At 70.1% G+C, this 54,634-nt stretch carries 56 protein-coding genes (1 of these 56 cut by a window edge); 30 read left to right on the top strand and 26 right to left on the bottom strand.

Annotated elements, in window-relative coordinates:
• From D466_RS0107485 to D466_RS0107450, 8 genes are all read right to left on the bottom strand, one after another.
• On the bottom strand, positions 1-1,074 hold the 5' portion of the coding sequence (locus D466_RS0107485) for an FtsX-like permease family protein (RefSeq protein WP_018913095.1). The gene continues 129 nt to the left of window position 1, outside the view; 1,074 of the gene's 1,203 nt are visible here — the first part of the coding sequence; its start codon is at positions 1,072-1,074; its stop codon lies beyond the left edge, outside the window.
• A 45-nt stretch (positions 1,075-1,119) separates the two neighbouring features.
• Positions 1,120-2,331, bottom strand: coding sequence for an efflux RND transporter periplasmic adaptor subunit (locus tag D466_RS0107480; protein ID WP_018913094.1), 1,212 nt, complete (start codon positions 2,329-2,331; stop codon positions 1,120-1,122).
• A gap of 63 nt (positions 2,332-2,394) precedes the next feature.
• The gene (locus D466_RS0107475) at positions 2,395-2,814 is read right to left on the bottom strand and encodes a Zn-ribbon domain-containing OB-fold protein (protein WP_018913093.1); all 420 of its coding nucleotides are present in this window, start codon (positions 2,812-2,814) and stop codon (positions 2,395-2,397) included.
• 1 nt (position 2,815) lies between these two features.
• Positions 2,816-4,096 (bottom strand): thiolase family protein, encoded by a 1,281-nt coding sequence (locus D466_RS0107470; protein ID WP_026285007.1) that lies wholly within the window; start codon positions 4,094-4,096, stop codon positions 2,816-2,818.
• Positions 4,097-4,235: 139 nt separating this feature from the next.
• Entirely contained in the window at positions 4,236-4,529 is a 294-nt protein-coding gene (locus D466_RS0107465; protein WP_018913091.1) for a YciI family protein, read from the bottom strand.
• A 44-nt stretch (positions 4,530-4,573) separates the two neighbouring features.
• Complete coding sequence (locus D466_RS0107460) at positions 4,574-5,692, bottom strand: metallophosphoesterase (protein WP_018913090.1); 1,119 nt, start codon at positions 5,690-5,692, stop codon at positions 4,574-4,576.
• 96 nt (positions 5,693-5,788) lie between these two features.
• The gene (locus D466_RS0107455; protein WP_018913089.1) at positions 5,789-6,445 is read right to left on the bottom strand and encodes a hemolysin III family protein; all 657 of its coding nucleotides are present in this window, start codon (positions 6,443-6,445) and stop codon (positions 5,789-5,791) included.
• Positions 6,446-6,535: 90 nt separating this feature from the next.
• A complete protein-coding gene (locus D466_RS0107450) occupies positions 6,536-6,898 on the bottom strand; it encodes a hypothetical protein (protein WP_026285006.1) in 363 nt (120 codons plus the stop codon).
• A gap of 216 nt (positions 6,899-7,114) precedes the next feature.
• On the opposite strand from D466_RS0107450, the gene D466_RS0107445 reads away from it, so the two are divergent.
• Entirely contained in the window at positions 7,115-7,966 is an 852-nt protein-coding gene (locus tag D466_RS0107445; protein ID WP_018913087.1) for an alpha/beta hydrolase, read from the top strand.
• Between the two features lie 31 nt (positions 7,967-7,997).
• Here the strand turns inward: D466_RS0107445 and D466_RS0107440 are convergent, their stop codons facing one another.
• Positions 7,998-8,378 carry a hypothetical protein gene (locus D466_RS0107440; RefSeq protein WP_018913086.1) on the bottom strand — a complete coding sequence of 127 codons (381 nt, stop codon included), beginning with the start codon at positions 8,376-8,378 and terminating at the stop codon, positions 7,998-8,000.
• A gap of 258 nt (positions 8,379-8,636) precedes the next feature.
• Here D466_RS0107440 and D466_RS20995 point away from each other — a divergent pair, with 258 nt between their 5' ends.
• Positions 8,637-10,880 carry an EAL domain-containing protein gene (locus D466_RS20995; protein ID WP_018913085.1) on the top strand — a complete coding sequence of 748 codons (2,244 nt, stop codon included), beginning with the start codon at positions 8,637-8,639 and terminating at the stop codon, positions 10,878-10,880.
• Positions 10,881-10,902: 22 nt separating this feature from the next.
• Here the strand turns inward: D466_RS20995 and D466_RS0107430 are convergent, their stop codons facing one another.
• The 6 genes from D466_RS0107430 to D466_RS0107405 all read right to left on the bottom strand — a co-directional run bounded on the left by D466_RS0107430 (position 10,903) and on the right by D466_RS0107405 (position 15,442).
• Entirely contained in the window at positions 10,903-11,862 is a 960-nt protein-coding gene (locus tag D466_RS0107430) for a class I SAM-dependent methyltransferase (protein WP_018913084.1), read from the bottom strand.
• A gap of 137 nt (positions 11,863-11,999) precedes the next feature.
• The gene (locus D466_RS25110) at positions 12,000-12,467 is read right to left on the bottom strand and encodes a general stress protein (protein WP_369759408.1); all 468 of its coding nucleotides are present in this window, start codon (positions 12,465-12,467) and stop codon (positions 12,000-12,002) included.
• A gap of 283 nt (positions 12,468-12,750) precedes the next feature.
• Positions 12,751-13,065 carry a hypothetical protein gene (locus tag D466_RS20985; RefSeq protein ID WP_018913082.1) on the bottom strand — a complete coding sequence of 105 codons (315 nt, stop codon included), beginning with the start codon at positions 13,063-13,065 and terminating at the stop codon, positions 12,751-12,753.
• A 107-nt stretch (positions 13,066-13,172) separates the two neighbouring features.
• Positions 13,173-14,375: a diguanylate cyclase gene (locus D466_RS0107415; protein WP_018913081.1), complete on the bottom strand. Its 1,203-nt coding sequence runs from the start codon at positions 14,373-14,375 to the stop codon at positions 13,173-13,175.
• Positions 14,376-14,510: 135 nt separating this feature from the next.
• The gene (locus tag D466_RS20980) at positions 14,511-15,107 is read right to left on the bottom strand and encodes a hypothetical protein (protein WP_018913080.1); all 597 of its coding nucleotides are present in this window, start codon (positions 15,105-15,107) and stop codon (positions 14,511-14,513) included.
• Positions 15,104-15,442: a hypothetical protein gene (locus tag D466_RS0107405; RefSeq protein WP_018913079.1), complete on the bottom strand. Its 339-nt coding sequence runs from the start codon at positions 15,440-15,442 to the stop codon at positions 15,104-15,106. The genes D466_RS20980 and D466_RS0107405 overlap by 4 nt, the downstream gene beginning before the upstream one ends.
• Before the next feature lie 240 nt (positions 15,443-15,682).
• Here D466_RS0107405 and D466_RS0107400 point away from each other — a divergent pair, with 240 nt between their 5' ends.
• The 12 genes from D466_RS0107400 (at position 15,683) to D466_RS0107345 (ending at position 25,732) form a co-directional block, all read left to right on the top strand.
• Complete coding sequence (locus tag D466_RS0107400; RefSeq protein ID WP_018913078.1) at positions 15,683-15,979, top strand: hypothetical protein; 297 nt, start codon at positions 15,683-15,685, stop codon at positions 15,977-15,979.
• Positions 15,919-16,533, top strand: a complete 615-nt coding sequence (locus D466_RS0107395; protein ID WP_018913077.1) for a PAS domain S-box protein — start codon at positions 15,919-15,921, stop codon at positions 16,531-16,533. Before D466_RS0107400 ends, D466_RS0107395 begins: the two co-directional genes overlap by 61 nt.
• A 52-nt stretch (positions 16,534-16,585) precedes the next feature.
• On the top strand, positions 16,586-17,947 hold the full coding sequence (locus tag D466_RS0107390) for an HD-GYP domain-containing protein (protein ID WP_018913076.1): 1,362 nt from the start codon (positions 16,586-16,588) through the stop codon (positions 17,945-17,947).
• 63 nt (positions 17,948-18,010) lie between these two features.
• Entirely contained in the window at positions 18,011-18,775 is a 765-nt protein-coding gene (locus D466_RS0107385; protein ID WP_018913075.1) for an SDR family NAD(P)-dependent oxidoreductase, read from the top strand.
• A gap of 50 nt (positions 18,776-18,825) precedes the next feature.
• The gene (locus D466_RS0107380) at positions 18,826-19,740 is read left to right on the top strand and encodes a LysR family transcriptional regulator (protein ID WP_018913074.1); all 915 of its coding nucleotides are present in this window, start codon (positions 18,826-18,828) and stop codon (positions 19,738-19,740) included.
• 115 nt (positions 19,741-19,855) lie between these two features.
• Positions 19,856-20,881 (top strand): amidohydrolase family protein, encoded by a 1,026-nt coding sequence (locus D466_RS0107375; protein WP_018913073.1) that lies wholly within the window; start codon positions 19,856-19,858, stop codon positions 20,879-20,881.
• A gap of 25 nt (positions 20,882-20,906) precedes the next feature.
• Complete coding sequence (ligK, locus tag D466_RS0107370) at positions 20,907-21,590, top strand: 4-carboxy-4-hydroxy-2-oxoadipate aldolase/oxaloacetate decarboxylase (RefSeq protein ID WP_018913072.1); 684 nt, start codon at positions 20,907-20,909, stop codon at positions 21,588-21,590.
• Positions 21,591-21,598: 8 nt separating this feature from the next.
• Positions 21,599-22,555 (top strand): NAD(P)-dependent oxidoreductase, encoded by a 957-nt coding sequence (locus D466_RS0107365; RefSeq protein ID WP_018913071.1) that lies wholly within the window; start codon positions 21,599-21,601, stop codon positions 22,553-22,555.
• A gap of 4 nt (positions 22,556-22,559) precedes the next feature.
• Positions 22,560-23,510 (top strand): amidohydrolase family protein, encoded by a 951-nt coding sequence (locus D466_RS0107360; protein WP_018913070.1) that lies wholly within the window; start codon positions 22,560-22,562, stop codon positions 23,508-23,510.
• A complete protein-coding gene (gene ligA / locus D466_RS0107355) occupies positions 23,500-23,913 on the top strand; it encodes a protocatechuate 4,5-dioxygenase subunit alpha (RefSeq protein ID WP_018913069.1) in 414 nt (137 codons plus the stop codon). Before D466_RS0107360 ends, ligA begins: the two co-directional genes overlap by 11 nt.
• On the top strand, positions 23,913-24,773 hold the full coding sequence (locus D466_RS0107350) for a class III extradiol dioxygenase subunit beta (protein ID WP_018913068.1): 861 nt from the start codon (positions 23,913-23,915) through the stop codon (positions 24,771-24,773). Before ligA ends, D466_RS0107350 begins: the two co-directional genes overlap by 1 nt.
• Entirely contained in the window at positions 24,770-25,732 is a 963-nt protein-coding gene (locus D466_RS0107345) for a Gfo/Idh/MocA family oxidoreductase (RefSeq protein ID WP_018913067.1), read from the top strand. The genes D466_RS0107350 and D466_RS0107345 overlap by 4 nt, the downstream gene beginning before the upstream one ends.
• A gap of 50 nt (positions 25,733-25,782) precedes the next feature.
• Here D466_RS0107345 and D466_RS0107340 read toward each other — a convergent pair whose 3' ends face one another.
• Positions 25,783-27,177, bottom strand: a complete 1,395-nt coding sequence (locus D466_RS0107340) for an MFS transporter (protein WP_018913066.1) — start codon at positions 27,175-27,177, stop codon at positions 25,783-25,785.
• 412 nt (positions 27,178-27,589) lie between these two features.
• On the opposite strand from D466_RS0107340, the gene D466_RS0107335 reads away from it, so the two are divergent.
• The 7 genes from D466_RS0107335 to D466_RS20975 all read left to right on the top strand — a co-directional run bounded on the left by D466_RS0107335 (position 27,590) and on the right by D466_RS20975 (position 33,991).
• Positions 27,590-28,594: a transporter gene (locus D466_RS0107335; protein ID WP_018913065.1), complete on the top strand. Its 1,005-nt coding sequence runs from the start codon at positions 27,590-27,592 to the stop codon at positions 28,592-28,594.
• A 66-nt stretch (positions 28,595-28,660) separates the two neighbouring features.
• The gene (locus tag D466_RS0107330) at positions 28,661-29,980 is read left to right on the top strand and encodes an ABC transporter substrate-binding protein (RefSeq protein WP_018913064.1); all 1,320 of its coding nucleotides are present in this window, start codon (positions 28,661-28,663) and stop codon (positions 29,978-29,980) included.
• On the top strand, positions 29,973-30,734 hold the full coding sequence (locus tag D466_RS0107325; protein ID WP_018913063.1) for an ABC transporter ATP-binding protein: 762 nt from the start codon (positions 29,973-29,975) through the stop codon (positions 30,732-30,734). Before D466_RS0107330 ends, D466_RS0107325 begins: the two co-directional genes overlap by 8 nt.
• A complete protein-coding gene (locus tag D466_RS0107320; protein ID WP_038165623.1) occupies positions 30,731-31,459 on the top strand; it encodes an ABC transporter ATP-binding protein in 729 nt (242 codons plus the stop codon). Before D466_RS0107325 ends, D466_RS0107320 begins: the two co-directional genes overlap by 4 nt.
• A gap of 14 nt (positions 31,460-31,473) precedes the next feature.
• The gene (locus tag D466_RS0107315) at positions 31,474-32,391 is read left to right on the top strand and encodes a branched-chain amino acid ABC transporter permease (protein ID WP_018913061.1); all 918 of its coding nucleotides are present in this window, start codon (positions 31,474-31,476) and stop codon (positions 32,389-32,391) included.
• Complete coding sequence (locus D466_RS0107310) at positions 32,388-33,440, top strand: branched-chain amino acid ABC transporter permease (protein WP_018913060.1); 1,053 nt, start codon at positions 32,388-32,390, stop codon at positions 33,438-33,440. The genes D466_RS0107315 and D466_RS0107310 overlap by 4 nt, the downstream gene beginning before the upstream one ends.
• 59 nt (positions 33,441-33,499) lie before the next feature.
• A complete protein-coding gene (locus D466_RS20975; RefSeq protein ID WP_018913059.1) occupies positions 33,500-33,991 on the top strand; it encodes a MarR family winged helix-turn-helix transcriptional regulator in 492 nt (163 codons plus the stop codon).
• Positions 33,992-34,020: 29 nt separating this feature from the next.
• On the opposite strand, the gene D466_RS0107300 is transcribed toward D466_RS20975, so the two are convergent.
• On the bottom strand, positions 34,021-35,070 hold the full coding sequence (locus D466_RS0107300; protein WP_018913058.1) for an aromatic ring-hydroxylating dioxygenase subunit alpha: 1,050 nt from the start codon (positions 35,068-35,070) through the stop codon (positions 34,021-34,023).
• Positions 35,071-35,203: 133 nt separating this feature from the next.
• Between D466_RS0107300 and D466_RS0107295 the strand changes: the two genes are divergently transcribed.
• The 3 genes from D466_RS0107295 to D466_RS20970 all read left to right on the top strand — a co-directional run bounded on the left by D466_RS0107295 (position 35,204) and on the right by D466_RS20970 (position 37,281).
• The gene (locus D466_RS0107295) at positions 35,204-35,887 is read left to right on the top strand and encodes a GntR family transcriptional regulator (protein WP_018913057.1); all 684 of its coding nucleotides are present in this window, start codon (positions 35,204-35,206) and stop codon (positions 35,885-35,887) included.
• A gap of 19 nt (positions 35,888-35,906) precedes the next feature.
• Positions 35,907-36,878, top strand: coding sequence for a PDR/VanB family oxidoreductase (locus D466_RS0107290; RefSeq protein ID WP_018913056.1), 972 nt, complete (start codon positions 35,907-35,909; stop codon positions 36,876-36,878).
• Between the two features lie 184 nt (positions 36,879-37,062).
• Positions 37,063-37,281, top strand: a complete 219-nt coding sequence (locus D466_RS20970) for a hypothetical protein (RefSeq protein WP_018913055.1) — start codon at positions 37,063-37,065, stop codon at positions 37,279-37,281.
• A gap of 7 nt (positions 37,282-37,288) precedes the next feature.
• On the opposite strand, the gene D466_RS0107280 is transcribed toward D466_RS20970, so the two are convergent.
• Positions 37,289-38,164 carry a 4-hydroxyphenyl-beta-ketoacyl-CoA hydrolase gene (locus D466_RS0107280; protein ID WP_018913054.1) on the bottom strand — a complete coding sequence of 292 codons (876 nt, stop codon included), beginning with the start codon at positions 38,162-38,164 and terminating at the stop codon, positions 37,289-37,291.
• 171 nt (positions 38,165-38,335) lie between these two features.
• Here D466_RS0107280 and D466_RS0107275 point away from each other — a divergent pair, with 171 nt between their 5' ends.
• Positions 38,336-39,121 (top strand): crotonase/enoyl-CoA hydratase family protein, encoded by a 786-nt coding sequence (locus D466_RS0107275; RefSeq protein WP_018913053.1) that lies wholly within the window; start codon positions 38,336-38,338, stop codon positions 39,119-39,121.
• Positions 39,122-39,123: 2 nt separating this feature from the next.
• Entirely contained in the window at positions 39,124-41,031 is a 1,908-nt protein-coding gene (locus tag D466_RS0107270) for a feruloyl-CoA synthase (protein WP_018913052.1), read from the top strand.
• A gap of 37 nt (positions 41,032-41,068) precedes the next feature.
• On the opposite strand, the gene D466_RS0107265 is transcribed toward D466_RS0107270, so the two are convergent.
• Entirely contained in the window at positions 41,069-41,887 is an 819-nt protein-coding gene (locus D466_RS0107265) for an IclR family transcriptional regulator C-terminal domain-containing protein (protein WP_018913051.1), read from the bottom strand.
• Positions 41,888-42,039: 152 nt separating this feature from the next.
• Between D466_RS0107265 and pobA the strand changes: the two genes are divergently transcribed.
• Both pobA and D466_RS0107255 read left to right on the top strand, forming a co-directional pair.
• Positions 42,040-43,224: a 4-hydroxybenzoate 3-monooxygenase gene (gene pobA / locus D466_RS0107260; protein ID WP_018913050.1), complete on the top strand. Its 1,185-nt coding sequence runs from the start codon at positions 42,040-42,042 to the stop codon at positions 43,222-43,224.
• A gap of 72 nt (positions 43,225-43,296) precedes the next feature.
• Positions 43,297-43,644, top strand: a complete 348-nt coding sequence (locus D466_RS0107255; protein WP_018913049.1) for a hypothetical protein — start codon at positions 43,297-43,299, stop codon at positions 43,642-43,644.
• A 10-nt stretch (positions 43,645-43,654) separates the two neighbouring features.
• On the opposite strand, the gene D466_RS20965 is transcribed toward D466_RS0107255, so the two are convergent.
• Genes D466_RS20965 through D466_RS0107240 form a run of 3 tightly spaced genes read right to left on the bottom strand, consistent with a single transcriptional unit; the run spans position 43,655 to position 49,277 of the window.
• A complete protein-coding gene (locus D466_RS20965) occupies positions 43,655-45,052 on the bottom strand; it encodes a TolC family protein (protein WP_018913048.1) in 1,398 nt (465 codons plus the stop codon).
• On the bottom strand, positions 45,049-48,183 hold the full coding sequence (locus D466_RS0107245) for an efflux RND transporter permease subunit (RefSeq protein ID WP_018913047.1): 3,135 nt from the start codon (positions 48,181-48,183) through the stop codon (positions 45,049-45,051). The genes D466_RS20965 and D466_RS0107245 overlap by 4 nt, the downstream gene beginning before the upstream one ends.
• On the bottom strand, positions 48,180-49,277 hold the full coding sequence (locus tag D466_RS0107240; protein ID WP_081629866.1) for an efflux RND transporter periplasmic adaptor subunit: 1,098 nt from the start codon (positions 49,275-49,277) through the stop codon (positions 48,180-48,182). Before D466_RS0107240 ends, D466_RS0107245 begins: the two co-directional genes overlap by 4 nt.
• Positions 49,278-49,499: 222 nt before the next feature.
• Between D466_RS0107240 and D466_RS0107235 the strand changes: the two genes are divergently transcribed.
• Both D466_RS0107235 and D466_RS0107230 read left to right on the top strand, forming a co-directional pair.
• Positions 49,500-50,678 carry an iron-containing alcohol dehydrogenase gene (locus D466_RS0107235; RefSeq protein ID WP_018913045.1) on the top strand — a complete coding sequence of 393 codons (1,179 nt, stop codon included), beginning with the start codon at positions 49,500-49,502 and terminating at the stop codon, positions 50,676-50,678.
• Between the two features lie 14 nt (positions 50,679-50,692).
• Entirely contained in the window at positions 50,693-51,148 is a 456-nt protein-coding gene (locus tag D466_RS0107230) for a thioesterase family protein (RefSeq protein ID WP_018913044.1), read from the top strand.
• An 18-nt stretch (positions 51,149-51,166) separates the two neighbouring features.
• Here the strand turns inward: D466_RS0107230 and D466_RS0107225 are convergent, their stop codons facing one another.
• The 4 genes from D466_RS0107225 to D466_RS0107210 form a co-directional block, all read right to left on the bottom strand.
• The gene (locus tag D466_RS0107225) at positions 51,167-51,544 is read right to left on the bottom strand and encodes a type II toxin-antitoxin system ChpB family toxin (protein WP_038165620.1); all 378 of its coding nucleotides are present in this window, start codon (positions 51,542-51,544) and stop codon (positions 51,167-51,169) included.
• Positions 51,505-51,756, bottom strand: a complete 252-nt coding sequence (locus D466_RS0107220; protein WP_018913042.1) for an AbrB/MazE/SpoVT family DNA-binding domain-containing protein — start codon at positions 51,754-51,756, stop codon at positions 51,505-51,507. Before D466_RS0107220 ends, D466_RS0107225 begins: the two co-directional genes overlap by 40 nt.
• Positions 51,757-52,208: 452 nt before the next feature.
• On the bottom strand, positions 52,209-53,324 hold the full coding sequence (locus D466_RS0107215; RefSeq protein WP_018913041.1) for an IS110 family transposase: 1,116 nt from the start codon (positions 53,322-53,324) through the stop codon (positions 52,209-52,211).
• Between the two features lie 277 nt (positions 53,325-53,601).
• Positions 53,602-54,564 carry an IS5 family transposase gene (locus D466_RS0107210; protein ID WP_018913040.1) on the bottom strand — a complete coding sequence of 321 codons (963 nt, stop codon included), beginning with the start codon at positions 54,562-54,564 and terminating at the stop codon, positions 53,602-53,604.
• Between the last annotated feature and the right edge of the window lie 70 nt (positions 54,565-54,634).

Genomic DNA, 54,634 nt, shown 5'->3' with positions numbered 1-54,634 from the left:
GTAGAACAGCCCCGGCCCCCAGCTGTTGAAGGCCTGCACCATGCCGGCACCGACCGCCGCGCCCAGCACGGAGCCGGCGCAGCCCACCACGCCGCCCTCGAACAGGAACACCGCCAGCACCCGCGCGCGGGTGGCGCCCATGGCGCGCAGGATGCCGATCTCGCGGGTGCGCTGCACCACGCTGACGGCCAGCACGCTGGCGATGCCGAAGGCCACCGACAGCCCCACGAAAAAGCGGATCAGCGCGCTCGACAGCGATTGCGAGCGCAGCGCGTTGAGCAACTGGGAATTGGTCGACATCCAGCTCTCCGACTTCAGGCCGGTGAGGGCGGCGATGCGCGCGGCGATGGCCTGCGCGTCGAAGATGCGGTCCACCGTGAGGTCGATCTCCGTGGCGCCGCCGGCCAGGCCCAGCAGCGACTGCGCGGGCTTGAGTCCCATGTAGACGTAGCGCTCGTCCAGGTCGCGCACGCCCAGGCTGAAGATCCCGGTCACGTCGAAGACCTGCGATCCGCCGGAGGCGCCTTGCACGCGCAGCTTGTCGCCCAGGCGCAGCCCCAGGTCCTCGGCCAGCCGGTAGCCCACCAGGATGCGGCTGGCGCCCACGTCCAGGCGCCCCTGCAGCATGTCGCGGTCCAGCGGAATCACGTGCACGTAGCGCTGCGGCTGAATGCCCAGCACGGCGATCGCCCGCACCGCGGTGCCGCGCTGCGCGAAGGCCGGCCCGCTGACCAGCGGCGAGACCGCGCGCACGCCCGGCAGGCGCTGCAGCACGCCCAGCACGCCGGGCCAGTTGTTGATGGAGCGCAGGCGCTGCGGGCGCGCGTCCACGGAGCGCAGGTCGACCGTGCCGCGCGGCGGCGGTGGAGCCAGGGGCAACAGGTCGGGGGAGGACACGACGATGTGCGCCTGGGTTCCGAGGGTGCGCTGCACGATGTTGCCCTGCAGGCCGTCGACCAGCGCGGTGATGAACACGATGACCGCCGCGCCCACCGCCACGCCGCTGATGATCAGCAGGGTCTGGGCTTTGCCGTCCCGCAGGAAGTGCAAGGCGATGCGCCAGGACAGTCCCATGGTGTCGGATCGTGCCGGGTTCGCGCCGCCAGCCGGATCGCCGCCTCAGCGCGCGCCGGCCGCGGCCGTGCCGGCGGCCGCCGAGGCCGGCACGGCGGGCAGGCCCTGCAGGCGCGCGCGCACGCGCTGGCCGTCGCGCACCGAGCGGTCGGCGATGACCACGTCGCCGGCCCGCAGGCCCTGCACGACCTGGCTGGCCACCAGGCCGCGCAGGCCCAGGCTCAGCTCCTGCTCGCGGGCCTTGCCCGCGCGCAGCACCAGCACCCGCGCGTGCGTGCCCTGGCGCTCGCGCAGCGCGTCGTCGGGCACCACCAGGGCCTGGCGCAGTTCGGCGGTGCGCAGGTCGCAGGAGATGGTCATGTCCTGGCGCAGCCAGGGCGGCGGATCGGACACTCGCAGGCGCAGCTCGATGGTGCCGCTGGTGGTGTCGACCGAAGGGGCGATGAACACCAGGCGCGCGCCGATCACGCGGTCCGGATAGCCGTCGCTGATGCAGCGGGCCGGCTGGCCCGTGGCCAGTTCGTGCAGGTTCTGCTCGTCCACCGGCAGCGAGACCTCGGTGTCCCCGGCGCGAGCCAGCGTGAACAGCACCTGCCCGGGGGTGACGGTGTCGCCTACCTCGACATGGCGTGTGAGCACCTGCCCGGCCGTCTCGGCACGGATGTCGGCGCGCCGCACCACCGCCAGCGCGGCGGCCTGCGCGGCCTCCAGCTGGCGCTGCACGGAGCCGCCCGGGCGCGCCGCGTCCCATGCGGCGCGGGCCGCGAGCTGCTGCTGCTCGGCCGCCTGTTCGGCCTGCTCGGCCTGCTCCAGCGCCTGTTGCGACAAGGCTCCGCTGGGCATCTGCGCACGCGCGCGCCGGGCCTGGGAGCGCGCCAGGCGCAGCGCGGATTCGGCGCTGCGCAGCGCCGCGAGGGCCTGGGGGCGGCTTTGCTGCACCAACTGGCGCAGCGCCGCGCGGGCCTGCTCCAGCTGTGCCTGGGCCTGGTCGCTGCGCAGTCGCAGCAACAGCTGGCCGGGCACCACCTGCTGGCCGCGCCGCACCAGTCGCTGGAGTACCGTGCCCGTGAGCTCGCTGGCCACGTTCACGCGGGACGGGGTGATCACGCGTCCGGTGGCCACCACGTCCTGCACCAGCGGCCCCGAGCGCACGCGGTAGGCGTCGACGCGCGGGCCCTGCCAGCGTTGCAGGCCCCACCACGCCAGCAACAGCAGCGCGCAGGCGGCGGGCAGGATCCAGAGCAGGCGGCGGGGCACGGGGGGAAGTACGCGAGGGGTCGGATTCAGTGTAGCCGACCCTCGGCCGCCGCTCCGGGATGCTCAGCTGGAGATGCGGAACGCCAGCACGGGCAGATCCTCCATGCGCATCACCTCGGCGCGGGCGGGAACCGGGCCCCGGTCGAACAGGCGCTGCAGGTCCTGCGGAGTCGCCTGCACCCCGAGGACGATCGCCTGCACCACCGGCCCTTCCTCGAGACGCAGATGCCCGTACACGTAGGGGGCGATGGCCGCGAAGCGGGGGTGGCAGGCCGGCGTGATGTTGTGGGACGCATACAGCAGCGTGGCGCGGCCGCTGAGCGGACGTGTCTCCACGTCCCAGCTGCCGCAATGCTCGCAGCAGCCGGTGGGGGGAAAGCTCAGGCGCCCGCAACTCTTGCAGGCGCTCGCGAGCACGGTGCCCGCGGCGAGGCTTTCGTAGTAGGCGCGGATGACGCTGGGTCTTTCGGCAAGGTCTTGCATGTCACAGACTCCCAAGAACGATCACGGTGCCGATCATGGCGTAGCCGTGGGTGTGGATCACGGAAGTGCGCGGCGGCTTCGCGATCTGCCGCGCCCCCGCCTGGCCGCGCATCTGCAGCACGGCCTCGTAGGTGTCCGAGCCCGCGCTCGCGGCCCAGGCATGCCCGAAGGCGTGGCGTCCGCCGTGCGTGGACATGGGGCGGTCGCCGTCGAAGCGCAGGCGTCCGTCGCGTGCCGCGGCGAGGCCCTTGCCCGCTTCCAGGTAGCCCATCGTCTCCGCGGTGCACAGGCCCGAGATGTGGGAGCAGTCGTGGGTATGCAGGTAGTCGATGTCGGCGGGCCGGATGCCCGCCATCGAGAAGGCCGCATCGGTGGCCCGCTTGTCGAACTCCCAGTAGGTGGGGTCCTCGCCGTACCACGGCAGGTCGCTGTAGCTGATGCCGAAGCCCTTGAGTTCCACCGCCTCGGATGGGCCGCCCCTGGCGAGGTCGGCGCGCCGCAGCACCATGGCGGAGGCGCCGTCGGCCGTGGTCACCAGGCTGAGCAGCCGCGAGGGCCAGGCGACGAAGGGGTTGTGTTCGGCCGAGCGCCAGTAGTCGTAGGGATCGGTGAAACCCTCGCGCGCCGCGCGGTCCTCGAGCTTCTCCTGGATGTTGGCCTTCGGGTTCATGGAGCCGTGCAGGCGCCGCGTGCGGCAGAGCTCGAACATGCCGCGGTCGAAGTCTTCGATGGAAATCCCGTACTTGCGGCAATAGCCCAGCGCCACGAGGCCGTTGTACGTGGAGAAGATGTCGTAGCCCTGGGGCACGCCGTAGGCCTGGTTGACGGCCATGTCGGTCCACAGCCAGGTCTGCTGGTGGGAAATGGGCTCGCGCTCGTAGGGGCTGAACTGCTTGACCTTGGTCCGCGTGGTCTCGAGCCCGTAGACCAGCACGGTGTCGTAGACCCCGGAGGCGATGGCCATCGCCGCCATGGCCGCGCCGACGTTGGTCGTCGAGCACTGCGCCTCGAAATGCACGCCGGCCTTGAACTGGGTGCCGGTCCATTTGGACAACTGGCTGTAGGTTCCCGGCAGCTGCGAGCTGTGGGTCATGGCATTGCCGGCGAACACGGCGTCCACGTCCTGGCCGCACAGGCCGGCGTCGTCCAGGGCTTCGCGAACCGCGCCGGCCGTCAGCTCCTGGATGCTGGTTCCCCGCAACTCGGGGGTGGCGAGCAGGTCGCCGAAACGCGAGCAGCCGACACCGGTCACGGCCACCCTCTCGCGCAATTGATTTCGCATGGTCTCATCTCCTCGCCTGAAGGGCGTGAGGCCATGCGAGCACCAACGCGGGCAAATTTCCTTGACGGGGCGCAGTGTCCCTGGCAGGTGGCGGCCGCGGGCGCGCCTGCCGGCGCGCCTTGTTGCGCGGGACAGGACCCTAGGGTTTCTCGGCCAGCGCGGCGAGTCCGGGGCTGGTCATCGTGGCGGCGAATTCGACCACCTGGTAATCGGCGAGCCCGGCCCGGGCGAAGGCATCCCCGGCCAGGATGGCGTCGAGCTCGGCACGCGGCATGGCCGCGGCGAGGATCAGGCCGCCGACCCGCGGGCGCTGCGGGCCCGACAGCAGGAAGTGGCCGGCGGCGTAGTGCTCGCGCAGCCAGACGCGGTGGGCGTCGACGTGACGGTCCATGTCGGACAGCGGGGCCTTGTAGTGCAGGATGACGGCGTACATGGGCGGCTTCGGGCGGGCGCGGGGTCTGGGGAAAAGGGGGCGGCTCAGGTGGCCGCGGCGAGGCGGATGCGGGTGATCTCGGAGGGCGCGCCGAAACGCTTGGGCGGTCCCCAGTAGCCGGTACCCCGGCTGACGTAGACCTGCAGGTCCCCGACGCGGTGCAGCCCGGCGGTGAAGGGCTGCTGCAGACCCACGAAGTGGTTCCAGGGCCAGAACTGCCCGCCGTGGGTATGTCCGCTGAGTTGCAGGTCGAAGCCCGCGCGCGCGGCCTCGGCCGACGAGCGCGGCTGGTGCGCGAGCAGGATGCGCGGCAGGCCCTCGGGGCTGGCCTGCAGGGCCTTGAAGGGGTCGCTGCGATGGGCGGGGTCGAACGCCTGCCCCTGCAGGTCGGTCACACCGGCCAGCACGAAGCGGGCGCCCTCGTGCACCAGCACCGCATGTTCATTGAGCAGGCAGCGCAGCCCCAGGCGCTCGAACTCGGCCACCCAGGCGGCGGCGCCCGAGTAGTACTCGTGGTTGCCGGTGACCAGCCAGGCGCCGTGCCGGGCCCGCAACTGGCCCAGCGGGGCCGTGTGCTCGCGCAGGCGCTCCACCTGGCCGTCGACCACGTCGCCGGTGACGGCGACGAGGTCCGGGGCGAGGGCGTTGACACGATCGACGATGGCCTTGACGTGCCCGGCCTTGATCGTGGGGCCCACGTGGATGTCGCTGATCTGCACGATGGTGAATCCCTCGAGGCCGGCGGGCAGCCCGGGAAGACGTACGTGCACGTCCACCACGCGGGCCACGCGCCGCGCATTGATCAGGCCGATCAGCGACACCAGCAGGGCCGCCGCCGGTACCGCGGTCGCGCTGGGCGCGGCCAGATGGCCGGTATCCGGCAGCAGCAGCGCGAGTTCGCGCAGCACGGTGAACACCAGGGTCGACGAGAACAGCCCCAGGTCCAGGAACCCGGCCCAGGCGACGAGGTCCCAGGAATCGCCCTCGCGGAAGCGGCTCAGGAAGCCGGCCGGAATCAGCAGCGTGGACGCCGCCAGGCAGGCCGCGCCCACGATGCGCCAGGCGGGCGCGTAGGCCGGCAGCAACTGGGCGCCGATGTACAGGTGCAGCAAGGCGACGATCGGCCAGGTGCGCAGGAAAAAGCGCCGCAGGCGCGAGCGCATGGCCCGGGGCGGCAGGGGGCTCGCCGCGGCGGACGGGGACGGAGACGGAGACGTGGATTCGCGGGGCATCGGAGGGGGCGGGGCTCGCCGGCGGCGTCAGCGCAGCAGCGCTTGCACGTCGAGCACGTCGAGCAGCGCGAAGAAGTGGCACACGCTGCCGGCCAGCACGAACAGGTGCCACACGCTGTGGGCATAGCGCAGGCGCTGGTCGAGCACGAAAAAGATCACCCCCAGCGAATAGGCCGCACCGCCGGCCAGCAGCCACAGCATGGCGCTGCCGGGCATGGCCAGCCACAAGGGGCGGATAGCCACCAGCGCGACCCAGCCCATGGCCAGGTAGAGCCAGGTGGACAGCCGGGGAAAGCGCTCGGTGCCCAGGGTCTTGAACAGCAGCCCCAGCAGCGCCAGGCCCCACACCAGGCCGAACAGCGACCAGCCCCAGGCGCCGCGCAACACGGTCAGCGTGAAGGGGGTGTAGGTGCCGGCGATGAACACGTAGATCGCCACGTGGTCGATCCAGCGCAGCACCGCCTTGGCGCGCCCCTCGCGCAACGCGTGGTACAGCGTGGAGACCAGGTAGGACAGCACCGCGCTGGCGCCGAAAATGGCCGCCCCGGTGACCGCCCCGGCGCCTCGCGCATGCAGCACCAGCAACGGAATGGCAGCCACGGCCAGCGCCGCGCCCAGGGCGTGGGTGAGACTGTTGGCGACTTCCTCGGAAGGGGTTTGCAGGGCTCGGGTTGCCGAAGGCACTCGGGGATCTCCGTGGCGCGGAATGCGCACCGGGATCATTGTCGCGCGTCGCGCGCGGGATTGCAGAGGCTCCCGTCGGGGGATGAGCCCTCAATCAGGGATTGCGCTCAGTTGCGCGATGCGCAGATCCTGCGGGTCGCGCGAGCGCAGCCCGTGGCGCATGCCGGAGATGCGGTGCGCCTTGCGCCCGCCCGCGCCGTCCACGTGGATCACGTCGCCGTCGCGCAGCCGGGGCTCGACCGTGACCAGCGTGAGCCTGCCGGTCATGGACGGCTTGACCCGCGCGCGCAGCGCCTCGCGATCGGAGGCGCCCAGGTAGGCCGCCAGATGCGGCTGAAGGTCCTCGGCGCGCTCGCCGGCATCCGCCTCGGGAGCCTCCGGCGTCCACACGGCTCCCGCCCCGAGGTTCCACGGCCGTCCGTCCTTCGTGTCCTGCGCTTCGCTTCGCGTCATGATGCCCCCCGGGATCCCGCGTCGTGGATCCATGAGTCCATCCTAGGAAGGCCCGATCCGGGGTGCGACCAACTATTTCACGGTGAAGCCGCCTCGGCGCCGTGGAACATGCAACTATTTCACGGTCGCTCGGGGTTTCGAGTCGGCGGGCCTTGGCATGCCCTAAGCTGCGCACCCGGATCAGGACCGCCCCAACCCGAAAGCCCGAAGGCCGCCATGCCGATTCCCGCCGAACTCCAGACCCGCGAACAGTTCACCGCCGCCTACGACAACCTGGCGGTCATCGCCGATGCCGGCGCGGTGGTGGCGGCCCTGCGCGGGCGCAGCCTGGCCTTTCACGCCGCGCATGACTGCGTGCCCGACACGGCCTACGGTCCCGGCGCCCGCCAGGTCTACGACTGGTACCCGGCCCGCGGCGCGGATGCGGCGGTGGCGCCGGTGCTGGTGTTCATCCACGGCGGCTACTGGCAGGCCCGCGACAAGCGTGATTTCTGTTGCGTGGGCGCGGGTGCGCTGGCCGCCGGGCTGCACGTGGTCATGGCCGAGTACACGCTGGCCCCGCAGGCGCGGGTGCCGGACATGGTCGCGGAGATGGGCATGCTGCTGGATGCGCTGTGGAAGCACCCGGTGCTGGGCGCCGGCGGGGGGCGCGGCCCGCGCATCGTGCTGAGCGGACACTCCGCGGGTGGACACCTGGCGGCGATGCACCGCGCGCACGCCGCGGTGGCCGGGGTGCTGGCCATCAGCGGTCTGTTCGACCTGGAGCCGATCCGGCGCGGCGCGCTCAACGACGCGCTGGGCCTGGACGCGGCGCAGGTCGGAGCATGCAGCCCGCAGTCGCGGGTGGGAAAGGGCGTGGCGACGGTGCTGGCCGCGGGCGGCGCCGAACTGGCGGAACTGCGGCGTCAAAGCCGGGAATATTTCGACGCCTTGCGCGGCGCCGGGGAACCCGTGCGCCTGCTGGAGATCGCGCAGGCGAACCACATGAGCATCCTCGCGCAACTCGAAGACAGCGAAGGGGCCCTGCTGGCCGAGGCGCTGGCCCTGGCCGCCCAGGCGCGGCGCTGAGGCCGCGGGCCGGCCCCGCCCCTGGGGGCGCTCAGGACGCGAATACCTCGCGTGGCTCGAGTTCCTCGAGCTCGCCGATGCGCAGGTCGCCGCTGTCGCGCGCACGGCCTCCGCGGCGCAGGTTCAGGATGCGATGCGGCCTGCGCTGGCCGCGCGTGACCACGTAGACCACGTCGCCGTCGCGCAGCGTGGGCTCGGTGGTGGTGATGGTCGGGCCCGCGCCGTCGAGCAGGCGCACCTTGGCGTCGATGGCCTGCTTGTCCTCGTGACCCAGGTAGACGGAGCAATAGACGGGATGGGCGGTTCCGCGGGCGCTGAACTCGATGCCCGCGCCGGACGGCGCCGGCACACCCAGTACCGACATCGCCTGCGCGGCGCCATCCTCCGCGCCTTCCCAATCGATGAGTCTCATGAACAGCTCCGTATCCAGCTTCGTGACCGAATGCTAGGGGCGGGCCGCTCGGCGGGCGCGCAACTATTTCACGGAAATCGGAGCTTTGCTCGACAGGCTCGGCGCGGATCGTGCCATTCGTGCACCGAGAAAAGCGCGGAGTTACGAGTGACTTGACAAACAATCGGTCGTTTGGCGATGATTGCTCGAATACATTTTTCATTTTGTATCGAATTTTGCGAATACGTGCAAATTGTTCGCATTTCCCGGTGACTGTTCATGATGCCCCTGCGCCTGGCGCGACCCGAGGATGCCGAGCCGGCCGACGAGGAGATCCTGCTCGACCCGCGCGAGCAGCAGGCCATTCTGGAGTACCAGCAGTCGATCCTGCGCGCGGTGCTGCGGGGCCGGGACTCGCTGGGCATGGTTCGCGAGGTCTGCCATCTGGCGGAAATGCTGCTGCCCAACGCGGTGGGCACGGTCATGCTGCTCAATCCGGAGGACGGCAAGCTCTACGTGCATGCCTCGCCCAGCGTGCCCGACGCCGCGGTGTGCCGCCTGAACGGCCTGCAGCCCGGCCCCGGCGGAGGCTCCTGCGGCAACGTGATCTACCGGGGCACTCCGCAGTTCGTCAGCAATACCTTCAGCGACCCACGCTGGACCGACCTGCGCCAGGTCGCCTACGACTTCAACCTCTGCGCCTGCTGGTCGGTGCCGGTGTACGACGACGCCGGGCAGGTGGTGGGGACCTTCGCGCTGTCCAGTTTCGAGCCGCGCGCGCCCGGACACTTTCACCGCAAATTGCTGGAAACCGGCGCCAGCCTGGTGGGCATCGTGCTGTCGCATGCCCGCTGGCAGGACAGCCTGCGCCGGTACGGGCGAGCCTTCGACTCGGCCGAGGAGGGCATGCTGGTCACCGATGCCCAGGCCCGCATCGTCGAGGCGAACCCGAGCATGTGCCGCAGCCTGGGTTACGCGCGCGAGGAACTGCTGGGGCAGACTCCGCGCCTGTTCGCCTCCGGCATGCACGGGCCCGAATTCCACGCGGCGCTGTGGGCTGCGCTGCGCGACAGCGGAGCCTGGAGCGGCGAGGTCTGGAACCGGCGCCGCAGCGGTGAGGTCTACCCCGAGTGGCTGTCCATCAAGGCCATCCATGGCGCCGATGGAAGCGTCAGCAACTACCTCGGGGTGTACAACGACCTCAGCCAGGCCAGGGCGGCCGAGAACGCGATCCAGCATCTGTCCAGCCACGACGCCCTGACCGGCCTGCCCAACCGGCGCCTGTTCCGCACGCGTTGCGAGAGCCTGCTCGAAAGCGGCACGAAGTTCGGCCTGGTCTGCCTGAACATCGACGATTTCCGCAGCGTGAACGAAAGCTTCGGGCTCGGGGCCGGGGACCAGGTGCTGCACGAATGGGCTTCGCGACTGCAGGCCTGCGTGGGCGATGCCGACAAGGTGTGCCGGTGGAACGCGGACGAATTCCTGGTCCTGACCGTGCAGGAGGGCGGGCTGGACGCCGCCGCCGAGCTGTGCGAGCGCATGGCGCAGACGGCGGCCCGGGCCTTCGACCTGGGCGGCAGGACGGTCGAACTGACCCTGTCGCAGGGGATCGCCCAATTTCCCGAGGACGCCGCGAACTTCGACGATCTGCTGGGCCAGGCCGCGGCGGCCCTGCAGGAGGCCAAGGCCGCCGGCAAGAACATCGTGCGTTACGCGACGCCGGGCGCGAACGAGCGCGCGCGCGAGCATTTCCGCATCGCGCGCGGCCTGCGGCGTGCCTTGTCGCGCCAGGAGTTCGAGTTGCACTACCAGCCGCAGGTGGATCTGCGCAGCGGCGAGGTGGTCGGAGCCGAGGCCTTGCTGCGCTGGCGCGACCCGGATCGCGGCCTGGTGCCGCCGGGGCAGTTCATTGGCGTGGCGGAGCGGACGGGACTGATCGTCGACGTGGGCGCCTGGGTGGTGGAACGCGCCTGCGCCGACGCCGCGCGCTGGCGCGACCAGGGCTTGGGCACGCTGCCCTTGAGCGTGAACGTGTCGGTGGTGCAGATGCGGCGGGGCGATTTTCCCCATCTGCTCGCGCAGGCCATCGCGCGGCATGGCTTGCAGGCGGGCCAGTTCGAGGTGGAACTGACCGAATCGGTGTTCCTGGACGACGCCGCGCGCATGCGCACCGTGCTGGCCGGGCTGAAGCAATCTGGCCTGCGCGTCGCCATCGACGATTTCGGGACCGGCTATTCCAGCCTGGCCTACCTGCGCCGCCTCGATGTGGATCGGCTGAAGGTGGACCGCAGCTTCGTGCTCGGACTGACCGAGGACGACGACGCGAGCGCCATCGTCAGCGCGGTCATCCAGATGGCCCATGCGCTGGGACTGCGCGTGGTGGCCGAGGGCGTCGAGGACGAGGCCACGATGCTGCGTTTGCGCGAGCTGGGCTGCGACGAAGCCCAGGGCTACTGGTTCCACCGCCCGCTGGCGCGGGACGTGCTGGAACATTTGCTGCGCGGCGCTCGCCCCCGCAGCTAGCTGGTGGGCCCCGCCGGGCGGCTCAGCGCACGGGCGCGCCCGCCAGCAAGGCAGCCGCCGCGGAGGCCGCCGAGGCTTCGGGCGCGGCTTGGGGCGCAGCCTGTTGCGCCGCATTCTGCGTGATGCTGACGAACCAGTTGGGACGGGCGAGCACGTAGATCGCGTGCCCGGTGACCCAGCCCATGTCGATGGTGAACAGCTCGGTCTTGAGGGTCGAGAACCCGTGGTAGCGCAGCAGCGCGTTGATCGAGCGCGGCGTGAAGTAATTGACGTGCTCGTGGAAAAAGGCGGGGATCTCCTGGTCCGGCGGATCCTGCGCGGGATTCATTTCCAGCGGAACGTCGATGAACAGCACGGTATCCGGGCCGCAGACCTTCTTGATGTCGTCGATCACGCGGGCCGGGAAGGGCACGTGTTCCAGTACGTTGGAGCAGATCACGAAATCCATCACGCCCAGGCCGTTGACGTCGTTGACGATGCTCACGCCGTCCACGGTCGCGACCCTGGAAATGTCGAACACGAAGCGGCGGCAATGGGCGAAGTCCTGCGGGATGTGCTGGCCCATGTCGCCGCCGTAGTCCAGCACCGAGGTCCGGGACCGGGGATCGACGAGTCCCTGCAGGAAGCCCATCAGCGCGGCGGCCCGGTTGCGCACTTCCAGCGGGCTGCTTCCGATGCGCTCATTGAGCTTGTCGTAGCCGGGCTCGAAGAAATTGCGCACCCGTGTGTATTCCGGGCCGCGATAATCCTGGTAGAGCCGCTGCAGTTCGTCGTCCTCGAAGCGGATCTGCGAGAACACGAAGCCGCAATCCGCGCAGCGCATGGAATTCGTGAACAGCGGGGGGTGCAGGGTTTGTCCGCCGATGTTGATGGTTCCCATCGGATAATCGGCGATGCGGTGGGCGACGAAGGGGGCGAACTGCCCGAAACGCTTGCTGAGCTTCCTGGAGCCACACACCACGCAAGCGTTCACGACCTTCACGGCGCATCTCCCTGGGTTCGCTGCGCAAGCTCCGCCAGCCGGGCCTGCATTGCGCGCCGATCATAGTTCACGCGACCACGGTGCCGGGCAGCCGCGGGCCTGCTCGGCGGGCCCGCGGCTGCCGGATCGCTCAGGCTTCAGTGCTGGCCGCCCTTCTGGCCGGCCTGCGCGGCGCGCTCCGGGTCGTTCTTGAAATTGCCGCCGGAGACTTGGCCGCCCTTGTGGCCGGCTTCAGCCGCGCGTGCCGGGTCGTTCTTGAAATTGCCGCCGGAGACCTGGCCGCCCTTGTGGCCGGCCTCGGCCGCACGCTCGGGATCGTTCTTGAAATTTCCGCCGGAGACCTGGCCGCCCTTGTGACCCGCTTCGGCCGCGCGTTCGGGATCGTTCTTGAAATTGCCGCCGGAAGCCTGGCCGCCCTTGGAGGCGATCTGGCGCTGTTGTTCCTCGCTCATCGAAGCGAAGCCTCGCTTGGATGCTTCCTGGTTGCCTTGCTGGGTATGTTCAGCCATTTTCCGCTCCTTGGGTTCGGTGCTGCTGGATGAATGAATGTCGCGAATCGAGGATTGCCGGGGCGCGCGGGTATTCGAATGAATATTCCGCGGCATGCCCGTGAATCGTCGGTTTGCGGCCTCAGTTTATCGAGAAGACGATATTCAAGGGAGCATTCTTCAAATAACGATATTCAGGGAATGGCTATATTTTTTGTGGTCTTTTTTGAAAATCCGGTTCAATCGCCTGAGCGCTGAATGCGCGTAGAAAATCCATAATTTCCGGCGAAGTTCATGCCGGCCCGGGCGGGGGCAAACCGAGCGAGACAGATCGAAGGGCCGCGAGGGCCCTTGCGTCGCGGGCTCCCGCCGCGGCCGGCGGGCCGCCCGCGCGGGGCGCTTACTTGCTGCCCGAGGAGGGCTGCGAGCTCTTGCTGCTCAGCGCCTTTTTCGTGGCGTGGTAGCCGTGCTCGACGCCATGGGCGACGTCCTTGCCCACGGTCTTGCCGGCATGCCACACGCCGTGGCCCGCCTCGGAGCCGGCGTGCACGACGGCGTGCCCGGCCTGGGAGGCGTCCTTTTTCAGGGTGTGTCCGTACTCGGACACGGTCATGGCCTGGGCGCTGGCGCACAGGCTCGCGGCGGCCGCCGCGGCGCAGGCCAGGCGCAGGCCGAGCTGCAGGTGGGAACGGTGGTTCTGGCGAGGATGGGACATCGATGGTTTCTCCGCATGGAGCGGGCCGCGGCCCGCGGGTACATCCCCCATGGAACGCGTGGCAAACCGTGGAAAGCTCCGTGGTCGCCCGCGTCGTCGATGCATTGTTATGGGGACATTATGCCTGCCGGGAAGCTCTCGCCGGTCGCCACGGAACCGCCCAGCGGCAAGCTCGGTGGGCGCGCCGGCCACCATCCGCCGTGCCGCCCCTTGTGCTTCTTTCCGTGGTACATCGCCGCGTCGGCATGGCGCATCAGCATGTCCGCCTCGCTGCCGTCCAGCGGATAGCGCGCCACGCCGATGGTCATGCCCACCCGCGCCGAGCTTCCGGCGATCTGGAAGTCGCTGTGCAGCGCGCGCTGCAGGCGCTCGACCACGGCATCGAGCTGCGCTTCGGCGCGCGCGGGGTCGAGATCCTCGACCAGCAGCACGAATTCGTCCCCGCCCAGGCGGGCGATGAGTTCGTTGGAGCGCAGTTCGTCGCGCCAGCGCGCGGCCAGCTGGCGCAGCAATGTGTCGCCCGCGGCGTGTCCCAGGGAGTCGTTGACGGGTTTGAAATCGTCCAGGTCGATGTAGCCCAGGGCGACCTCGGTGCCCTGGCGCCGGGCGCGGGCGAGCGCTTGCTGCAGGCGCGCGTCGAGCTCCAGCCGGTTGCCCAGGCCGGTCAGCGGATCGCGCGACAACTGGGCCGACGCCTGTGCGCGATGCAGGGCGATGTGCTGGAACTGGGCATGGGTCCGGCGCGTGGCGTGGAGCAGGAAGGCCGTGTATAGCAGGTAGAGCAGGCTCAGGCCCGGCGGCAGGGTCTGCGCGGCCAGCAGCAGGTGCCAGGTCGCCGCGACCACCGTGGGCATCACGAACAGCAGCGCCGAGACCCAATCGGCCGAGTAGATCGCCATGCCGGCTCCGCATACGGCGCTGGCGATGAGCGCCACGGCCAGCGCGTGCATGGGGTCGGGCGGGAACAACAGGGCCGGAAGGATGGCCCAGGCCAGGCCGACCGCCAGCACGCTCAGCCGGGTCCTGCGCAGCCACTGCTGCGGAGCCTGCTGCACCACGCCCGGCGCACGCGCACGCAGCCAGGTCGCGATGCGGATCATGTACAGCGCGCAATAGGCCGCGAGCCAGGCCAGCAGTGCGCGAGGCGGATCCACGCCACGCAGGATCCACGCGGTGACCGCGGCGGAACTGATCCCGGCGGCGAAATTCACCGGCACCCCGCGCAGCAGCAACTGCACCAGGTCCGCGGCGACATCGTCGGCGATGGCGGCCGACGGCGCGGGCTTGCAGGACACGCGTTGCGCAGTCATGCCCGGATGCTCCCGCGCGGGGATGGCCGTCGTGCAGATTTGCGCATGCTGATTGCCTCGCTTGGCACCGATGGTGGTCGATCGGCGCAGTGTAGGTGCGAGGGCCGTCTCGATTCGTGAAACTTTGCACGAAAATCAGCGAAACTGGATGCTGGCAAAAAAGAAAGCCACGTTTCCGTTGTTGAGCTTGTCCGTCACCCTGGGAAGGAAGGTTCCGTACAGGCGTACCGCGCCCATACCCACAGAAAACAAGGGCAGCACGATCGGAAAGGGTATGTTGTTCAGGATGTCGGTTCGGGACGTCAGCCCCGCCGTATAACCGGCGCCCAGGCTGAAGGGCCCCCCGTCGGGGCGCCAGATCCATTGTTTCGCGTAACCCACCACGGGTTCGGGCTTGCGGTGCGAATCCGCGAACACCATGGCGTAGACCATTTCATCGTTGCCGTCCGCGTCGATCAGGCGCTTGGCGGCTCCGAGACCCCAGGCGTGGCTGTTCAGCGTGGCGAGCTTGGAGGCGGTGTAGGTGTGTGGGTCGTGCCAGGCGTAGCCCGTGAGAAAGAGTTCCGGCTGCCCCTGCTCGTAGACGTCCCACAGGTGCGAGCCGGCCTGCGAGGCCCAGGCCCGCCCGTCGGCCAGGGCCCCGGCCTGGCAGGCCTGCGCGGCGCAGGCCGCCGCCAGGCAAAGCTCGGCCAGGGCGCTGCGCCGGCGCGCGGCGACACTTGGGCGCGTCACTGCCAGGCGTAATGCCGGTTGCACGAAGGAGCGTGCTCGGCGCCGCGGTGGCGCTGCAGCAGCGCGGAGAGTTCCTGCACGGCGTCGATGCACTCGGGCGTGTGCGGCAGCGCGCCCTGGCGCAACAGGGTCAGCGCGCCGCGCGCGGAGCGCAGATGCTGGCGCCCGAAGGCGCTCCAGGACGCCTCGACGGCGTCGATGCCCTCGATCGCGCGCTGGGCTGCGGCGGCCGGCGCCAGGCTGCCGATGCGCGCCTGGGCGAGTACGCGCCGTGCATGTTCCAGTTCACCCAGCAGGTCGATGTAGCTTTGCGTTGCGTAGGGATTGTGGTTCATTGCGGAGTCCTCCTTCGCGGATGGTGCCGCCCGGAGACCAAGAGCGGTCCCCGGGGCGCAGGGTGGATGCGCCGCAGGCAGAAAGCGTACCTGCGAAAAATGCCCGCAAGGTACGCAGGGAATGTGTCTCATTTATTGCTAGGGTCTACCCGAAGTGTCCCCCGCGAGTGCCTCCGCGAGGGCGCTGCCGCCCGGGCGGGGGCCCATGCGAGAATGTTCCGGCCCTCCGACCGACCCGCCATGTCCGACCTTCCCGCAGATTCCGACGCCTCGCCCGATGCCGAGGCGCGGCGTCTGCAGGCCCTGCGGGAACTGGAGATCCTGGACACCGCCGCCGAGCAGGTGTTCGACGACCTGTGCGCGCTGGCGGCGCAGGTCAGCGCGGCGCCGATGGCGTTGCTGAGCCTGGTCGATGCCGGGCGCGCGTGGTTCAAGAGCCGGCACGGCATGGAACTGCAGGAGACCTCCCGCGACGCATGGCCGGGCGCTACGGATTCCGCGCCGCGGCCACGCTGCCCATCCGGCGAACTCGCCTGACCTGGGCGGTCATGACCATCCTCGACTCGCAGACCGCGCTGTACGACCAGGACCTGCGCGAGCAGGAGTCGCACCGGCGCCTGGAGCGTGCGTTGGGCTACCAGCGCCGCCTGATGGAAAAGAACGCCGCCGGCATGTTCACGCTGGATGCCGAGGGCCGCATCGGAGACCTCAACCCGGCGCTGTGCGAGATGCTCGGATACGAGCGGGGGCAGTTGCAGGGCCGCTCCGGCGAGCTGCATGGCTGGTGGGCCCATGGCGGACCGCGCCTGGGGCGCGAGCGCATCCACGGGCCGCTGGGGGCGCTGGCCTTGCACTGGGCGCTGGCGCAGGACGCCTCGCGGGCGCCGATGCACGTGGACGATTGTCCGGTCACCCAGTGGCTGCATCGCAGCGGGCTGCGCGGCGAGGATGTCGAGGCCTGGCACGCGGCCGCGCACACCGCGCCGGCGGCGTGGTCGCCCGAGCAGCCCTTCGTGCGCTGGTTGCTGCAGGCCCTGCAGGCCGGGCAGCCGCAGGCAGCGGGTGAATCCGCGCAGGCCGGCGCAGCGTAGAGCCTGGAGTGGGGTGGCCGCGGCCGTGCGCGGCGTGTGTGGGGAGCCTGGAATGCAGCAGCTGAAACTGTCGGAATTGATCGGGGCCCTGAGCCATGCGCTGGACATGACCGAAGGCCAGCCGCGCGGCCATTGCGTGCGCTGCGCCTGGATCGGCATGGCCCTGGGCGAGGAACTCGGCCTGGGCGAGTCCGCGCTGCGCGACATCTACTACACGCTGCTGCTCAAGGACCTGGGCTGCAGCAGCAACGCGGCGCGCATCTGCGAGCTCTACCTCAGCGACGACCTGCAGTTCAAACGCGACTTCAAGCTGGTGGGAAGCTCGCTCCCGCAGGTGGCGCGCTTCGTGCTGACCCATACCGGGCTGGGCACGGGCCTGGCCGAGCGCTTTCGCGCCACCCTGGACATTTTCCAGCACGGCGACGACTTTTCCCGCGAACTCATCCGCACCCGCTGCCAGCGCGGCGCCGACATCGCGCGGCAGATGCGCTTCGGCGAGGTGGTGGCCGGGGGCATCCACGCGCTGGACGAGCATTGGGACGGCAGCGGCAAGCCCGACGGCCTGGCGGGCGAGGCCATCGCGCTGCCGGGGCGCATCGCGCTGCTGGCCCAGGTGGTGGACGTGTTCCATACCGCCGGCGGACCGGCCGCGGCGCTGCGCGAGGCGCGGCTGCGCGCCGGCTCCTGGTTCGACCCCGCGCTGGTGCGGGCGCTGGAGCGGGTGGCGGGGGAGGCCTTCTGGCTGGCCCTGCGCGATCCCGCGCTGGCGCAGCGGGTGTACGCGCTGGAGCCGGCGCGGCACAGCGTGCCGGTGGACGAGGACTACCTGGACCAGATCGCCGAGGCCTTCGGCCAGATCATCGACGCCAAGAGCCCGTTCACGGCGGGGCACAGCGCGCGTGTCGGGCTGTACGCCGACCTGATCGCCGAACAGCTGGGCTTCGACCCGCAGCGCAGGCGCTGGCTGCGGCGCGGGGCGCTGCTGCACGACCTGGGCAAGCTGGGCGTGAGCAACACCGTGCTCGACAAGCCCGGGCGTCTCGACGAGGCGGAATGGGACGCGGTACGCATGCACGCGCTGTACACCGAGCAGATCCTCTCGGGCATCGAGGCCTTCGCCGAGCTCGCGCGCGTGGCCGGCGCCCATCATGAACGCCTGGACGGCACCGGCTATCCGCGCGGGCTGGGCGAGGCGGACATCACGCTGGAGACGCGGGTGATCACCACGGCCGACATTTTCGACGCCATTTCCGCCGACCGGCCGTACCGGGCGGCGGTGCCGGTCGCGAAGACCCTGGACATGATGCAAGGCCTGGTCGGCACCGCGCTGGACCCTCGGTGCATGACCGCGTTGCGCGCGGCCGCCGAGCGCGTGGAGGCCGACCTGCTGGACAGCCGGGCCGCGGCAGCGTGAAATGAGGGTTTTCGTGCGCAGCCGCGCACGCTTTCCTTTCGAGCCTGAGGACGGAATCTGGACATGGACATTCAAGGACAAAGCGCGTTGGTCACCGGGGCGGGCTCCGGGCTGGGCGAGGCGGTGGCTCGGGAACTGGCCAGCCAGGGGGCGAAGGTGGCCGTGCTGGACCTCAACGCCGAGCGCGCGCGCGCGGTGGCGGCCGACATCGGCGGCATCGCGCTGACGGCCGACGTCGGCGACGGCGCGGCGCTGCAGGCCGCCATCGAGCAGGCGGCCCAGGCTCACGGCACGGCGCGCATCATCATGCACATGGCCGGCGTGGGCGGCGCCAAGCGCGTGGTCTCGCGCGACGGCTCGCCGGCGCCGCTGGAGGATTTCGAGCGCACGGTGCGCGTGAACCTGATCGGCAGCTACAACGTGGTGCGCCTGTGCGCCGCGCGCATCGCGGCGCTGGAGCCGCTGGCCGACGGGGAGCGCGGCGTGATGCTGCTGACCGCCTCGGTCGCGGCCTTCGACGGACAGGTCGGGCAGGCCGCGTATTCGGCCTCCAAGGGCGGCGTGGCCGCGATGACCCTTCCGCTGGCGCGTGACCTGGCCTCGCACGGCATTCGCGTGGTCACGGTGGCCCCGGGCCTGTTCGACACGCCGATGATGTCGGCGTTGCCGCAGGAGGTGCAGGATTCGCTGGCCGCCTCGGTGCCCTTTCCCAAGCGCCTGGGGCAGCCGCGGGAAATCGCCGCGCTGGCCGCGCATGTCGTGCGCAACGTCTACCTGAACGGCGAGACCATCCGTCTGGACGGCTCGCTGCGCATGGCCCCCCGTTGATCCGTGGCATCCCGGCCGGGGCAAGGCCGGGACAGTGCTCCAATAGGGGCATGAACCTCAAGCAACTCGAATATTTCGTGCGCGTCGCCGAGGTGGGGAGTTTCAGCAAGGCCGCGGTCCTGCTGGACATCGCCCAGCCGGCGCTGAGCCGCCAGGTTCGGCTGCTGGAGACCGACCTGCGCGCGGTGCTGCTGCAGCGTACCGGGCGCGGCGTCGTGCTCACCGAGGCGGGCAAGCGCCTGTTCGAGCATGCGGCGGGCATCCTGCAACTCGTGGCGCAGGCCCGCGAGGACCTGGAGGCCGGGCGCGACGAGCCGACCGGGCGCATCATCATCGGCCTGCCCCCGAGCATGGGGCGGGTGCTGACCCTGCCGCTGGTGCAGGGTTTCGAGGCGAGCCTGCCCAAGGCGCGCCTGGCCATCGTCGAGGGGCTGTCGGCGCACATCACCGAGTGGATCTCCACCGGGCGCGTGGACATCGGCCTGGTGCTGAACCCGCAGACCCAGGAGGCCATCGAGGTGCGGCCGGTGTTCGAGCAGGAACTGTGCCTGGTCAGCCCGGCGGGCCGCGGCGAGCCCGAGCACGAAGTTCCTTTCAACAGCCTGGGTTCGTATCCGCTGGTCATTCCTGAGAGGACGCACGCCATTCGCCGAATGATCGAGAGTCAGGCGGCGTTATCGCATATCAAGCTGCAAATCGCCTGGGAGGTCTCCGGAGTCCAGTCCATCCTGGACCTGGTGCGCAGCGGGCACGGCCATGCGGTGCTCGCGCGCAGCGCGGTGCTGGCCAGCGGCCAGCGCGACGCCTTCCGCGTGCGCGCGCTTACCCATCCGAGCCTGTACAGCCGGCTGTTCCTCGCCACCTCGGCCAGCAAGCCCAGCACGCCGCTGCTGCGCCACGCGGTGGACCTGCTGCTGCAACTGGCGCGCGAGTACGCACGCGCCGCCGACCATATCAATTCGTGATAGCTGCTAGCGCAGCGGCCGGTCTTGGACGCGGCGGGGCGGCTTGCCATAATCGGAAACCCTGATGCAGGCATGAGCGTCGGCCCGGTGCGCCGATAAACCCTGGAGATCCCGCATGATCATCGACTGTCACGGCCACTACACCACGGCACCCAAGGCCCTGGAGCAATGGCGCAAGGCGCAGATCGACAACCTCGCCACGCCCGAACTCGGCCCCAGGGTGGCCGATCTTCGCATCAGCGACGACGAATTGCGCGAAAGCATCGAGAACAACCAGCTGCGCCTGATGCGCGAGCGCGGCAGCGACCTGACCATCTTCTCGCCGCGTGCCAGTTTCATGGCCCACCACATCGGCGATTTCAACACCAGTTCCACCTGGGCGGGCATCTGCAACGAGCTGTGCCACCGGGTTTCCCAGCTGTTCCCCGAGCATTTCATCGGCGCCGCCATGCTGCCCCAGTCGCCGGGCGTGGACCCGCGCAGCTGCATCCCCGAGCTCGAGCGCTGCGTGAAGGACTATGGCTTCGTCGGCATCAATCTCAACCCCGATCCCTCGGGCGGGCACTGGAAGGAGCCGCCGCTGACCGACCGCTGGTGGTACCCCGTCTACGAGAAGATGGTGGAGTACGACATCCCGGCCATGGTGCACGTGAGCACCAGCTGCAATGCCTGCTTCCACACCACCGGGGCGCACTACCTGAACGCCGACACGACGGCCTTCATGCAATGCCTGACCGGGGACCTGTTCAAGGAATTCCCCACGCTCAAATTCGTCATTCCCCACGGCGGCGGCGCGGTTCCCTATCACTGGGGTCGATTCCGCGGCCTGGCGCAGGAGCTGAAGAAGCCGCTGCTGCAGGAACACCTGCTGGGCAACATCTACTTCGACACCTGCGTGTACCACCAGCCGGGCATCGACCTGCTGACCCGCGTGATCCCGGTGGACAACATCCTGTTCGCCTCCGAGATGATCGGCGCCGTGCGCGGCATCGATCCGCTCACCGGACACCACTACGACGACACCCGGCGCTACGTCGAGGTCGCGGCCATCGACCCGCAGCAGCGCGCGAAGATCTACGAACACAACGCCCGGCGCGTGTACCCGCGCCTGGACGCCGCGCTGAAGGCGCGCGGGCTTTGACTCCGGAGGACAGGACATGACTCAGATGAACCAGCTCGGCGTGGTGCACCGTACGATCCAGCGCGCCGATCCCGCGGCCGTGAAGGCCCTGGCGGGCTTCGGCTCGGCCACCGTGCACGAGGCCATGGGCCGCGTGGGGCTGATGCGGCCCTACATGCGCCCGATCTACGGCGGCGCGCATGCCTGCGGGACCGCGGTGACCGTGCTGCTGCACCCCGGCGACAACTGGATGCTGCATGTGGCGGCCGAGCAGATCCGCCCCGGCGACCTGGTGGTCGCCGCGGTGACGGCCGAGTGCAGCGACGGCTACTTCGGCGACCTGCTGGCCACGTCCTTCCGCGCCCAGGGGGCCTGCGGCCTGGTGATCGAGGGCGGGGTGCGCGACGTGAAGGACCTCACCGAGATGCGCTTTCCGGTGTGGAGCCGCTTCATCAGCGCCAAGGGCACCATCAAGGCCACCGTGGGTTCGGTGAACGTGCCGGTGGTCTGCGCCGGCGTGCAGGTGCAGCCGGGCGACGTGGTGGTGGCCGACGACGACGGCGTGGTCGTGGTGCCGGCGGCGGTGGCCGCGGCCACCGCCGAGGCGGCGGCCGCGCGCGAGGCCAACGAGGGCGAGAAGCGCAAGAAGCTGGCCTCCGGCGTGCTCGGCCTGGATATGTACAAGATGCGCGAGCCGCTGGAGAAAGCCGGCCTGCGCTACGTCGACTGAGGTCCGCGATGGACGATCTCACGCAGCGCGCTCGGGGCTGGAGCGTCGGCCTGGTCGGCTATGGCGAGGTGGGGCGCATCGTCGCGGAAGACCTGCGCGCGCTGGGCCTGCGGCAGGTGCTGGCCTGGGACCGCAAGCTGGCCGGGCCGGATGCGGCGCCGCTGCGCGAGCATGCCCTGGCGCAGGGCGTGCGCGTGGCCGGATCCGCCGCGGAACTGGCGCGCGGCTGCGACCTGGTGATCAGCGCGGTGACGGCCAGCCAGGCCGTGGCGGTGGCGGCCGAGTGCGCACCCGCCCTGCGCGCTGGCGCCTGGTTCGTCGACGTCAATTCGGCCTCGCCGGGGGCGAAGGCGCAGGCCGCGGCCGCCGTCGACGGCGCCGGGGCGCGCTACGTCGAGGCGGCCGTGATGACCTCGGTGCCTCCGTACCGCAGCAAGGTGCCCATGCTGCTGGGCGGTGTGCATGCGCGCGAGCTGGCGCCGGCCCTGCAGGCGCTGGGATTCGCCGGCGCCCGCTTCGGCGACGAGCGCCTGGGCATCGTCTCGGCCACCAAGATGTGCCGCAGCGTGATGATCAAGGGCCTGGAGGCCATGGTCATCGAGAGTTTCAGCGCGGCGCGAGCCTACGGGGTCGAGGATGCCGTGCTCGCTTCGCTGGCCGAGACCTTCCCCGGCATCGACTGGGAGAAGCAGGGCGCCTATTTCTTCCAGCGCGTGATCGAGCACGGTCGCCGGCGCAGCGAGGAAATGCGCGAGGTGGCGCGCACCGTCGACGAGGCGGGGCTGCAGCCCTGGTCGGCCTCGGGAACCGCGGAGCGCCAGGCCTGGGTGGCCGACCTGGCCGAGCAGGGCGTGTTCGGGCGCCGCGGCGAGCCGGGCTTCGCGCGCAGCGCCGACTGGCGCGTCGAGGCCGATCGTTTGCTGGGCGCCGCGACCGCGGCGCGCAAGACTGCCGACAAGGACTGAATCCATGGTGTTCGAGAAGACTCCCGGCTGGCTGGACTGGTACCAGGGGCCGTCGCGCCCGCGCTTCGTGCTGCCTCCGGGAAGCGTGGACGCGCATTGCCACGTGTTCGGCCCCGGCGAGCGTTTTCCCTACGCGCCGCAGCGCAAGTACACCCCCTGCGACGCCTCGCGCGAACAGCTGTTCGCGCTGCGCGACCACCTGGGCTTCGCGCGCAACGTCATCGTGCAGGCCACCTGCCACGGCGCCGACAACCGGGCCCTGGTCGATGCGCTGGAGCACTCGGACGGGCGCGCGCGCGGGGTGGCCACCGTGCGCCGGGACGTGAGCGACGAGGACCTGAGGGCGCTGCACGCGGCCGGCGTGCGAGGCGTGCGCTTCAACTTCGTGCGCCGCCTGGTGGACTTCACGCCGCGCGACGAGTTGATGGACATCGCCGCGCGCATCGCGCCCCTGGGCTGGCACGTGGTGATCTATTTCGAGGCGGTGGACCTGCCCGAGCTGTGGGACTTCTTCACCGCGTTGCCCACCACGGTGGTGGTGGACCACATGGGACGCCCGGACGTGAGCAAGCCGGTGGACGGCCCGGAGTTCGAGCTGTTCCTGCGCTTCATGCGCGAGCACGCCAACGTATGGTCCAAGGTGAGCTGCCCGGAGCGCCTGTCGCTGTCGGGCCCGCCCGCGCTGCACGCCGAGCAGGCCGCCTACCGCGACGTGGTTCCCTTCGCGCGGCGCATCGTCGAGACCTTTCCCGACCGTGTGCTGTGGGGCACCGACTGGCCGCATCCGAACCTGAAGGACCACATGCCCGACGACGGGCTGCTGGTGGATTTCATCCCGCACATCGCGCCCACCGCGCAACTGCAGCGCAAGCTGCTGGTGGACAATCCGATGCGCCTGTACTGGCCTGAACTGAACGGAACTGACATGAACCCCGGAGGCGGCCATGGCTCTTGACAAGCCCTACAAGGACGTGCCGGGCACGACCATCTTCGACGCCGAGATGTCGCGCCTGGGATACCACCTGAACCAGTTCTGCATGTCGCTGATGAAGCCGGCCAACCGCGAACGCTTCAAGGCCGACGAGCGCGCCTACCTGGACGAATGGCCGATGAGCGAGGAGCAGAAGCAGGCCGTGCTGGCGCGCGACCTCAACCGCTGCATCCAGCTGGGCGGCAACATCTATTTCCTGGCCAAGATCGGCGCCACCGACGGCAAGTCCTTCCAGCAGATGGCCGGCAGCATGACCGGCATGAGCGAGGAGGAATACCGGGACATGATGGTGCGCGGCGGCCGCTCGGTCGAGGGCAACCGCTACATCGGCGAGGCCGCCGCGGCCAGGCCGGGGGAGAAGCATTGATGGCACGCATCAGCGCAAGCGTCTACACCTCGCACGTGCCGGCCATCGGCGCGGCGATGGACCTGGGCAAGACCGGCGAGCCCTACTGGAAGCCGCTGTTCGCGGGCTACGAATTCTCGCGCCAGTGGCTGCGCGAGCAGCGCCCCGACGTGATCTTCCTGGTCTACAACGACCACGCCAGCGCCTTCAGCCTGGAGATGATCCCCACCTTCGCCATCGGCACGGGCGAGAGCTTCCAGCCGGCCGACGAAGGCTGGGGGCCGCGCCCGGTGCCGCGGGTCCTCGGGCATCCGGAGCTGGCCTCGCACATCGCGCAGTCGGTGATCCAGCAGGACTTCGACCTGACCATCGTCAACCGCATGGACGTGGACCACGGCCTGACCGTGCCGCTGTCGCTGATGTGCGGCCAGGTGCAGGCCTGGCCCTGCCCGGTGATCCCCTTCGCGGTCAACGTGGTGCAGTATCCGGTGCCCTCGGGACGCCGCTGCCTCGCGCTGGGCCAGGCCATCCGCCGCGCGGTGGAGAGCTTCGACACCGACCTGAACGTGCAGATCTGGGGAACCGGCGGCATGAGCCACCAGTTGCAGGGTCCGCGTGCCGGGCTGATCAACCGCGAATGGGACCAGCGCTTCCTGGACCGGCTGATCGACGACCCGGTGGGGCTGGCCCAGGTTCCCCACATCGAGTACGTGCGCGAGGCGGGCTCGGAAGGCATCGAGCTGGTCATGTGGCTGATCGCGCGCGGCGCCATGGGCGACCTGGCCGGCGGGCCGGCGCCTCGCGTGGCCCGCCGTTTCTACCATGTTCCGGCCTCCAACACGGCGGTCGGGCACCTGATCCTGGAGAACCCGAGGACATGAGCAAGACGATCAAGGTCGCGCTGGCCGGAGCCGGCGCCTTCGGCATCAAGCACCTGGACGGAATCCGCAACATCGACGGCGTCGAGGTGGTCTCGCTGGTCGGGCGCGAGCTCGACAAGACCCGCGAGATCGCAGGCAAGTACGGGATCGCGCACGCCACCACGGATCTGGCCGACAGCCTGGCGCTGCCCGAGGTCGACGCGGTCATCCTGTGCACCCCCACGCAGATGCACGCCGCGCAGGCCCTGCAATGCCTGCGCGCCGGCAAGCACGTGGAAGTGGAGATCCCGCTGGCCGACAGCCTGGACGACGCGCAGGCCGTGGTCGACGAGCAGCGGCGCAGCGGCCTGGTGGCGATGGCCGGGCATACCCGCCGCTTCAATCCCAGCCATCAATGGGTGCACCGGCGCGTCGCGGCCGGGGAGCTGCGGGTGCAGCAGATGGACGTGCAGACCTACTTTTTCCGGCGCAGCAACATGAACGCGCTGGGCCAGCCGCGCAGCTGGACCGACCATCTGCTGTGGCACCACGCCGCGCACACCGTGGACCTGTTCGCCTGGCAGGCGGGCGGGGAGATCGTGCAGGCGCACGCGGTGCAGGGCCCGATCCATCCGCAGCTGGGCATCGCGATGGACATGAGCATCCAGCTCAAGAGCAGTACCGGCGCCATCTGCACGCTGTCGCTGTCCTTCAACAACGACGGGCCGCTGGGCACCTTCTTCCGCTACATCTGCGACAACGGCACCTACGTCGCGCGCTACGACGACCTGGTGGACGGCAAGGACCAGGCCATCGACGTCAGCAAGGTGGACGTGTCGATGAACGGCATCGAACTGCAGGACCGCGAATTCTTCGCCGCCATCCGCGAAGGCCGCGAGCCGGAGTCCAGCGTGGCCGGGGTGCTGCCCTGCTACCGCGTGCTCGCCCGCCTGGAAAAACAGCTGGCCGAGCAGGGCTGAGCGCCCCCGGGCGGGCACCTGCGGGCTGGCCGCGCCGGGCGCCGGCGGCGCTAGCGGGCCTTGTCGCCGCCCTTGCGCAGCAGCCGGGCCGGCCGCTCCAAGGCCATGCGCAACAGGTCGATGCCCTGCTGACGCAGCAACAGCAGGCCGGCGATTCCCAGCAGCCCCCCGGCCAGCGCGATGACGTAGATGGCGCGGTTGCCGAACAGCGCACTGTTCAAGGGCCCGATCACCAGACCGCACAGGATCTGGGGTACGGTAATGGTGATGTTGAAAATACCCAGGCAGGCTCCCATGTTGCGCGGCGGCACCTCGGCCGCGACGATGGCGTAGGGCAGGGTGTTCAGGCTCCCCGAGAACAGCCCGAGCCCGACCATGGCCACGTACACGGCCCGGATGTCGTGCAGGAACAGCATCGCCACCAGGGTGGCGGCCCCGGCGAGCAGCGAGAGCGCGTGCACCCGGTTGGGATCGAAGCGCTCGGCCAGCGACGGCAGGGCCAGGCTGTAGAGCACGCCCACGAACTGGTAGACCGCGAAGCAGATCCCCGCCTGGATCACCCCCTGGGTGAGCCTGGCCTGATGCTCCAGGTCGACGGAGACGTCCGCGCCCGGAGGCAGGCCGTAGATGCGCTGCGCCAGGGCCAGGCCGAAATACATCCAGACGCAGAACAATCCCGCCCAGGTCAACGTCTGCACCATGAACATGCGCCGGATGACAGGCGGGGTCCGGCGGATATTCGTGTACAACTCGTGGCACAGTTCGGCCAGGAAGCGGCGCGGGGAATGCGCCGCCGGGGCTTGGCTTGCCCGGGCCGGATCCTTTTCCCGCATCTGGCGCACCATCGACGAGGCCGTCTGGAAAAGCATCAGGGCCCCGAGGAACAGCGAGACCTTCAGGACCACGGGAATCCTGAATCCGGTTTCGCTGGGTTTGACGAAAATATGCGCGGAATCCATCAGCCAGGGAATCGCGCTGGCCAGCATGGCGCCCAACGAACCGAATATGGCCTGCCACGCGAATGCCTTGGATTTCTGGCGGTTGGGCGTGATGTCTCCGGTCAGGGATCGCAGGCCTTCGGTCGAGCAATTGATGCTGCAGCTGAGGATCAGCATCATCGCCGCCGTCAGCCACAGCGCCTCGGACAGGGAAAGCACCAGCAGGCTCAGGCAGCTCAGCATCGCTCCCACGTAGATGAAGGGAATGCGTTTGCCGTGGCGGGTTTCGACCAGGTCGCTCACCTGGCCCAGCACCGGCTGCACGACCAGGCCGGCCAGCGGAGGGATCAGCCACAGCCAGCTGACCTGGTGATCCGAGGCACCGAGGAACTTGAACAGGCCGCTGGCGTTGTTCACCTCGAAGGTGCCGGCGACCTGCAGGCCCAGATTCGCCAGGGATAAATAGAAGAGTTGCTTGTAATTCAGGAGCGCTTGCGGATTTCCCACGTTTCAAGGCCTCCACCCGGACATTCCATGCTTCGGGAATCAAGCTCGCAGGCGTGTAACGCCTCGGAGCGAAACAGGCAGATCGGCGCGCGGGAAATCGACAGGCCTGCGGCGAATATCCGATCGGCCCGTCGCATGGTAGGCAAGGCTTGAATACGTTGATTTCGTGAGGGTCAATGGCTCGCGCCGATCGGGCGCCCGCGCCGCGCCGCCGGCGGCCGCCCGCGCGGTGCGCGCAGGCAGGCGCGCGGCCCCGTGCCCCCGGGAGAACCCTCATATCGAAACGCGATAGCTGCTAGCGCAGCCGACCCTCTACGACAAGTCGGGGCGGGCCAACATAATCCCCTCGCCACCATTGCGTGGCCATCGCCAATCAGCGATCAGAACCAGACCAACGAAGGGAGACAAGATCATGGCAATCTCGACCACGGCGCTCATGCGCGCCACGCTGGGCGCGCTGGCCCTGGGGGCCGCCTGCGCACTGCCCGCGGCGCATGCCGGCAACCTGGAGCCGGCGGGCATCAACACCGGCGGCACGAGCTTTTTCGACGGCTTCGGCGCCACCAAGCCTGGGCTGGCCTACCTGGGCTACTACCAGTACCAGCACTACGACCGCATCGACGACAACAACGGCAACGAGTCGCCGGGCTTCAAGAGCCCGAACATCGACGTGTTCCTGATGCTCAACCAGCTGGCCTACACCACCGACAAGACCTTCTTCGGCGGCGACGCGCATCTGGGCTTCACCGGACTGCTGCCGATCCTGCACTTCAACACCTCCTTCGGCTCGGGCTCGCCGGCCACGCTGGACTCGCAGGACGGCGTGGGCGACCTCACGCTGGGCGCCTATCTGCAGTTCAACCCGGTCATCCAGGGCGGCCGCCCGGTGTACTCGCAGCGCGTGGAGTTCGACGTGATCGTGCCCACCGGCCAGTACAGCTCCAACACCGACATCAACCCCGGCTCGGGCTTCTGGTCGATCAACCCCTACTGGGCCGCGACCTGGCTGCCCACGCCCAAGACCGAGATCAGCTGGCGCCTGCACTACCTGTACAACTTCTCCAACAAGAACCCGCGCGACCCGGCCCACCTGGGCCTGACCAGCGCCAAGGCGGGCCAGGCGATGTGGGTGAACTTCACCGGCTCGTACGCGCTGAACCCCGAGTTGCACGTGGGCCTGAACGGCTACTACTTCCAGCAGCTGACCAACGACAGCTATGACTGGAAGACCGGCAGCACGCCGGTGGCCATGCCCTACGGCGACACCGGCAAGGCCGAGGTGCTGGCCATCGGCCCCGGCTTGTTCTGGAAGGCCGACGAGCGGAACATGTGGTTCGTGAACCTGTACGATCAAGTGCAGGCCAAGAACCATGTGCGCGGCACGGTGCTCAACGTGCACTGGGTGCACCCCTTCTGATCACCCAGCCGGGGCGGCCGTCGGGCCGCCCCGCTTCCCCGAACGAGAACACGAGGAGACCCGAGCATGTCCCGCAAGCCTGACCCCGCACAACCCGGCGTCGACGCGTCGCGCCGCCAACTGGTGGCGCTGGCCGGCGCCACCGCCGCCACCGCCGCCGGTTCGCTGCTGCCCTCGGCGGCGTCCGCCGCCGGCAAGCCCACGCTGAAAATCGGTTTCATCAGCCCCCTCACCGGCCCGCTGGGCGGCTTCGGCGAGGCCGATCCCTTCGTGCTCGACCTGGTGCGCAAGAAGACCGCCGGCGGCGTGAGCATCGGCGGCACCACCTACGCCATCGAGCTCATCGGGCGCGACACCCAGTCCGACCCCTCGCGCGCCAGCCAGCTGGCCAAGGATCTGATCAACAACCAGAAGATCGACCTGATGCTGACCACCTCCACGCCGGAGGTGGTCAACCCGGTGGCCGACGCCTGCGAGGCCTCGGGCATGCCCTGCCTGTCCACGGTCGACCCCTGGGAATCCTGGTACTTCGGCCGCGGCGCCAAGCCGGGCCAGCCTTCGCCGTTCAAGTGGACCTACCACTTCTCCTTCGGCACCGAGGAGTTCGCCAAGATGTACCTGGCGACCTGGGCGCTGATTCCGACCAACAAGAAGGTCGGGGTGCTGTACCCCAACGACGCCGACGGCAACGCGCTGCGCGCGCACCTGGTGCCCGAACTGAAGAAGGGCGGCTACACCATCGTCGACCCCGGCGCCTACCAGGACGGCACCACCGATTTCTCGTCGCAGATCTCGCGCTTCAAGTCCGAGGGCGTGCAGATCATCACCGGCGCGCCGATTCCGCCCGACTTCATCACCTTCCTGCGCCAGGCCGCGCAGCAGGGCCTGGTGCACCGCCTGAAGATCGTCATGCCGGCCAAGTTCGGGCTGTTCCCCTCCGACATCGCCGCGCTGGGCGAGCTGGGCTACAAGGTCGCCTCGGGCGCCTACTGGTCTCCGGCCTTCCCCTACGTGTCTCCGGTCGTAGGCCTGGGCGGCCAGAACCTGGTCGACGCCTACGAGAAGGCCACCGGCAAGCAGTGGACCCAGCAGCTCGGCGCCTCGCTGGCGCTGATCGACGCCGGTTTCGCCGCCCTCAAGGCCAGCGGCGCGCCGAAGGACAAGGCCAAGGTGGCCGCCGCGATGAAGGTGCTCGACACCGTCACCACGGTGGGGCGCATCAACTTCCCCAAGGGACCGGTTCCCAACGTGGCCACCGCGCCGATCATCGGCTCGCAGTGGGTGAAGGCCAAGGCCGGCAGCCGCTTCAAGCTGAGCTTCCCGACCGTGGAGCACGCGGACGATCCGAAGGTCGCCATCCAGGCCAAGCTGCTGCCCTATGCCTGATTCGCTGACTCCCGCCGCCGGCGCGCCGACGGCTCCCATCCTGTCGGCCACGCGGGTCGGCAAGAGTTTCGGCGCGCTGCGCGTGCTGGAGGACGTGAGCATCGACGTCGCACGCGGCGAGGCGGTGGGCATCGTCGGCCCCAACGGGGCCGGCAAGACCACCTTGTTCAACGTGCTTTCCGGCGCCTACGCGCCGGAAAGCGGCAGCGTGGAGTTCGACGGGCGCGACGTCACCGCGCTGGATGCGGCGGCGCGCTGCCGCCTGGGCGTGGCGCGCTCGCACCAGGTGCCGCGCCCCTTCGGCGGCATGACCGTGTTCGAGAACCTGCACGTGGCCGCCTCCGTGGGCGCCGGCGCCAGTGGAGAGCGGGCCAACGAGTTGTGCCTGAATTCCCTGCGCCTGTGCGGCATGCTCGACGTGGCCAACCGCCGCGCCGACACGCTGGGCCTGCTGGACCGCAAGCGCCTGGAAATGGCGCGGGCGCTGGCCACCGATCCGCAGATCCTGCTGCTCGATGAAATCGGCGGCGGGCTCACCGACGGCGAGGCGCAAGACCTGGTGAGCATCATTCGCGAGATCCTCGGCCGCGGCATCACCGTGGTGTGGATCGAGCATATCGTGCACGTGCTGCTGCAGGTGGTGCAGCGCCTGGTGTGCATGGAGTCCGGACGCATCATCGCCGACGGCGATCCGCATGCCGTGATGAAGGATCCCGCGGTGATCGAGGCGTACCTGGGGAGCGTTTCCATATGAGTACCGCGTTGCTGCGCATCGAGGCGCTGCAGGCCGGCTACGGGCTGCTCAAGGCCGTGCGTTCGGTGTCCTTCGACTGCATGCAGGGCCAGGTGCTGGCCTTGGTGGGGGCCAACGGCGCGGGCAAGACCACGCTGATGCGCACGCTGGCCGGCGCGCATCCGGCATCGGCCGGGCGCATCGTGTTCGACGGCCAGGACATCACCGCGCTGCGCGCGCCGCGGCGCGTAGGCCTGGGCATCGCGATGGTGCCCGAGGGCCGGCGCCTGTTCGGCGGCATGAGCGTGGAGGACAACCTGCGCGTGGCGGGCATGCGCGCGCGCAAGGGCCCGTGGAACCTGGATTCCGTGCTCGAGGCCTTTCCCCAGCTCACGCCCAAGCTCAAGGCCGCCGCCGGCACGCTGTCGGGCGGCCAGCAGCAGGCCACCTCCATCGCGCGTGCGCTGATGACCAACCCGCGCGTGCTGCTGCTCGACGAAATCTCGCTGGGGCTGTCGCCCATCGCCGTCGACCAGGTCTACGAATCCCTGCAGGGCCTGATCCGTGCGGGCACCACCCTGGTGCTGGTGGAGCAGGACCTGACCCGCGCGCTCAAGGTCGCCGACCGCGTCGTGTGCATGCTCGAGGGCGGCATCCCGCTGCAGGGCGCGCGCGACGAACTCAGCCGCGAGCAGATCATGGACGCGTATTTCGGCCTGTCGCGCAGCCCGCAGGCCGCGCACTGACACCCCGCCCCGACATGGAATTCCTGAATCAGATCATCCAGGGCGTGCTGCTGGGCGGCTACTACGCCATCCTGGCCAGCGGCCTGTCCTTCCTGTTCGGTGTCATGCGCATCGTCAACCTCGCGCACGGCAGCCTGGTGGTGCTCGCCGGCTACCTGATCTTCAGCGCCTGCCAGCACCTGGGCGTCGGCGTGCCGGTGGCCGTGCTGATGGTCATGCCCGTGATGGCGCTGCTCGGCTGGGCGCTGAACCGGCTGCTGCTGCAGCGCAGCCTGCGCGGCGGCATGCTGGTGCCCATCCTGGCGACCTTCGGGCTGTCCATCGTCGTCGACAACCTGCTGTTCCAGGGCTTCGGCGCCGACACGCGTTCGCTGGCGCCCAACATCGGCTCGCTGTCCTACGACAGCTGGCAGATCGTGGGCGACCTGTACGTGTCCAAGCTCGACGTGATGACCTTCGGCACCGCGGTGGCCGTGCTCGGCGCGCTGCAGCTGGTGCTGTCGCGCACCGGCATCGGCCGGGCCATCCGCGCCACCGCCGAGGACCCCGACGCGGTGAACCTGATCGGCATCGACTCGCGCATGGTGTATTCGGCCGCCAGCGCCATCGCGCTGCTGCTGATCACCGTGGCCGCGCTGTTCCTGGGCATGCGCAGCACCTTCGCGCCCTACGCGGGGCAGGCCCAGCTGCTGTTCGCCTTCGAGACCGTGGTCATCGGCGGCACCGGCTCGCTGTGGGGAACCCTGCTGGGCGGCATCGTGCTGGGCGTCTCGCAGAGCATCGGCGCGCAGATCAACCCCATCGGCTTTCTGATCGCCGGGCATGTGGTGTTCCTCGCCATCCTGGTGCTCAGGGTGTATTCGAAAGTCTGGCATCTGCGCCGGCCGCGCCTGCGGGCCGCGCGCGCGTCCACCCAAGGAGCTGGTGCATGAAGCAGGCGATGCAAGGCGCACAGGTGGTGCGCTGGACCCCGCGCGCGGTCGCCTTCGTGGCCGCGGTCGGCTTGCTGGTGTTGTTGCTGGCCTTCGGGCCGCTGTTCATGCGGCCCGAGATCCTGGACCGCCTGACCACGCTGTTCATCTACGTGCTGCTGGCCGCCATGTGGAATGCGCTGGCCGGCTACGGCGGCCTGGTGTCCATCGGCCAGCAGGCCTTCATCGGGCTCGGAGGCTATTTCCTGGTGCGCCTGTCGGCCGGCGGCATGGACGTGTACGCGGCACTGCTGGTGTCGGTGTTGCTGGTGGGCCTGGTGTCGCTGCCGCTGGGACAGATCATGCTCAAGCTGGGGGGGGGCGAATTCGCCATCGGCATGTGGGTGCTGGCCGAGCTGCTGCACCTGCTGGTGACCATCGACCCCATCGTGCAGGGCGAGACCGGCACCTCGCTGCTGGGCATCGACACCTACGCGCCGGCCGCGCGCCGCGCCGACACCTACTGGATGGCCCTGGCCCTGATGGTCGTTCTGCTGGGGGTGCTGTTCGTGCTGCTGCGCAGCCGCGTGGGCGCCTCGCTGCAGGCGGTGCGCGACGACGAGACCGCGGCGGCCTCCATCGGCGTGAACGTGCTGCGCAGCAAGCACGTGCTGTTCTTCCTGTCCGCGCTGGGCTGCGGCGCCGGCGGCGCGCTGTGGCTGGCCACTTCCATCACCTACCAGCCGGCCACCTTCTTCGGCCCGCAGTGGACCGCCTACATGCTGTTCATGGTCATCGTCGGCGGCCTGGGCACCTTCGAGGGGCCGATCCTCGGCGCCGTGCTGTTCTTCGCCGCGGAGACCTGGTTCGGCGCCACCGGGGTGATCTACCTCATCGGGCTGGGCCTGCTGGCCATCGGCTTCGCGCTGCTGTTCCCGCGCGGCATCTGGGGCGCCGTCGAAGGGCGCTATGCGCTGCGCCTGCTGCCCATCGGCTACCACCTGCGCCTGGCCGGGCTGCGCGACGGCAAGCTGCTCGTGCGCCCGGAGCGCCAGGGCCAGGCGGGTTGAGCGCACCCTGGATGCCGGGGGGCTGCTAAAGTGGCCCGGCTACGTTCCGGCCGCCGTCCATGAGCTCAGATACCACCGCACCGCATCCGTCCGCGCGCCGCGGCGCCTCCGCCGCCGGGCTCGACCAGGCGGTGCTCGGGCACGTGCTGGGCTACCAGCTGGCGCGTGCCTCCATCCACACGCGCGCGGCCTTCCAGCGCGCGATCGGTGAGCCGCTGCGCCTGCGCCCGGTGGAATTCACCATCCTGCAACTGCTGCGCCACAACCTCCGCGCCACGCAGAAGCAGCTGGCGCGCGCGCTGGCCATCACCGCCCCGGGCATGACCGTGCTGCTCGACCGCCTGGAGACGCGCGGGCTGATCCGGCGCGAGCGCAACGAGCACGACAAGCGCTCGGTGTTCGTGTGCCTCGACCAGGCCGGCGAGGATCTGGCGGAAGCCTCCATGCGCGCATCGCGCGACATGGAGATCGAGGTGCTGCACGGCCTGTCGGCCGGCGAGCGCCTGATGCTGTTCGAGCTGCTGGACCGGGTCGCCCGCGGTCCGCGCTGAGCCCGCGCGGCCCCGGCGCGAGCGCGGACTCAGGCTCCGACCGCTTCCCCCGCGGCCTGCTCGGCGGCGATCAGGCGCTCGATGATGCGCCGCGACTGCACGCCGCCGGCATCGATGTTGAGCTTGAGCAGCGAGCGCTGCGGCTGGGCGCTGAGGTTGCGCTGCTGGCGCTCGAGCATCTCGCGGTCCTCGGAGAAGATGCGGCCCTGGCCCTCGCGGATGCTCGCGGTCAGTTCGGCGTCGCCCGGCTTGAAATGGCGCGCCATGCCCCAGAAATACCAATGCGTGGTCTCGGTCTCGGGGGTGATGAAGTCCACCACGATGCTCGAGGCCTTGTAGCGCGCATCGGCCTCGTAGCCGCCGTGGCCGGCCAGGGCCACGCCGACCTCGATCATCACGTGGCTGGGCGGCGTGAAGCGGCAGATCTGCCAGCGGTCGCAGGGCTGGTCGTCGGGCAGTTCGTTGGCGCGCAGCGCCGCCGCCCAGAAGGGCGGGGCCTGGATACCCTGCATGTGCCGGCTGGTCATCACCGCGTCGCCGTCGGCCTGGGTCTGCGGCACCGATTCCTCGATCTCGCGCTGGCCGATGCTGCCGGCGTGCACGTAGGTCTCGTGGGTCAGGTCCATCAGGTTGTCGATCATCAGCCGGTAGTCGCAGCCGATGTGATACAGACCGCCGCCATAGGCCCACTCGGGGCTTTGCAGCCAGTCGAATCGCGGCACCTTGGCCTCGTCGGCCAGCTCCGGCCGGCCGGGCCAGATCCAGATGAATCCGTAGCGCTCGACCACGGGGAAGCTGCGCACCGAGGGGAAGCCCCGCACGCGCTGGCAGGGCATGGCGCACACACGGCCGTCGGCGCCCATCTCCAGCCCGTGGTAGCCGCACACCAGGCGCCCGTCGCGCACGAAACCCAGCGACAGCGGCGCGCCGCGGTGGGGGCAGAAGTCCTCGACGGCGGCCGCGCGGCCCTGCGCGTCGCGGAACAGGGCCACCGCGTGGCCGCACAGCGTGCGCCCCAGCGGCTTGCCATCGATCTCGTCGGGCGTGCACGCGACGTACCAGGCGTTCTGCACGAACATGGTTGGAATCCTCCGTGAAAACCCCGAGACATCTCGCCCCAGGAATGCTTGGTGATTGGATCCAAAGTCGACCATAATCCGGCTGAAAGGTCAAAAGGGTAAGCCCCAGATCGTCAAATTGGATCCAATGTCCATGAGCCAGGACTCCGTCCACATCCTCAGCACCCTGCGCCGCCTGATCTCCGAGGGGCGCTACGCGCCCGGCGAACGCATGGCGGAAATTCCCGTGGCCGCGCAGCTCGGGGTGTCGCGCACCCCGGTGCGCCTGGCCTTTCGTACGTTGGAGCAGGAAGGCCTGCTGGAGAAGGCCGGAGCGCGCGGCTACGTGGTGCGGCGCTTTTCCGAGCAGGACGTGATGGGCGGGCTGGAGGTGCGCGGCGTGCTCGAGGGCCTGGCCGCTCGGCGCCTGGGCGAGCAGGGCCTGCCGCAGGCCACGCGCCAGCTGCTGCGCGACTGCGTGGAGCAGGGCGCGCGCCTGCTGGCCGCGGGCGAGCTGAGCCCGGCCGCCATCGCCGGCTGGAGCGAGATCAACGCCCGCTTCCACCACGCCATCATCGACGCCAGCGAAAGCCGCGCCATCGCCGACGCCATCGCCCGCAACGACCATCTGCCCTTCGCGTCGTCCGACTCCATCATCATCGACACCTCGCGCCTGGCGCAGGAGTACGAGAAGCTGCGCGTCGCGCAGCTGCAGCATTCCCTGGTGCTCGATGCGCTGCTCGCCGGCGAGGCCGCGCGCGCCGAGATGCTGATGCGCGAGCACGCCTACATCGGCCTGCGCTACGGCCGCCTGCTCGGCCTGCACACTCCCGTCTGAACCCCATCCGCCCCCATCCATGAGCCATCCCGAAGCCGACATCACCCTGCGCCTGAGCGCCAAGCGCGTGGACGCCGAGGACATCTGCGCCCTCGAGCTGCGTCACCCCGAGGGAGGCGCGCTGCCGCCCTTCAGCGCCGGCGCCCACATCGACCTGCACCTGGGCGAGGGGTTGGTGCGCCAGTACTCGCTGGCCGGCGATCCCGCCGACACTTCGCGCTACCTGCTGGGCGTGCTGCGCGAGCCGGCCTCGCGCGGCGGCTCGCTGGCCGTGCACGAGCGGCTGCGCGAGGGCGACTTGCTCGGCGCCAGCCTGCCGCGCAACCACTTCCCGCTGCATGCCCAGGCGCCGCACAGCCTGCTGCTGGCCGGGGGCATCGGCATCACGCCCTTGCTGAGCATGGCCGAGCAGTTGCAGCGCGAGGGGCGGGAGTTCGAACTGCATTACTGCACGCGCTCGGCCGCTCGCACGGCCTTCGCCCAGCGCCTGCGCGAGGCCGCCTGGGCACGGCGGGTGCACCTGCACCACGACGACGGGCCGGCGGCCCAGCGCCTGGACCTGGCCGGCCTGCTGGGCGGCGCCCCCGCGGGCACCCACCTGTACGTGTGCGGCCCGCGCGGCTTCATCGACTGGGTGCTGCAAAGCGGGCGCGACGCCGGCTGGGACGACTCGCGCCTGCACCGGGAATACTTCGCCGCGGCCGAGGACACCCCGTCCGCCGGCGGCGCCTTCGAGGTCGAACTCGCGTCCAGCGGCCGCGTGGTGCGCGTGGAGCCGGCGCAGACCATCGTGCAGGCGCTGGCCGCCGCGGGAATCGACCTGCCCACCTCCTGCGAGCAGGGCGTGTGCGGCACCTGCCTGACCCGCGTGCTCTCCGGCACGCCCGAGCACCGCGATTCCTACCTCACCGACGAGGAGCGCGCCCGCAACGACCAGATGCTTCCCTGCTGCTCCCGCGCCCTCAGCCCGCGGCTGGTGCTGGATCTGTAGGCGCATGCGGGCAACGCGCGGAGCCGGGCGCATCCGTTGGCGCGAAGGCCGTACTGTCTGCAGGGCCGCGGGCTTCGTCCAGAATCGGGGGGGAAACCTTCGTGCGAGCCGCCTGTCTGACCGTCTGGTGCGGAGTTCGCCCTGGCAGCGTGCGGCGCGACGAAGTCAAGGACTTCACGAGATCATGACGGACTGGATCTTGCTGGTGGGGATGCTGGGGGCCGCGTCGGTGCTCTTGGTCAATCTCGCTGATGCCCCTCCCATCGACTATTGGGATCTGGACGGCGAAGAGCCGGTGCCCAGGACATCTTTCGGTTTCCTGAAGAGCGGATTCGCGCGCTGGGCAGCGATCGTCGTGTTCGCGCTGTGCGTCGGCACGCATTTCTTCCAGCGGGCGGGGTGAGGCCCGCTCAAGCAGGCTTCGTACCCAGGCCCAGCAGGCGCATGGCATTGGTCTTCAGGATGGGCTCGTGCACTTCGGGGCGGAAGCCCGCCTGCTCGAAATCCTTCATCCAGCGCTCGGGGGTGATCAGCGGGAAGTCCGAGCCGAACAGCACCCGGTCCTTCAGCAGGGTGTTGGCGTACTGCACCAGTTGCTGCGGGAAATAGCGCGGGCTCCAGCCCGACAGGTCCAGCCATACGTTGGGCTTGTGCATGGCCACCGACAGGGCCTCGTCCTGCCAGGGCCACGAGGGGTGGGCGATGACGATCTGCATGTCGGGGAAGTCGATGGCCACGTCGTCCAGGTGCATGGGGTTGGAGTACTCCAGGCGCAGGCCGCCGCCGCAGCGCATGCCGCTGCCGATGCCCGAGTGTCCGCTGTGGAAGATCGCCGGCAGCTTGTACTCGTTGATCACCTCGTAGATGGGCCAGGCCATGCGGTCGTAGGGATGGAAGCCCTGCACCGTGGGGTGGAACTTGAAGCCCTTGACCCCGTATTCCTCGATCAGGCGCCGCGCCTCGCGCGCTCCCATGCGGCCCTTGTGCGGGTCGATGCTGGCGAAGGCGATGAGAATGTCCGGGTTGTCGCGCGCGGCCGCGGCGATCTCCTCGTTGGGGATGCGCCGGCGCCCGAGCTGGGTCTCGGCGTCCACCGTGAACATCACCAGGCCGATGCGCTTGTCACGGTAGTAGGCGACGGTCTCCTCGATGGTCGGGCGCCGCGCCGAGCGGAAGTACTTGTCGGCCGCGCGGTCGTACTCCTCGCCATAGTTGTCGAAGGGGTTCCAGCAGGAGACCTCGGCGTGGGTGTGCACGTCGATGGCGATCAGTTCGTCGGGATTCATGAGCGGCTCCAGGCGGCGCGAGCTTGGCAGTAAAAAGTTCAGAAGTGCAAATAATAGACCCGGAAGCTCGCGCGTGAGATGTCTGTGGAAGCGCGGTGATCAGGGTTTTCCCGAGCAGAATGCACCGAAGATAGTTACTACTATGAAGTTTTAAGAGAACCCAAGACCGCCATGGCCAGCTCCGAACCCCTGCTTCACGTCACCCACCCCGAGCCGGGGATCGCGCATATCGAGCTCGACCGGCAGGCCAAGCGCAACGCCATCAGCGACGACCTGATCGCCGCCATCGACCGAGCCTTCGCCGCCTTGTCCACCGAGGTGCGCGCGGTGGTGCTGTCCGCGCGCGGACAGCACTTCTGCGCCGGGCTGGACTTGTCGGAGCTCAGCGAGCGCACCGTCGCCGAGGGGATCTGGCATTCGCGTTCCTGGCACGCCGCCTTCGAACGCGTGCAGTTCGGCCGCGCGCCGGTGGTCGCGGTGCTGCACGGCGCCGTGGTCGGCGGCGGGCTGGAGCTGGCGGCCTCGGCGCATATTCGCGTGGCCGAGCCCAACGCCATCTTCGGGCTGCCCGAAGGCCAGCGCGGCCTGTTCGTCGGCGGCGGCGGCTCCTCGCGCATCCCGCAGCTCATCGGTCATGCGCGCATGACCGACATGATGCTCACCGGGCGCGTGCTCGACGCCGACGAGGCGCTGGCCGCCGGCCTGGTGCAGTACAAGGTCGGCGCCGGGGAGGGCCTGGACAAGGGCTTCGCGCTGGCGCGGCGCATCGCCGCCAACGCGCCGCTGTCGAACTTCGCGGTGCAGCATGCCTTGCCGCGCATCGCCGGCATGCCCCAGGCCGAGGGCCTGTTCGTCGAATCGCTGATGGCGGCCATCGCACAGGGCGACGACGCGGCCAAGCAGCGCCTGCAGGACTTTCTCGCCGGACGCGCCGCCAAGGTGCGCAAGGAGGCCTGAGCATGGATAGCACCGCCACCGCCACCGCCGCCACCAACCCGTCGGGCACCTCGCGGGCCGTGCGCCGCCGCGCTGCGGCGCGGGCCTGCAGCATCGGCGGTTGCGTGCGCACCGAGCTGCAACGCCGAGCCGACGGCACCATGGTGCTGCGTTCGCCCGAGCCCCTGGGCGAGTACCCGCAACGCCTGACCGACCGCCTGGAACACTGGGCCCGGGTGGCGCCGCAGCGCGTGTTCGCGGCGCGCCGGGGGGCCGACGGCCAGTGGGTGCGCATCGACTACGCGCAGATGCTGGATCGGGCGCGGCGCATCGCCACGGCGCTGCTGGCGCGTGGCCTCGACGCCGAGCACCCCATCCTGGTGCTGGGGGAGAACAGCCTGGAACAGCTGCAACTGGCGCTGGGCGCGATGCTGGCGGGGATTCCGCACGCCCCCGTGTCGCCCGCCTATGCGCTGGTGTCGCGCGACTACGCCAAGCTGCGCCACGTGGTGCAGACCCTGACCCCCGGGCTGGTGTTCGCCAGCGACGCCGCCTACGAGCCGGCGCTGCGCGCGGTGATCGAGCCCGGCGTGGAAGTGCTGCTGGCCCGCGGCGCGCTGCAGGCGCGCGCCAGCACGGGGTTCGAGACCCTGCTGCAGGCGCAGCCGCTGGACCTGCGCCACACCCGCGAGAAGGTGGGGCCCGACACCATCGCCAAGTTCCTGTTCACCTCGGGCTCGACCCGCAACCCGAAGGGCGTGGTCAACACCCAGCGCATGCTGTGCGCCAACCAGCAGATGATCCTGCAGGCCATGCCCTTCCTGGGGGAGCAGCCGCCCGTGCTGGTCGACTGGCTTCCCTGGAACCACACCTTCGGGGGCAACCACAACGTGGGCATCGCGCTGTACAACGGCGGCACGCTGTACATCGACGACGGCAAGCCGACGCCGCAGGGCATCGGCGAGACCCTGCGCAACCTGCGGGAGATCGCGCCCACCGTGTACTTCAACGTTCCCAAGGGCTTCGAGGAGATCGCCTCGGCCATGCGCGAGGACGCGGGCCTGCGCGAGCGGCTGTTCTCGCAGGTGCGGGCCTTTTTCTTCGCCGGAGCCGGCCTGTCGCAGGCCGTGTGGGACGAACTCGACGCTCTGGGCGAGGCCGAGGTGGGCGAGCGCATCTGCATGCTCACCGGCCTGGGCATGACCGAGACCGCGCCGTCGTCCATGTTCGCGCTGGGGCCCGAGGTCGAATCCGGGCACATCGGGCTGCCCGTGCCGGGGGTGGAGCTCAAGCTGGTTCCCGTGGACGGCAAGCTGGAGGTTCGCTTCCGCGGCCCCAACGTGATGCCGGGCTACTGGCGCGCGCCCGAACAGAGCGCCGAAGCCTTCGACGAGGAGGGCTACTACCGCACCGGCGACGCCGCGCGTTTCGTCGACCCCGAGGACCCGCAGCGCGGCCTGCGCTTCGACGGCCGCATCGCCGAGGACTTCAAGCTTTCCAGCGGCACCTTCGTGAGCTGCGGACCGCTGCGCGCGCGCATCGCCCAGCTCGGCGCGCCTTGCGTGTTCGACGCCGTGCTGACCGCGCCCGACCGCGACGAGCTGGGCGCGCTGATCGTGCCGCGCCTGGACGAATGCCGCGCGCTGGCGGCGCTGCCCGCCGGCAGCGGCGCGCAGGAGGTGCTCGCGCATCCGGCGGTACGCGCTTTTTTCCAGGAACTGGTGGACGCGTTGTGGGCGCAGGGCACCGGCAGTGCCAACCGCGTGGCGCGCGCCTGCGTGCTCGCCGAGGCGCCGTCGCTGGACCGCGGCGAGATCACCGACAAGGGATCGATCAACCAGCGCGCGGTGCTGCAGCACCGCGCGGATCTGGTGGAGGCGCTGTATCGCGGCGACGCGCCGGGCCTGCTGCTGCCGCGCGCGAAGAGCTGAGCGCCGCGCGGGCGCGCGCCGCCTGCGCGGACTGGCGTCAGACCAGCGGCCGCAGCTCGTGGGCGGCTTGCTGCAGCAAAGGCAGCAACTCCCGCTGCATGAGCTCGGCGCCGAGCCTGCGCGGCGAGCTGACCACGTTGAGCGCGGCCACCGTGGCCCCCGCGGCGTTGCGCACCGGCACGGCCAGCGCATGCACCCCGAGTTCGTGCTCCTCGCTGGCCAGGCACCAGTCCTGGCGGCGCACCTGCTCGATGGCCTCGCGCAGCGCGCGCGGCTCGGTGCGGGTCAGTGGGGTCAGGCGCGCGAAGGCGCGCCCCTTCATCCAGGCCGCGAGCTGGGCGCGTGACAGCGCGGCCAGCAGCACCCGGCCGGTGGAGGTGGCATGCGCCGGCAGGCGCGCGCCCAGGTGCACGCCGTAGGCGATGATGCGCTCCGCGCCGGACTCGGCGCTGCCGCGGTCGGCGCCGCTGCGCGCGACGATGACCACCTCGTCGCGGTCCAGCACCACGCCGGAGAAGGCCTGCCGGGCCTGCAGCGCGAGGCGATTGAGCGTGGGCTGGATGGCGCGCGGCAGGCGCGCCGAGGCGAGGTAGCTGCCCGAGAAGCGCAGCACCTTGCTGGACAGCCAGAAGTAGCTGCCGTCGCTCTCCAGATAGCCCAGATGGGCCAGCGTGAGCAGGTGCCGGCGCGCCGCCGCCCGCGTGATGCCGGCGCGCTCGGCGGTCAGCGTGGCGTTGAGGCGCTGGCGCTCGGTGTCGAAGCTCTCGAGCACGGCCATGCCCTTGGCCATGCCTTCGATGAAATCGGCGTGGGCGATGGCCGGGCGGCTCGGATCGGGGCGGGCGGGGGCGGGCATGGGCGGGGCGGCCGGGCGGGGGCGAGCGAAGTTGCGCGATGATCGCACATTTTGCGCATCCATCGCGCAAAGAGCGACGCTGCCCTCTGCGAAACGAGGCCGTGCGGGCTTAGAGTTTCCGGATCAGCGATATGTGAATACGGAGACTCCTCATGCGAACCCAAGTCGCCATCATCGGCGCCGGACCGTCCGGGCTGTTGCTGGGCCAGTTGCTGCACAAGGCCGGCGTGGATGCGGTGATCATCGAGCGCCAGAGCGCCGAGTACGTGTTGTCGCGCATCCGCGCCGGCATCCTGGAGCAGGTCACCGCCGACCTGCTCGACGAAGCGGGCGTTGGCGAGCGCATGCATCAGGAGGGTCTGGTGCATGGCGGCTTCGACCTGCTGTGGCACAACCAGCGCAACCGCATCGACCTGGAGCGGCTGACGGGCGGCAAGAAGGTGATCTGCTACGGCCAGACCGAGGTGACCCGCGACCTGATGGAGGCGCGGCAGGCGGCCGGCCTGCCCAGCTACTACTCGGCCTCCGAGGTCGCGGTGCACGACTTCGACAGCGCCAGGCCCAGCGTGAGTTTCGTGCACGAGGGCGTGCGCCACACCCTGGAGTGCGATTTCATCGCCGGTTGCGACGGCTTCCACGGCGTGTGCCGCGCCAGCGTCCCGCGCGCGGCGATCCGCGAGTTCGAGCGGGTCTACCCCTTCGGCTGGCTGGGCCTGCTGTCCGACACTCCGCCGGTGCACCATGAACTCATCTACATCAACAGCCCGCGCGGCTTCGCCCTGTGCTCGCAGCGCTCGCTGACCCGCAGCCGTTACTACGTGCAGGTGCCGCTGAGCGAGAAGGTGGAGAACTGGAGCGATGAGCGCTTCTGGAACGAGTTGCGCGCGCGCCTGGACGAGCCGGCGCGCGAGAGCCTGGTCACCGGCCCGTCGCTGGAAAAGAGCATCGCGCCGCTGCGCAGTTTCGTCACCGAGCCGCTGCGCTTCGGGCGCATGTTCCTCGCCGGCGATGCCGGGCACATCGTGCCGCCCACGGGCGCCAAGGGGCTGAACCTGGCGGCCAGCGACGTGAAATACCTGTCGGCGGCCTTCATCGAGTACTACTCCGAGCACAGCGAGGCCGGGCTCGACGGCTACTCGGCGCGCTGCCTTAAGCGCATCTGGCGCGGCGAGCGCTTTTCCTGGTGGTTCACGCAGCTCATGCACGAGTTCCCCGAGCAGGGCGAGATCCACGCGCGCTTCCAGGAGGCCGAGCTGGAGTACCTGCTGCACTCGGAAGCCGGCCAGCGCACCATCGCCGAGAACTACGTGGGCCTGCCGCTGGACTTCGGGTCCTGAATCCGGGGCCTGCATCGCGCGGGGCGCGTGCCAGGCGGGCCCGCGGCGAGTCGGCGGTGCGACAATCGCCGCATGAAGCCCGGCTCCCGCCCCCGCGCATGCGCGCTCGTCGCCTTGCTGGCCTGCGCCGCCGCGGCGCCGGCCGCGCGGGCCGCGCTGGGGGGGCCGCCGAACTGCCAGCGTTTCGGGCTGATCGCCTCCACGCTGCAGGCCGATTTCCTCGCCGGGCGCAGTTTCCAGGACGCGCAGGCCGACGGCATGCGCCTGCTCGGCCCCGAGCATCCGCGCCAGTCGCAGATCCTGCAGCGCCTGGCGCGCACCATCTACGAAAGCCCCGACAGCCGCAGGTTCAGTCCGCCGGCGCGCGCGCAGCAGGTGCAGATGCAATGCCTGCAAGCCCTGCGGGCGCAAGGGCGCTGAGCCGCGATCCTCAGGGCCGCGCGGGCTCCGGCGCGGGCTGCGGGTCCAGCAGGCCTTCGTGCAGGCGCAGCAGCGCGCTCGCGCGGGCCGCGTCGAAGCGCGCCTGCAGCGCCTGCATCTGCACGTCGAGCGCGTTGCGCCGCGCCAGCAGCCATTCGGAGGCGCCGACCTCGCCCAGTTCCCAGGCCCGCTGCGTGCGCTCGGCCGCGGCTTGCTGGCGCTGCGCGGCCAGCATCAGGGCCTGCGCGGCGCCGGCCTGGGCCTGGCCCTGCGCGAGCAGGCTGCGCGTCTGCTCCCGTACCCGCATGCCTTGCTCCTGCAGGCGCCAGCGCGCGGCTTCGAGGTCGGCCAGCGCGGCGCGTTCTCCCGCCGCGCGCGCCGCGCCGCCGATGGGAATCTGCACCTGGAGCCCGACGATGCGCTCGCGCCCGCCACGGTCCGAGCCGAGGTAGGCGCCCACCGTGGGCTGGGGCGTGCGCGCAGCGCGCGCCTGTTCGGCCTGGGCCTCGGCCTGACGCACGGCGCCACGCGCCTGCGCCAGCACCGCGCTGTGATCCAGCATGCGCTCGCGTAGCGCCTCGGAGTCCTCGGGGACCTCGCGAAGCATGGCGGCGCTGGCCGGATCGCCCTGCAGCGCGGGGTCGGCGGCCAGCAGCGGCCAGCGCGCCTGCAGCGCCGCGCGCTGGCTGGCGGCACGTCCTTCGGCCAGCAAGGCCGCGGCGTCCGCGCGGGCCTGTTCGGCAGCCACCAGGTCGAGTTCCAGGCGGCTGGCGTCTCCCAGTTGCTGGCGGCGCTGAACCATGCCGGCCTGGCGGTCCAGCGCCTGCGCGGAGGCGCGGGCGAGGCGGGCGTCGGCGCCGGCCAGCTGCGCGTCGAACCATGCGCGCAGCAACTGGTCCAGCCATTCGCGCCGGCTGCCGGACAGCAGCTGGCGGGCCTGGGCGGAATTGGCCTCGGCCAGTTGGCGGTCCGCCTGCGCCTGCGAGGGCAGGCGCAGCGGGCGGTTGAGTTGAAGCTGCCATTCGGTGTAGCGCCCGTTGTCCGGTGCTTCGTCCACGCGGCGCTGCTGGACCTGGGCCTGGGCCGTGAACTCCTGCGGGCCGATGCGCAGCGCGTCCGCTCGGGCATCGGCGGCGTCGCGCAGTGCGCGCGCTTCCGCCAGCGAGGGAGCCTGCGCGAGCAGGGCGCGCAGCAGGCCGGCGCGCGGCAGCGTGGGCTGCGCGAGCTGCTGCCACGCCGAGGGGCCCGGGGCCGCCGATGGGGCGGCGGACGGGGCGGCGGGGGAGGACGCGCCTTGGGGCGCGGACGGGGTGCCCGTCGCCTCCACGGCGCCGGTCGCCGAGGCCGTGGCGCAGGGCCATACGCCCAGGCAGGCGGCCGCCAGCACGAGGCCTTGCAGGGAGTTCATGCCGAATCCTCCGAGGGCGTGGCGGCGGCGTCCCGCGCGATCGCGGGCAGGCCGAAGCGCGCGAACAGCAGCGGCAGCAGCACCAGGGTCAGCACCGTGGAACTGAGCAGGCCGCCGACCACCACCACGGCCAGGGGTTTCTGGATCTCCGAGCCGGGGCCGCTGGCCGACAGCAGCGGGATCAGGCCCAGCGCGGTGATGCCGGCGGTCATCATGACCGGCCGCAGGCGGCGCATCGAGCCCTCGCGCACGGCCTGCGCCAGCGGCATTCCACGCTGCAGCAGTTCGTTGAAGTGGCTGACCAGCACCACGCCGTTGAGCACGGCGATGCCCAGCAGCGCGATGAAGCCCACCGAGGCCGGAACCGACATGTATTCCCCGCTGAGCCATAGCGCCAGCACCCCGCCCACCAGCGCGAAGGGGATGTTGGCGAACACCAGCACCGATTGGCGCAGCGAGCCGAAGGTGGTCATCAGCAGCACGAAAATCAGCCCCAGCGCCAGCGGCACCACCAGCCCCAGGCGGGCAGCGGCGCGTTGCTGGTTCTCGAACTGGCCGCCCCATTGCAGGCGAACCCCTTCGGGCAGCTTGACGCGGGCCGCGACCGCGCGCCGGGCCTCGTCGACAAAGCCCACCAGGTCGCGTCCTCCCACGTTGGCCTGCACGGTCGCGAAACGGCTGCCGTCCTCGTGCGTGACCAGCACCGGCCCCAGCGTGGGCCGCAGGCGCGCCAGGTAGGACAGCGGCCAGCTGCGCCCGTCGGGCCCGGTGATGCGCAGGTCCGCGAAACCCTGCGGCTGCTCGCGCAGCTGCGCGTCGCCGCGCAGCAGCAGCGGGGTGCGGCGCACGCCTTCGAGCACCACGCCGAGCTGCTGGCCCTCGACCAGCGCGCGCAGGTCGCGCTGCAGGGTCTCCACGTCGAAGCCGGCGCGGCCGGCGGCCAGGCGGTCGACATCCACCGTCAGGTATTGCACGCCCTCGGTGCGCGCGGCCAGCACCTCCTGCGCGCCGGGCAGGCCGCGCAGCACCTGGGCGACCTGCTGCGCCAGCACGCCCAATTGCTGCAGGTCGGGCCCGAAAATCTTCACCACCAGGTCGCCGCGGGAGCCGGTGAGCATTTCCGATACACGCATCTCGATGGGCTGCGTGAAGGTGTAGTCGACGCCGGGGAAGCGCTGCATCACCTTGCGGATCGCCTCGATCACGCTGGCCTTGTCGCCGCGCCATTCGGAGGCCGGCTTGAGCACCAGGAAGGTGTCGGTCTCGTTCAGGCCCATGGGGTCCAGGCCCAGATCGTCCGAGCCGCTGCGGGCGATGATGGCGCGGATCTCCGGAACCTGCTGCAGCAGCGCGCGTTGCACCCGCAGGTCCAGCGCCGCGGTGGCGCCCAGGCCCACCGAGGGCAGTTTCTGCAATTGCAGGATGATGTCCCCTTCGTCCAGCGTGGGCATGAAGGTCTTGCCCACGCGGGTGTAGGCGAAGCCCGCCGCCAGCAGCGAGGCCAGCGCGAGCACCACCACCGTGCGCGCATGCGCGAAGCTCCAGTCGAGCACCCGCGCGTAGCCGGCCGAGAGCTTGCGCACCAGCCAGGGATCGGCGTGCGCGGTGCGGCGCAGCAGCATCGAGGCCAGTACCGGCACCGTGGTCAACGCGATGAGCAGCGAGGCCGCGAGCGCGAACACGATGGTCAGCGCCACCGGCCGGAACAGCTTGCCCTCCAGCCCCTGCAGCGACAGCAGCGGCAGGAACACGATGCCGATGATCGCCACCCCCGACAGCACCGGCCCCGCCACCTCCGAGACGGCGCGCAGCACGCGCGCCAGACGGTCGCTGGTGGCCGCGCCGGCGTCGCCCGCCGAGGCGCGCGCGGGGTCGTGGCTCATGTGGTTCACCAGGTTCTCCACCACCACCACCGCGGCGTCGACCAGCATGCCCAGCGCGATGGCCAGGCCGCCCAGGCTCATCAGGTTGGCCGACAGTCCAGCCCAGCGCATCAGCACGAAGGTGGCCAGCGCCGACAGCGGCAGCGTGACGGCCACCACCAGCGCCGCGCGCCAGTTGCCGAGGAAGGCCAGCAACATCACCACCACCAGCACCACGGCCTCGGCCAGCGCGCGCATCACCGTGCCCACCGCGCGCCCGACCAGCTGGCTGCGGTCGTAGAACACGCGCAGCGTCATGCCCTGGGGCAGGCGCGGCTCGACCTCGGCCAGGCGCGCGCGTACCCCCGCGATCACCTTGGAGGCATTGGCGCCGCGCAGCGCCAGCACGATGCCCTCGACCGCCTCGCCCTTGCCGTCCTCGGTGACGATGCCGTAGCGCGTGCTGGAGGCCACGCGCACCTCGGCCACGTTGCCCACGCGCACCACGCCGCCGCCGGCGCCGCGCGCGGCGATCACCGTGTCGCGGATGTCGGCCGCGTCGCGAAAGGCCCCCTGCACGCGCACGATGCGGGTTTCCTCGCCCTCGTCGAGGCGGCCGGCGCCGTCGTTGCTGTTGTTGGTGCTCAGGGCCGCGCGCAAGGCCTCCAGCCCCACCCCTTGCGCGGCCATGCGCGCCGGATCGGGCACGACCTCGAACACGCGCTGGTCGCCGCCCAGCATGTTCACGTCGGCCACTCCGGGCACCGTGCGCAGGGCCGGGCGCAACTGCCATTGCAGAGCGCTGCGCTTTTGCGCCAGGCTGGCGGGGCCCTCCACGGTAAACATGAACACGTCCGACAGGGGCGTGGTGATGGGGGCCAGGCCGCCCTGGGCGGAGGCGGGAAGATCCGCGCGCACGTTGGCCAGGGCCTCGGCCACCTGCTGGCGCGCCCAGTACACGTCGGTGCCTTCCTCGAAGTCCACCGTGACGTCGGCGATGCCGTACTTGGAAATGGAGCGCACGGTGCGCTTGCGCGCGATGCCCAGAACTTCCTGCTCGATGGGCAGCACCACGCGGGTCTCCACCTCCTCCGGGGTCATGCCCGGCGCCTTCATGATCACCTTGACCTGGGGCGAGGACACGTCGGGAAAGGCGTCGACGGGCAGCGCGCGCCAGGCCAGCAGGCCGGCGACGGCCAGCGCCAGCGTCGCTCCCAGCGTGACCAGGCGCTGGCGCAGCGCGGCGTGGGTGAGGGCGTGCAGGATCATGGCTTGCCGCCCGCGCTCGCCTTGAGCGCGGCCACGCCGCTGACGGCGACCTGCGCTCCCGCCCGCAGCGGGCCCTCGACGATCACCATGTCCGCCAGGCGTGCCACCACGCGCACCGGCACCACGCGAAAGCCCGGGGCCTGCTCGACCAGCACGGAGTCACGCCCGCCGATGGAACTCAGCGCCGATGGCGGCACCGCGAACAGGCCGGCGCGCGCCGGCAGGTGTACGCGTGCCCGGACCAGGGCGCCCGCGCGCAGGCCGGCCGGCTCGCTCAGGCGCGCCCGCAGCACCACCTGCTGCCCGGGCGTCAGCGCCGGCGCCACGGCCAGCAACACGCCGCGGGCGGCACTGCCCTCGATGTCCACCTGTGCGCCGGCGCGCAGCGCGGCAGCCTGCTCGGCGCTGGCGTCCATCTCCAGGGCCAGCTGATGGCCGGCCAGCAGGTGGAACAGCGGCGCGCCGGCGTCCACCCGCTGTCCGGGCAGGGCCTGCGCCTGGGCCACCATGCCGTCGATGGGCGCCAGCAGGCGCAGCCGGCCGTTCAGTCCGGTGTCGGCGCCGCGCAGGCGCAGGGCCAGGCGGCGTTCGCGCAGCAAGGCGGCGGCCTGGCCTTCGCGCGCTGCCGCGGCCTGAGCGCGCGAGGCCGGGATGATGCCCTCGGCCAGCAGCGTGGCGTCGCGGCGGCTCTGCTGGCGCGCCAGGTCGTACTGGATGCGCGCGTCGTCGGCGTCGCGCTGCAATTGCGCGACCTCGGCGCTTTGCATCTCGGCCAGCGGCTGGCCGCGACGCACCGCGTCGCCGGCCGCGGCGTCGACCCGCGTGATCACGCCGGCCGCCGGCGCGGCGATCAGCGCCTGCGCCTGCGCCGGCACCACCACCCGCGCGGGCAGGCTCAGGGCCGCGGAGTCCGCGGCGCGCACTTCGGCCACGCGCACGCCGAGGGCGGTGCGTTGCGCCGCATCCACCGCGATCACGTCCTGCGCGGGTGCCGGCGGCGCGGCCCGGGCCGCGAACCCGGGCAGCGCCAGCAGCAAGGCGAGGGCGAAGCGTGCCCCTGCGGGGCCGCGTACGGGTGGGATTCGGCGATGCATGGCGTTCTCCGGGCGGCCGGCGCCTGCATCCATGCAGCTGCCGGCGGCTTGTGCGGGTTTGTTATCAGGGAAAATCCTAATCCTGGATACAAACCGAAACATTGCAACGCATCAAGCTTCGGAGCTTCGCCGCTGCCGCCGCACCCGGGCTTCGCGCCACCAGCGCGCGTTAGCATGCGAAGACCCGGGCGCCGACAGCGCCCGACCGACGGAGACAGCAGCATGCAGGCCACCCCTTCCGCGCAGGATTACGCCTTCCAGACGGTTGCGCACGTCGAGGCCGGCGCCGGCGCCTGTTCCCGCCTGGGCGAACTCGCGGCGCGCTACGCGCCCGGCGCGCGCACGGCCATGCTGGTCACCGACGCCGGGGTGCGCAAGGCCGGGCTGCTCGAGCCGGCGCTGCAGGCGCTGCGCGCGGCCGGCCTGCAGGCGCAGGTGTTCGACGGCGTGCAGGCCGATCCACCCGATCACGTGGCCCTGTTCGCCTGCACGCAGGCGCGGGAGGCGCGGGCGGGCCTGGTGATCGGCTTCGGCGGCGGCAGCAGCATGGACGTGGCCAAGATCGTGGCCTGCCTGGCCCATCCGGAGAACCGCCTGGAGTTGCCGCAGCTGTACGGCGTGGAATCCGTGCGCGCGCAGCGGCTTCCCTTGCTGCAGGTGCCGACCACGGCGGGCACCGGCTCCGAGGTGACCCGTGTGGCCATCGTCACGACGGGGGCGACGACCAAGTCGGGCATCGTCAATGCCGCGCTGCTGGCCGACGCGGTGCTGCTCGACGCCGAGCTCACCCGGGGATTGCCGCCGGCGGTCACCGCAGCCACCGGCATCGACGCCATGGTGCACGCCATCGAGGCCTACACCAGCGCGCGCCGCAAGAACCCGATGTCGGACATGCTGGCGCGCGAGGCGCTGCGCCTGCTCGGGGGCAGCCTGCTGCGCGCGGTCGACGACGGCGGGGACCTGCGCGCGCGTGAGGACATGCTGCGCGGCGCGATGCTGGCCGGCATGGCCTTCGACAACGCGCCGGTGGCCGCGGTGCACGCGCTGGCCTACCCGCTGGGCGGCATCCACCACCTGCCGCACGGACTGAGCAACGCGCTGGTGCTGCCCCACGTGCTGCGCTTCAACCAGCCAGCGGCCGGGGAGCTCTACGCGGAACTTGCGCAGGTGTTGCTGCCGCGGGCCGAGCCGGGGGATGCCGGCGCGCACCAGATGATCGAGCACATGGCGGGGCTGGGCGCGCGCAGCGGGTTGCCCACGCGGCTGCGTGATTGCGGGGTCGAATCCGGCGGCCTGGCGCTGCTGGCGCGCGAGGCCATGGGCCAGCAGCGCCTGCTGCAGAACAACCCGCGCCCGCTGAACGAGGCCGACGCGCTGGCCATCTACCAGGCCGCCTTCTGAGCAGGCGCGCCGCCATGCCCGCGCCGCCCACGCCCCAACAGGCCGTCCCCGAGTTCCCCCACCGAGCGCGCCTGAGCACGCGCTGGGGCGACAACGACGTCTACGGCCACGTCAACAACGCCGTGTACTACCAGTACTTCGACAGCGTGATCAACGCCTACCTGATCGAGCGCGGGGGGCTGGACATCCACGCGGGCGACACGGTGGGCTTCATCGTGCGCTCCGAGTGCGACTACCTGGCGCCGGTGGCCTATCCCGGCGAACTGGAAGTGGGCCTGGGGGTCGAGCGCCTGGGCAACTCCTCGGTCACCTACCGCCTGGGCCTGTTCGACCCGCGCGCGGCGCAGCCCTCGCAGCCCTGCGCGCTGGCCCGCATGGTGCACGTGTTCGTGCGCCGCGCCGATTCGCGCCCGGTGAGCCTGCCGGCGCCGCTGCGCGAAGCGCTGCAGAGGCTGCTCATCGCGGCTTGACGCTTCCCGGCGGCGAGCTCACTCGAGCAATGCGCCCAGGCGCCCCAAGGCGTCGTCGATCACGGCCTTCGGCACGGTTTCAATCCTGCGGGCCTTTCGAGCCGCGAGGTCCGGCATGCGGATCTTGTTGAGCAGGGCGACGCCCTGCGTCTTGCAGACGCTGCCCGTCAGCGGCACCGCAAAACCGGCGTAGCGGGCGAAGTCTCCGCCTTGCGTGATCGGCGCGACCAGCACATCGCCCAGCCGGTTGAAGGCCTTGGTCGTGAGGACCAGTGCAGCGCGCGTGCCTCGTTGCTCGTGTCCGAGCACGGGGTCGAGCGGCACGCTGACGATGTCGCCGCGATCGAACTCCGGCTTCACCACACTTCCTGCCCGATCGGGCGCGCCTGCTCCCATCGCGCGAGGTCCGCGGGCTCTGACGCGCTCGGGTCACATTGGGCGATGAGATCCGCCAGTACGTATTTGCGCTTGGGGGTCAGCACGATGCTGCCGTCGGCCGTGGTGCTCAGAGCCATGACCTGACCGACGCCGATGCGCAGGTCCTTCAGCACCGGGGGCGGGAGAACCAGCGCGGTGCTGTTTCCCATGCGTTTCAGGACGACTTCCATGAGGCATACCCTTGCAGGCTCCTAGAAGCCTGGGCGGCAGAGGCCGAGCCTGCTGCAATTCGCCAGGGCCGGTCCATTCCGGCGTCGACTCGTCGCCCATAGTGCCCACTATGGGCTCCTCGCCGCCCCCGAACTGTCCTCGCCCCTGACGAATTTCGCGACGGCTCCCTCTGCCGCCCAGGCTCCTCATATGGTCGCCGCTGTCAATCGCGTCAGCGCATAGGTGATGGCCGGTGATGGGTTTCAGGATCGATCGGGTGATGCGACACGAGCGTTGCAGCGACGATGAATCAGACTCATATCCGCGGATTGGTTACCAGCACTTCATCGATTCGTCGCGGGCCTGCCTCGCTCTAGAGTCGGGGATCAGCCTTGCGGTGCCCTGGTAGGAGCCTCGAGGATTGCCCTGTCGGTGCTCGTGTGGCATCGCCCGATCGATCCCGGGCCTGTGTTCAGGCCGCCTCCTTCTCGCGTTGCGCGTGCATGCCGATTGCCCAGACGAAGCCCGCCAGTTCGCGAGCAACGGCCACGCAGATCTTGTTGGCCTGAAGGCCCCGCTTGTGCAGAGCGGCGTAGCGACTGGTCAGTCGTAGCTGCCCTTTCCAGGCCATTGTGCGGATCGCCTCAGACAGGCCTTGCTGACGTTCGTTGAGGTCCCTGCCAACCCTGGCCTTGAATCGGTAGTTCCAGGCCGACTCGACCAGCAACCTGCGCGCATGGCCATTGCCCGTCTTGGTGATGCTTCCTCGCTTCGTGCGCTCACCGCTGGAGTGCTCCGAGGGCACCAGACCCAGGTAACCCATGAGTTTGCGCGGGTGCTCGAAGCGACTCAGGTCACCGATCTCCGCGACCAAGCCGATCGCGGTGACCGCAGCCACCCCGCGTAATGCCTGCAAGGCTTCGACGACCGGCCCGAAGCGCCAACCTGCAATCGACGCCTGCAGCGCCTTCGTCAATCGCTCCACGCGCTCGTCCGCAGCCTTCACCGCTTGCCAATACTCGGTGAAGGCCGTTTGCATGGCCGCCGACTCGAAGCTCTGCCTGGCCAGCCAGGCATCGTGGGTAAGGCACCAGGATGTCTTCCCGCCATAACGTCGGTCGTGACGCAGCAGGAAGCCCTTGAGCTGTTGACGCATCTGCGTGCGGTTCTTGACAGCATCCTCGCGTGCCCGTGACAGGTCGCGGATCGCCTCGTCTTCCGGATCGGGAATCCACACAGGCGTCAGCGCCCCGGCACGTGAGTACTCGGCCAGATCCAGGCTGTCGCGGGCGTCGGTCTTGACCCGCTGGCCCGGCTGCCGAGGCGTCCTCGACGGCGCAATGACCTCGCACGCATAGCCCCTCGCAGTCAACGCCCGCTGCAACCCGTAGCCCGTCGGGCCAGCCTCGTAGACGATGTGCAGTCCATCAGCCGTGCCCAGCTTGGCCAGCACCTTCAGCAGCTTGGGAACGTCATGCACCACCTTGCCAACCAACCGAGCCTTGTCTCGCCCGGGCTCGGCCGCAGCCACCGTGATGCTGTCCTTATGAACGTCCAAACCCACGTGAATCTTGGTACCCTTTTCCATGGTCGGTCTCCTGTTTGCTGATGGCGCATGCCACAGCATGTAGCTCTACGCGCCTCGGCGCGCAACCTACGATGTTGGGGACCGGCCATCTGCCCTCGAGCGGCGACCATGATGTCTAGGGATGCTGTCCAAAATCAGCTGAGCGCCGAGGCAACGGAACGATGAAAGCCACGAGATGATTCCCGTCAGTGATTTCGCACGGAGCGCCGGCCGCGATGGGCTCCGCAGCGGTCGTTTCGACCCTGCAGGAGGCCGTTTTCGCGAACGGCGGACGCACTCATCCCTGCGCCGCCATCAGATGTCGCCGTGCCATCCAGAGGTTGGACAGCGCGAACAGCGTGTGCAGCTGTGCGGTGTTCTTCGCCAGGCCGCGGTAGCGCACCTTGACGTGGCCGAACTGGCGCTTGATCACGCGGAACGGGTGTTCGACCTTGGCGCGGATGCGCGCCTTGACGTGTTCCATCTCCTCGGCGATGGCATCCTTCGGACTCGTCACGTCAAGCAGCCTGCGCAGCCCGGGGCGCAGCGCGACATGCCAGCGCGTGCGAATGTCCTGGGTGTCGTCTCGCTTCTCGACGCCCTGGTAGCCGGCATCGGCGAAGACATCTGCTTCCTCGCCATGTACCAGCGCGTGCGCCTGGGTGACGTCATTGACGTTGGCCGATGTGCCCACCACCGTGTGCACCAAGCCACTGTCGGCGTCGACGCCGATGTGGCACTTCATTCCGAAGTACCACTGGTTGCCCTTCTTGGTCTGGTGCATCTCTGGGTCGCGCGTGCCGGTGTTGTTCTTCGTCGAACTGGGAGCTGCGATCAGCGAGGCATCGACCGCCGTGCCTTCCTTGAGCATCAGCCCCTTGGCGGCCAACGTCGCGTTCACAGCTTCAAGCATCTTCGGCGCCAGGTCGTGCTGTTCCAACAGGTGCCGAAAGCGCAGGATGCTCACACGATCAGGCAGTCGCGCCATGCTGCCAAGACCAGCAAACTGGCGGTACAGCGGGACGTCGAACAAAGCCTCTTCCATCGCCATGTCCGACAGGCCAAACCACTGCTGCAGGAAGTGAATGCGCAGCATCATCTCGGCGCCGAACGGCGGCCGGCCTCGCTCCTTGCGCGGCGCGTGCGGCTCGATCAGCGCAAGCAACTGCGCCCACGGCACCACGCGATTCATCTCGTCGAGGAACTTGCCCTTGCGGGTCTTACGGCTGGTCAGGTCCAGCCCGAGGTCGGCTTGCTTCATGCCCTCATTGTCTTGTCGGACGCTGCCCGCCGCCAGGGTCGCAATGGCCATTTTTGAACACCATCCCTAG

Source organism: Thiomonas sp. FB-6 (genome assembly GCF_000377645.1).
GTDB lineage: Bacteria > Pseudomonadota > Gammaproteobacteria > Burkholderiales > Burkholderiaceae_C > Thiomonas_A.
This window is presented reverse-complemented; position numbering and strand designations above follow the sequence as displayed.

Bases quoted from the DNA above. Each gene is read 5' to 3' on its own strand.
- D466_RS20985 (WP_018913082.1), bottom strand. From the start codon at position 13,065: ATGTCCCATCCTCGCCAGAACCACCGTTCCCACCTGCAGCTCGGCCTG.
- D466_RS0107335 (WP_018913065.1), top strand. From the start codon at position 27,590: ATGGCAATCTCGACCACGGCGCTCATGCGCGCCACGCTGGGCGCGCTG.
- D466_RS0107315 (WP_018913061.1), top strand. From the start codon at position 31,474: ATGGAATTCCTGAATCAGATCATCCAGGGCGTGCTGCTGGGCGGCTAC.
- D466_RS0107220 (WP_018913042.1), bottom strand. From the start codon at position 51,756: ATGGAAGTCGTCCTGAAACGCATGGGAAACAGCACCGCGCTGGTTCTC.
- D466_RS0107365 (WP_018913071.1), top strand. From the start codon at position 21,599: ATGGACGATCTCACGCAGCGCGCTCGGGGCTGGAGCGTCGGCCTGGTC.
- ligA (WP_018913069.1), top strand. From the start codon at position 23,500: ATGGCTCTTGACAAGCCCTACAAGGACGTGCCGGGCACGACCATCTTC.
- D466_RS0107395 (WP_018913077.1), top strand. From the start codon at position 15,919: ATGGCCGGGCGCTACGGATTCCGCGCCGCGGCCACGCTGCCCATCCGG.
- D466_RS0107255 (WP_018913049.1), top strand. From the start codon at position 43,297: ATGAAGCCCGGCTCCCGCCCCCGCGCATGCGCGCTCGTCGCCTTGCTG.
- D466_RS0107440 (WP_018913086.1), bottom strand. From the start codon at position 8,378: ATGAGACTCATCGATTGGGAAGGCGCGGAGGATGGCGCCGCGCAGGCG.
- D466_RS0107390 (WP_018913076.1), top strand. From the start codon at position 16,586: ATGCAGCAGCTGAAACTGTCGGAATTGATCGGGGCCCTGAGCCATGCG.
- D466_RS0107230 (WP_018913044.1), top strand. From the start codon at position 50,693: ATGCCCGCGCCGCCCACGCCCCAACAGGCCGTCCCCGAGTTCCCCCAC.
- D466_RS0107445 (WP_018913087.1), top strand. From the start codon at position 7,115: ATGCCGATTCCCGCCGAACTCCAGACCCGCGAACAGTTCACCGCCGCC.
- D466_RS0107210 (WP_018913040.1), bottom strand. From the start codon at position 54,564: ATGAAGCAAGCCGACCTCGGGCTGGACCTGACCAGCCGTAAGACCCGC.
- D466_RS0107275 (WP_018913053.1), top strand. From the start codon at position 38,336: ATGGCCAGCTCCGAACCCCTGCTTCACGTCACCCACCCCGAGCCGGGG.
- pobA (WP_018913050.1), top strand. From the start codon at position 42,040: ATGCGAACCCAAGTCGCCATCATCGGCGCCGGACCGTCCGGGCTGTTG.
- D466_RS0107245 (WP_018913047.1), bottom strand. From the start codon at position 48,183: ATGATCCTGCACGCCCTCACCCACGCCGCGCTGCGCCAGCGCCTGGTC.
- D466_RS0107290 (WP_018913056.1), top strand. From the start codon at position 35,907: ATGAGCCATCCCGAAGCCGACATCACCCTGCGCCTGAGCGCCAAGCGC.
- D466_RS0107415 (WP_018913081.1), bottom strand. From the start codon at position 14,375: ATGACTGCGCAACGCGTGTCCTGCAAGCCCGCGCCGTCGGCCGCCATC.
- D466_RS0107350 (WP_018913068.1), top strand. From the start codon at position 23,913: ATGGCACGCATCAGCGCAAGCGTCTACACCTCGCACGTGCCGGCCATC.
- D466_RS0107460 (WP_018913090.1), bottom strand. From the start codon at position 5,692: ATGCGCTCGCGCCTGCGGCGCTTTTTCCTGCGCACCTGGCCGATCGTC.
- D466_RS0107345 (WP_018913067.1), top strand. From the start codon at position 24,770: ATGAGCAAGACGATCAAGGTCGCGCTGGCCGGAGCCGGCGCCTTCGGC.
- D466_RS0107240 (WP_081629866.1), bottom strand. From the start codon at position 49,277: ATGCATCGCCGAATCCCACCCGTACGCGGCCCCGCAGGGGCACGCTTC.
- D466_RS20995 (WP_018913085.1), top strand. From the start codon at position 8,637: ATGATGCCCCTGCGCCTGGCGCGACCCGAGGATGCCGAGCCGGCCGAC.
- D466_RS0107380 (WP_018913074.1), top strand. From the start codon at position 18,826: ATGAACCTCAAGCAACTCGAATATTTCGTGCGCGTCGCCGAGGTGGGG.
- D466_RS0107295 (WP_018913057.1), top strand. From the start codon at position 35,204: ATGAGCCAGGACTCCGTCCACATCCTCAGCACCCTGCGCCGCCTGATC.
- ligK (WP_018913072.1), top strand. From the start codon at position 20,907: ATGAACCAGCTCGGCGTGGTGCACCGTACGATCCAGCGCGCCGATCCC.
- D466_RS25110 (WP_369759408.1), bottom strand. From the start codon at position 12,467: ATGCCGCGGAATATTCATTCGAATACCCGCGCGCCCCGGCAATCCTCG.
- D466_RS0107225 (WP_038165620.1), bottom strand. From the start codon at position 51,544: ATGGGAGCAGGCGCGCCCGATCGGGCAGGAAGTGTGGTGAAGCCGGAG.
- D466_RS0107300 (WP_018913058.1), bottom strand. From the start codon at position 35,070: ATGTTCGTGCAGAACGCCTGGTACGTCGCGTGCACGCCCGACGAGATC.
- D466_RS0107310 (WP_018913060.1), top strand. From the start codon at position 32,388: ATGAAGCAGGCGATGCAAGGCGCACAGGTGGTGCGCTGGACCCCGCGC.
- D466_RS0107450 (WP_026285006.1), bottom strand. From the start codon at position 6,898: ATGACGCGAAGCGAAGCGCAGGACACGAAGGACGGACGGCCGTGGAAC.
- D466_RS0107215 (WP_018913041.1), bottom strand. From the start codon at position 53,324: ATGGAAAAGGGTACCAAGATTCACGTGGGTTTGGACGTTCATAAGGAC.
- D466_RS0107470 (WP_026285007.1), bottom strand. From the start codon at position 4,096: ATGCGAAATCAATTGCGCGAGAGGGTGGCCGTGACCGGTGTCGGCTGC.
- D466_RS0107270 (WP_018913052.1), top strand. From the start codon at position 39,124: ATGGATAGCACCGCCACCGCCACCGCCGCCACCAACCCGTCGGGCACC.
- D466_RS0107320 (WP_038165623.1), top strand. From the start codon at position 30,731: ATGAGTACCGCGTTGCTGCGCATCGAGGCGCTGCAGGCCGGCTACGGG.
- D466_RS0107265 (WP_018913051.1), bottom strand. From the start codon at position 41,887: ATGCCCGCCCCCGCCCGCCCCGATCCGAGCCGCCCGGCCATCGCCCAC.
- D466_RS0107235 (WP_018913045.1), top strand. From the start codon at position 49,500: ATGCAGGCCACCCCTTCCGCGCAGGATTACGCCTTCCAGACGGTTGCG.
- D466_RS0107405 (WP_018913079.1), bottom strand. From the start codon at position 15,442: ATGAACCACAATCCCTACGCAACGCAAAGCTACATCGACCTGCTGGGT.
- D466_RS20970 (WP_018913055.1), top strand. From the start codon at position 37,063: ATGACGGACTGGATCTTGCTGGTGGGGATGCTGGGGGCCGCGTCGGTG.
- D466_RS0107465 (WP_018913091.1), bottom strand. From the start codon at position 4,529: ATGTACGCCGTCATCCTGCACTACAAGGCCCCGCTGTCCGACATGGAC.
- D466_RS20975 (WP_018913059.1), top strand. From the start codon at position 33,500: ATGAGCTCAGATACCACCGCACCGCATCCGTCCGCGCGCCGCGGCGCC.
- D466_RS0107330 (WP_018913064.1), top strand. From the start codon at position 28,661: ATGTCCCGCAAGCCTGACCCCGCACAACCCGGCGTCGACGCGTCGCGC.
- D466_RS0107360 (WP_018913070.1), top strand. From the start codon at position 22,560: ATGGTGTTCGAGAAGACTCCCGGCTGGCTGGACTGGTACCAGGGGCCG.
- D466_RS0107375 (WP_018913073.1), top strand. From the start codon at position 19,856: ATGATCATCGACTGTCACGGCCACTACACCACGGCACCCAAGGCCCTG.
- D466_RS0107475 (WP_018913093.1), bottom strand. From the start codon at position 2,814: ATGCAAGACCTTGCCGAAAGACCCAGCGTCATCCGCGCCTACTACGAA.
- D466_RS20965 (WP_018913048.1), bottom strand. From the start codon at position 45,052: ATGAACTCCCTGCAAGGCCTCGTGCTGGCGGCCGCCTGCCTGGGCGTA.
- D466_RS0107325 (WP_018913063.1), top strand. From the start codon at position 29,973: ATGCCTGATTCGCTGACTCCCGCCGCCGGCGCGCCGACGGCTCCCATC.
- D466_RS0107385 (WP_018913075.1), top strand. From the start codon at position 18,011: ATGGACATTCAAGGACAAAGCGCGTTGGTCACCGGGGCGGGCTCCGGG.
- D466_RS0107280 (WP_018913054.1), bottom strand. From the start codon at position 38,164: ATGAATCCCGACGAACTGATCGCCATCGACGTGCACACCCACGCCGAG.
- D466_RS0107400 (WP_018913078.1), top strand. From the start codon at position 15,683: ATGTCCGACCTTCCCGCAGATTCCGACGCCTCGCCCGATGCCGAGGCG.